The sequence below is a fragment of the Acidobacteriota bacterium genome, from assembly GCA_026393675.1.
Lineage (GTDB): Bacteria > Acidobacteriota > Vicinamibacteria > Vicinamibacterales > JAKQTR01 > JBAXOX01.
Window position 1 is genome coordinate 1 of record JAPKZQ010000016.1, and the last position, 57,671, is coordinate 57,671.

The window sequence follows — 57,671 nt, forward strand, 5'->3', positions numbered from 1 at the left end:
CACCTTCCCAATCCAGGCGGGCGCCACCAAGACCTTCTTGCCTGGCCACCAGTTGGTGGTGTCCACGATCATGTAGCGGATCGCCCAGGAGTGATCGTCCACGAGATAGTCTTCCACATGGCCGATGTCGCCGTCGGTCGCGTGGATGTGGTAGCCGGTCACGGCGCGCGAACTCCGCAGGTGCGGGTCGTTCCGCTCCTTGGCCTTCCAGTTCCAGCGCCGCTCGCGCTCGAGTTCCGCGGCACTCAGGGCCGGCCCGGGTCCGAGATAGGGATAGGGATACGCGCCCCAGAGATAGTCCCCCGCCCAGTACGGCGTATAGCCATAGTAGCCATAGTAGGCGGTCTCGTGCTGCCGCGAGACCGACTTATGCACGTCGATATCTGGACTCTTCTCCACCTGGGCCTTCGTCAGCGCGGCCGTGATGCGCTTGTGCTCCCAGTCCATCACGCGGAACGCGATCGGCGAGAGGAGCACCTCACGTTCCGAAAGCCACCCTCCCGTGTCGACCACGACGTAGCGCACCGTGTAGCTCACATCGTCGAAATAGCACTCTTTGACCGTGCCGATGTCCCCGTCGGTGGCCCCGATCGTGAACCCGTCGAGATCCTTCATGCTCCGGAGCATCGCATCCTCCTTTGGGGATTGTTGCTCTCCCGCGCCGCTGTGGTCCTACGGCGGATCGCCCGAAGACTGAGTTGGCTGTCCGCTGTGACTTCCCGGCACCCCCTCTGTGCTGGGGAAGACGCAGTCGATCATCGGTTAAGACGCGATGGCAGGCTGTCCAATACCGCACAGTTTCGAAGAAGGAGGTGGCGACCAGGCGCCCTCGTTGCTCGTACAGTTCACAGGCACGCCAGGCGATCTACGGGGTCACATCGACCGGTGTCTTGGCCCCGGCGTCAGGCATGCGCCACCTGATCAGCGCAACCTTCACGGCGTCGTTCACGACCAGGCACGAGACCATCGCGAAAGCGAAAATCGCGAGCGTCTGCCACCAGGGCAATGGCATGAGTCCCGGAAGACCCGCGAACGACAGGACGGTGCCGACGAGCGTTTCCGCCATGACGGCGGCCACGACAGTCTTGCTGGGCATCGTCGCCCAAAACCAGCGGCGCTCCCGCGCGGATACGATGGAGAACGCGGCGAAGTAGAGCAGTGTCAGGAAACTGAAGGTGTAGAGGGCATCATCGCTCGTCGACAATCCGTAACGTGACCAACCGAACCACAAGACGAGAAGCGCCTCTGCGACCATCAAGGCGCCCAACACCACGGAGACCGTGATGAGATGCCCGATGTTCCACGTCTCCGGTTTCCTGGACGGTCGAACACGATCGGTGGCCAGGGAGATCTTGGCGAAGTCCGTGATGAAGACCAGCAACAGCATCGCAAAGGCGGACATGACAAACCTGCCAGTGACCGCGAACGCGATAGCCACGAAGGCTGTCTTCAGGATCGTCCGGCTGATCTTGTTGATGATGTATGTCAGGATGCGCTGGTAGATCGTCCGCCCCTGCTCGACCAGCGCCACGATATTCGTCAACCCCGGTTCGGTCAGGACGACGCTCGCGGCGCCCTTGGCCACGTCGGTCGCAGTACTGACGGCGATGCCCACTTCGGCCTGGCGGAGGGCAGGCGCATCGTTGACGCCATCGCCCGTCATGCCGGTCACATGTCCTGCGGCCTGCAGGTGCTGCACAACGATGTACTTGTCCTCCGGATACACCTCAGCGACACCGTCCGCACCCGCCAACACGTCCACCGCCTTGTTGCCAGCCTGAGCGCCCGCTGCCTTCAGGTCGGCCATGCGCCGGATGTTGGGCAGCCCGACTCCGTGCGCGATTTCACTAGCGACCGCCAGGGCGTCGCCAGTGAGCATCTTTACCGAAACGCCCAAGTCCCGAAGTTCGGCGATCAGTTGGGTGGCGTCCGGTCGAGGCGGGTCATAGAGGGTCACCAATCCGACCAGGGCAAGCGCGCCCGACTTCGCGGTTGAAACCGCGTCGTCGTGGCCAGGGCCCGTCTGTGCGGCCGAAGCCGCTTCGTCGGGGCCTTGCGCCACAGCCAGCGTCCGATACCCTTTCAGTGCCGATTCGCTGACCCGCGCCTCCAGCGCGTCGATCGCCGGAGGCTCCAGTCTGCAGGCTTCGGCGACAGTTCGCACGGCGCCTTTCATCACGTGCAGGCGCTGCCCATTTTGTTCGACCACGGCTTCGGTCCGCCTGTTTGTCGCATCAAACGGCGCGAAGGAAACGGGCGTGACCGCCGGCCTGCCGTCGAAGATGTGCCGCTCCTTTGCCACGGCCAGAAAGGCGAGATCGATCGGGTCCTGGTTGGCTTCCTGCGACGCGAGTGCGCCGGCGAACAACACGTCGGCTTCCGTCGCGTGCTCCAGCGGGATCACGCCGGTGACGGCCAGCTGGTTCATCGTAATTGTGCCCGTCTTGTCCACGCAGAGTACGTCCATTGTCGCGGCATCTTCCGAGGCGCTGAGACGAGTGACCAGCACACCGCGCTTGGCCAGCTCCTTCGACCCGACAGCCATGCTGACCGTGAACATGACGGGGAGGGAGAGCGGGATCGCGCTCATCAACAGGATGAGCATGAGCGGGACCATTTCCAGAAGCGGCGTGCCGCGCACGAGGGACATGACGACGACGATGCCCAGCAGCGCGCCGACGACGAGGAAGAGCCAGCGGACGACCCTGGCCATCACCGCATCGATGTGGAGCGTCGGTCGCGCCTGCTGTACGAGCTCCGTGGTGCGTCCAAAGAAGGTCTTCGCTCCGGTCAGCATGACCACGCCGTTGCCTTCGCCCCGGCGGACGACGGATCCCGACGAGAGCACGTCGCCGGGCGCCTTGTCCGCGTCCTTCGATTCGCCGGTGAGAGCCGATTGGTCAACGCTCACCGTTCCGGTGAGCAGCTTCACGTCTGCGGGAATGATGTCGCCGGGGCGCACACGGACGATGTCGCCCGGGACCAGATCCCGGGCGGGGATGACCTGCCACTGTGCCTCGCGAAGCGCACGCGCGCTGACTTGCAACCGGCGCCGCAACGTCTCGATCACGCCGGCGGCCCGGTGCTCCTGCGAAAAACTCACGGCGGCGTTGATCACGAGCAGCGCACTCACCACCGCGAGATCAGAGAATTTCTCCAGCACCGCCGACAGGACCATGATCAGTTCGAGCATCCACGCCGACAGGCCCCAGAACTTGCCGAGAAACATGAGGACCGGGTGTTGTTTCTGTTCGGCCACTTCGTTGTAGCCGTGCTCCTTTCGGCGGGTGTCCACCTCAGCGTGCGTCAGACCGGTATCACGGTCCACATGGAGCGCCGCGAGCGTGTCGGGGACCGACGCGGAGGCGATGTCGGGGGGCTTGGCGCCTGCTGGCTTCGAGGGCGCCGGCGACGTTGTATGTGCCATGAGCGTGACTCGTTGAACGTCACTTCGCGAGCAGCATGCGGATCGTGTTCAATTCCCGCCGACGTGTGGCGGTGGTCCTGGGATAGGCCATCTCGAGTTCATTGAGCGCATCAAGGACAATTTGGGAAACAATCAACCGGGCATTCTCCTTGTCATCGGCGGGAACGACGTACCAGGGCGCGTAACGGGTGCTTGTCGCGTTCAGGCAAGCCTCATAAGCTTTCATGTACTGCTTCCAGTATTTCCGCTCGTGAATGTCCGAGAGGCCGAATTTCCAGTTCTTGCCCGGCTCATCAATGCGCTCGAGAAATCGCTTTCGCTGTTCTTCCTGCGACACGTGCAGGAATACTTTGATAATCCGCGTTCCGTTACGATGAAGATGGCGCTCCAGGTCCACGATGGAGCGATATCGCTCTTCCCAGATCGTCTTCTCGTCGCGCAATTCGCGTGAAAGCCCCTGGCTGCGGAGAATCTCGGGATGCACCCGGACAATCAGCACTTCCTCGTAATAGGAACGATTGAATATGCCAATCTGCCCGCGTTCGGGAAGCCGGCCCGTCGTGCGCCAGAGAAAATCGTGTTCCAGTTCGTCGGCGCTCGGTTGTTTGAAACTGAAGACCTGGCAACCTTGCGGATTGACCCCGGACATGACGTGCCGGATGGCGCCGTCCTTGCCGGCAGCGTCCATCCCCTGAAAAATCAACAGCAACGCATAGCGGTTGGACGCGTAGTGGAGGCGCTGCAGCGAGCTCAACTCCGCAACGTGTTCTCCGAGGACGGCGTGATACCGCTTCTTCGACTTACAGAAGGGCTTCACAATCGTTGGCCACTCTCTGAGGGTGACCTTATCTCCGGGCTGCACACGGAACTGCTTTGAATGGATTTTCATCGTCGTCTTCTCCGTGTCACTGGATGCGTGGGTTGCGCTCATTCCCCAAACCTGCGAATGAACCAGGTCTTCACCACTTGCGTCAGCACTGCGTAGCCCACCAGCATGATGGCCAGAAACAGCCAGTACAGCGGCGGGAGCGGGACAAACCCGAGCGTGTTCGCCAAGGGCGACACCGTCAGCCAGGCACCGACCGCGACGATGAGCAAGGAAGAGAGGATGAGCGGCCAACTCGCCCGGCTTTGGATGAACGGGATCTTGTTGGTGCGAATGACATGGATGATCAACGTCTGGGTGAAGAGCGACTCCACGAACCAGCCGGTGTGGAACAAGGCCGGGTTGTGCCAGCAGTCGAAGACGTACAGCATCAGGAAGAACGTCGCGTAATCGAAGATCGAGCTGATCGGCCCGATAAAGAGAATGAAACGCAGGATCTTGCCAATCGTCCACTGGCGCGGCCTGGTGAGCCAGTCCTGATCCACCTGGTCGGTCGGGATGGTGGTTTGCGAGAAGTCGTACAGGAGGTTGTTGGTCAGCACCTGGATCGGCAGCATGGGCAGGAACGGCAGGAACGCGCTGGCCCCCACGACACTGAACATGTTGCCAAAGTTCGAACTGGCCGCCATCTTGATGTACTTCACGATGTTGCCGAACACCCGCCGGCCTTCCAGCACGCCCTGCTCCAGCACCAGCAGACTGTTTTCCAGCAGGATGATGTCAGATGACTCCTTGGCGATGTCTACCGCACTGTCCACTGAGATGCCCACATCGGCGGCCTTCAGGGCCGGGGCGTCGTTGATGCCGTCACCCATGAACCCCAAGACGTGGCCCTTGCTCTGGAGCGCACGGATGATGCGTTCCTTGTGAGCCGGGACCAGCCTGGCAAAGACGCTGGTGGCGCTGGCGGTCTCGGCCAGTTCCGTCTCGCTCATCGTCTCGATTTGAGAGCCGAGCAAGAGATGCTCGACCGGCATGCCCACTTCCTTACAGATATAGGCGGTGACGAGCTCGTTGTCGCCCGTCAGGACCTTGACGTCCACGTTCAAGCCGTGAAGCCGGCTCAACGCCTCCGTCGCCGTGTCCTTTGGCGGGTCGAGGAAGGCCAGGAACCCCAGCAGGATCAGGTCCGATTCATCCTTGATCGCGTACACCGGATCATCTGAAGCGCCCGGCATGTGCTTGTACGCCAGGGCGACGACCCGAAATCCCTGACTGTTCAGGTCGTCAGCCAACTGTCGGCGTTTGGCATCGTGCTCGGGCAGAACCTCGATGACCTCCCCTTTGGCTTCCACCCGGGTACACTGGCTCATCACTTCATCCACCGCGCCCTTGCAGATGAGCGTGTTCAACCCGGTGTCATCTTCCACCACCACCGACATGCGCCGGCGGACGAAGTCGAACGGGATCTCGTCGATCTTGCGGTACTTCTCGTCCGCTTTCAGGTGCTCTCTCAACTCCTCATGGTCGAGGACCGCCTTGTCCAGCAGATTCTTCAGCCCCGTATGGTGAAAGCTATTCAGGTAGCCGTAATGCAGCACTTTCTCACTGGGATCGCCGTACACGTCCAGATACTTTTCGAGCACGACTTTGCCCTGGGTGAGGGTGCCGGTCTTGTCGGTGCATAGCACGTCCATCGCGCCGAAGTTCTGGATGGAGTTCAGGCGTTTGACGATCACCTTCTTGCGCGCCATGGCCAGCGCGCCTTTCGACAGGTTGACCGTCACGATCATGGGCAGCATCTCGGGGGTCAACCCCACGGCCACGGCCATGGCAAACAGGAACGCTTCCACCCAGTTGTGCTTGCTCAGTCCGTTGATGAGGAACACCGCCGGAACCATCACGGCGATGAAGCGGATCATCAGCCAGGTGAACTTGTTGACGCCCTTGTCGAAGCTGGTCAACTGGCGCTGGCCGATGATGCGGGCGGCTAGCGATCCAAAGTAGGTTCGGTCCCCGGTACGGATGACCACGGCGGTCGCGGAGCCGCTCTCGACGTTGGAACCGAGGAAGCAGAGGTTGGGTTGATCGAGGGGGTTCTCCACATCGACGGGCGCCAGTCCAGCCGTTCGCTCCACGGGCAGCGCTTCACCGGTGAGGGCTGCCTGATTCAGGAACAGATCTTTGGCGGACAGCACTCGCACATCAGCCGGCACCATGTCACCAGCTGCCAGCCGGATGATATCGCCAGGCACTAACAGCTTGAGCGAGACTTCTTCTTCCTTGCCGTCTCGCACCAGCGTCGCCGTGTTGCTGACCATCGCTTTGAGCTTCTCGGCCGCGTTATCGGCCCTCGTCTCTTGGAAAAAGCGCAAGACGACGCCCAGAACCACTATGACGAAAATGACCACCGTTGCCCGCAGGTCACCAGTGAGATAGGACAGCACGCCCAGCGCCAGGAGCAGAAGGACCAGTGGATTCTTGATGTTTTCCAAGAGGCGCATCAGGGCCGAGTGACGCTTCTCTCGGGCAATCTCGTTGGTCCCGAACTGCTTCAAGCGAGCATCGGCTTCCGCCGTGCTCAGCCCGCTCGGTTGTGATCCAAGCCCCTTCAGGACGGTATCGGCATCGGTACGGGCCGTTTCCAACAGGTGAACGGGATCATCCGCCCCGTTTCCGCTGGGGAAGTGACCTGGGCGCTGAGAGGCGTCCGGCGTCTTCTTGGAGATGTTCATCATGCCTCTACTGGGGGTGCCTGTTGGCCATGGTGTTGCCTCCAGAGTCGTGTGCGAATGGACGTCAATTCCTTGTCGCCGCGGACGTGCAGGTTCTTGTGGTTGGTGCGGCCGTACGTCAGCCGGTGGATCAACCACGGGTAGGCATCGAAGGCGAAGATGGTCGGCTTGTCGTTGGTGAAGAGCGAATCACAATCCGCATCGGTCAACCCGTGCGGGTGTTCGGCTTCGAGGCGCCTCTGCAAACCGAGCGCCCGACCCACTCACGTATATCGTCAGTGGCCGGGCGCTTGTTCAGGACACAACCGTCACTACCGAATCGACTGGAAGTTGAGGATGGTCGCCGCAATGGCGCCCAGAATCGTACCCCTCCCGTTGACGTACGTGCCGTATTGATAGCGGCCGTTGTAGCCATCTTGGTAGCCGCGACGGAAGCCCTCGCGGAAGTAGGTGTTGTAGTCGGCCCGATCGACGTAGAAGCCGCCATAACCGTAGTTCGCATCCTGATAGGCATAGGCGTTCTGGTAGTTGGAACCCCAGCGATCCTGCCGGTCTGCCATCCCCGCGCGAACGCCCTGTTCATAGCCGTAGTTCACGGCCTGCCGAAGCAGATCGGCGCCGGCCTGGCTCGTCTGGTAGTACTGGCCTCCACGAGAGTACCGATAGCTAGGGGCCGTGGTGAAGTGGGGATCGGACCTGTAGTTGTAGTTCCCCTGAGTCTGGATACGCGACCGCTGCTGATTGAGCTGCGCCTGGTACTGCTGCTGAACGTTGTACTGCGCCGTACGTTTCTGCTGCTGGAGTTGCGCTGTCTGCTGCTGTGCCACACGCTGCTGCTGATCCAGTTGGCCACGGTACTGCGTCAAACGCTGCTGTTGCTGATCAATCAGCTTCTGCTGATCCTGCTGTGCCAGGCGCTTGGGCTGCGGCTTGGCCTGCGCCTGCTTCTTCTGCGCCTGTTGCTGTTGCTTGTCCTGCTTTTTCTGATCCTGTTGCGGTTGAGCGCTGATCGTGACGCCCATCCCGAACAGCGCGACTGCGCCGATGCCAACCGCCACGACCAGCCGATTCAAGACATTGACTCTCATTGCACACCTCTTTCCAAAGTCCGTATCACTCGCCGTCAAACCCTGAGAGCAAGCCGCCTCACCTACGTGACCGGGCGCGCCCCTGCCTCGATGCTCCCCGTGCCGCATGCATGTTCATCATGCCGTCCCGCACCGGTCGGCCTGACGTACGACTCGTACTAAACAGATTAGGGCAATCGCCGACGAGCGTCTGTGCCGTTGGGAACACCCCCGTTTCTCCGTCGGGGTCGTTGCGCGGGGGAAGGCGTTTGCCGTCTCACGCCCCCCAACTGTGCGTTCTTGCACATGCGCTCAGACGCCGGACTGATAGGCTCGTGCCGTTGACGGGTGAGTACAAGAGCGGGTCAAGGAACATTTCACAATTGGAGGTTGCACATGTGGAACAAAGATGAACGCGCCGGAAAAATCGATCAGACGAAAGGTCGAGTCAAGCAGGCGGTCGGCGATTTGACCGCCAACAAGGACCTGAAGGCCGAGGGTCGGGTGGATGAGGCCGCGGGGAAGGCCCAGGCGGCCGTGGGTCAAGTCCGTCGGAAGGCCGGCGAAGCGATCAAGAAGATCGGCGAAGCCGTGAAGCGGTGAACCCGGGCCGGCGGCCTGCCCTGGCTCAGGCCGCCGGCGAGACCGGAGTCTCATACATATCTCACGTGCGGCCCACCGTATTGCACACGCACGGCTGAAGCTCGCGTCGGCTTTCAGGACATCACGACCATGGAAACACTCCCCATCAGCCCGCCAGCCACATCTGCCGCGACAGCCCATACCGAGCCTGCAACCGCCCTGACGGCTCGTCACGTGACACGTCCAACCTTCCTGCGGCGACGCAGCCTGTGGCTGATTGGCGCACTCCTGGTCGTCGCCGTTAGCGCGGGCTGGTATTACTTTGCGTATGGCACAGCCAAGATCGTTTATGCCACGGCCGCCGTCGAACGCGGCGATGTCGAGAGCACGGTCGTGGCGGCGGGCGTCCTGCAGCCCGTCAGGTATGTCGATGTCGGCGCTCAGACCTCCGGCAAGCTGAAATCGCTGAAGGTCAAGCAAGGCGATCACGTCGAAGAGAACCAGTTGCTCGCGGAAATTGACCCGGTCCTGGCGGATACCGCGCTCACGTCCGCCAACGCCACGCTCGAGAACATGAACTCACAGCGCTCGGTGAGACAGGCGCAACTGGTGCTCGCTCAGGTCCAGCGGGACCGCAACGAGCAACTCTTTACGAAACTGATGCTCTCCACCGACGACCGCGACGTGACCCGGGCCAACTACGATGTCGCGCTCGCCAACGTCGCGTCGCTCTCGGCGCAGATGAAGCAGGCGACGGCGGCGGTCGACACGGCGACAGCCAATGTAGGGTATACGAGAATCACGGCGCCGATGACCGGCGACGTCGTGTCCATCGCCGCACTGGAAGGGCAAACACTCAACGCGAACCAGCAGGCACCGAATATTCTCCGGATTGCCGATCTGGGCACCATGACCGTCCGGGCGCAAGTCTCGGAAGGGGACATCGTCCGCGTGAAGCCCGGCCAGGACGTGTACTTCACCGTTCTGGGCCAGACCCGTCGCTGGAAGGGCAAGATCCAGCAGATCCTTCCCACCCCGGAACTCATCAACAACGTCGTGTTTTACGACGTGCTGTTCGACATTCCGAATCCGGGGCGTGAGCTGAGTATTCAGATGACGGCACAGGTCTTCATCGTGCTTGCACAGGCGAAGAACGCGTTGCTCATACCGACCGCAGCCGTCGGCAATGCCAGCGAAGGCGCGACCATCAACGTACGGGTACTGAACGCTGATGGCCGCATCGAAGTGCGCGCGATCACTATTGGCATCAAGAGCGAAATCTCCGCGGAGGTCACCAGCGGTCTCAAGGAGAAGGAACGGGTCGTGATTGGTGGGACACCACCGGCACAGGGCACCACGAGAAGCCCGCTGGCCGCCGGCCGCAGGGGTTTCTGATGCCGTCGCCGATCCTCGTCGAATTGCAGGCGGTCAGCCGCACCTATACGTCGGGCGGCGAGCCGCTGACAGTGCTCACCGGGGTCAGCTTGGCGATTGAGAGCGGCGAATTCGTCGCCATCATGGGCGCATCCGGCTCGGGCAAGTCCACCCTCATGAACATCATCGGCTGTCTCGACAAGCCGTCGAGCGGCACCTATCGCGTCCGCGGCATCGACATCGCCACGCTCGACGGCGACGCGCTGGCCGCTCTGCGGCGCGATACCTTCGGCTTCATCTTCCAGCGCTACAACCTGATGTCCGACTTGAGTGCCGTCGAAAACACCGAGGTGCCGGCCGTGTACTGCGGCATGGCGAGAGGGCAGCGGGAGACGCACGCCAGCGACTTGTTGCGCGAACTCGGTCTGGGCGACCGGCTGCAACACCATCCCAGCCAGCTCTCCGGCGGCCAGCAACAGCGGGTCGCCATTGCTCGCGCGCTCATGAACGGCGGGCCGGTGATCCTGGCCGACGAACCCACTGGAGCGCTCGACAGCCAGGGCGGCAAGGAGGTCATGGCGATTCTCGAGAAACTGCACGGACTGGGGCACACCATCATCGTGGTGACCCACGACAGCGACATCGCGGCATATGCGCACCGCATCGTTCGCATTACAGACGGGCGTATCACCTCCGACGAGCAGCAGCAGAAAGGGGAGGCCGCTCATCAGGAACCCGCCGCCGACACCGGAAAGGCTGCTGCCACGCCTGGTGTGGCGGTTCTCGGCGAAGCGCTGAGCATGGCGTTCCGTTCACTGCTGCGCAACAGGATGCGAACCGCGCTGACGATGCTGGGGATCATCATTGGCGTGGCCTCGGTGGTCGCGCTGATGGCGATCGGCAACGGCGCGAAGCAGGATGTCCTTGATCGCATCCAGGCCATGGGCACCGACTTGCTGAGCATTGAGCGCGGACCGGCCGCCGTTCGCGCCTCAGGCGCGACGGTGACCAGCTTCTTGCCCGAGGATTTGCCGTCCATGGTCACGGTGCCGGGTGTGGCCATGGCGATTCCGGAAACGGAACTGTCGTCGCTGCTGCGCTTTGGCAACCAGGACTTGATGGTCTCGGCGATCGGCACCGGCGACGCCTTTCCCCAGGTGCATGACTGGCCGGTGCAGTCCGGCGTGTTCTTCTCGGCCGAGCACGTGACGCGCTATGCCCAGGTCGTCACGATCGGCCAGACCGTCGCAAAGAACCTGTTCCCCGCCGGTACGAATCCGATTGGCCAGTATGTGCTCATTGGCAACGCGCCGTTCCTGGTCATTGGCGTGCTAAGCAGCAAAGGCTCGACCGGGCGGGGTGACGACCAGGACAACGCCGTCTGGCTGCCCTACACAACGGCCGGAGCACGCATTCTTGGACAGCGCTTTTTCAGGCGTATGGTCGTGAGAGTGAAGCCGGGCGCGGACATGAGCATGGTGCAGGCGGGACTCCGTACGCTGCTGATCACCCGCCATGGCAAGGAGGACTTCAACATTCGGAATATGGCCGATACCATCGAGACGGCCAATGAAACGCAGAACACGCTCACCTACCTGCTGGCGGCCATTGCCGTGATCTCGCTCATTGTCGGCGGCATTGGCGTGATGAACATCATGCTGGTCTCGGTCACCGAACGGACTCGCGAAATTGGCATCCGCATGGCGATTGGCGCGCGCAGCTTCGATGTGTTGTTTCAATTTCTGACCGAGGCCGTGATGGTCTGCTTTGTCGGCGGCCTGGCGGGTGTCGTCGTCGGCATTGGCGGCGGTCTCTCGACCTCCGCGATTGTCGGCTGGCGCGTGATGTTCACGGTCGCACCGATCGTCCTTGCCTTCGCGTGTGCGTTTCTGACGGGAATCGTCTTTGGCTATCTTCCGGCCAGAAAAGCCGCACACCTCGAGCCCATCGACGCGCTGGCTCGGGAATAGATTGGCGCGCTACCCCTTCTTGATCGGCACGCGAACCTCGACCGCCTGATCGAGCGGAAGCGACAGCACGGTGCCGCGCGGCAGCAAGATCTGCGGACCGCGCGTCGACAGCACCACGGCCGTACCGGCGCCTCCGCCGATGCCCGCGCCGATCGCGGCACCCTTCCCGCCGCCAAACAGAGCGCCGATCAGCGCGCCGCCAGCGGCCGGGATGCCGATCGTGGCGATGTCCTTGTTCTTCCCTGAGGCCGCCAGAAACCCGACGCGCGCCGAGATCGGGCACTGCTCGTCGCGCCCCGCAACCGAGACCGAGCCGAAGAGGAGTGCCAAGCTGGCGCGGCCCTTGACCTTTCCGCCCGGCTGGGCCGTCGCGACCGCGCCCCTGACGACGCTGCCTGCCGGAAGGACCTCTGTGTCGTCGACGACCACGGCGGCGGTGAGCGTTGCTTCGATCGGATCTTCAACGCGACTTGAGTCCGAGCCGACCGCCGAATTCAATCGGACGGCGAGCCTCGTGCCCTCCGGGAGCGTGAATTCGCGGAACGTCGCGATCGCCGATAGCGGGGCTGGCGTCTGGTCCACCAGTTGCACGCCGACGATTTGATCGCGGGGGACCAGGCGGCTGGTCGACCCCACCGTGACCCTCACGGTCTTGTCGTCGCGCGCGGTGAGCGTGCCGCGTACCACGCCGCCGTCCTGTCGCGTGACTTCAACTTTCGTGCCGATCGGCACTTTCTCGAGATCAATTCGATTGGCGCAGCCGGCACCGGCGATGATGAGCGCGAGAGCGACGGTCGGTAGAATCTTCATCATGGTTAGTCCCCGTGTCCTGTGGAAGGCATGTGGAATCAGTCACTGGCCGAGTGCCCCCGGACCAGCGGGCTCCCCTGCGATCGTGTTGCCCGGAGCCTGCCGCTCGGCAGCCGCATGTTCGATGGCGGCGTTCAATTCCGCGCCGATGAGAATCGCGAGGCCCGACGCGTAGAGCCAGAGCAGCGCCACGATGACGCCACCAATGGCGCCGTACGTTTTTTGATACTCCCCGAAGTGGCCGGCGTACCACTTGAACCCGAGCGACGCGAGCATCCACAACAGGGTGGCCACGATTGAACCCGGCGTGATCCACGCCCATCGCCGCCGCACGTCGGGCGCGAAGTAATAGACCCACCCGAGCGCCGTCACGATCAATCCGAAGACGAGCGGCCACTCCACGATCGCCCACATCCAGGCGAAGCGCCGGGGCACGCTCACGCTGTTATCGAGGTATTCCGCCAGCATCGGCCCGATCATCACAAGCGAAACGGCGATCAGTGTAAACGCGACCAGCACCACGGTCAGGCCCACGGCGAGCAGACGGACCCGCCACCAGGCGCGCCCCTCCCTGACGTGGTACGCGTGGTTCAGGGTATCGATGATGGCCGTCATCGCCGAAGAGCTGCTCCACAGCGCACCCAACAGACTGAGCGTCAGAAGGCCGCTCGGTGGTCCGTTCGCGATCTGGACGAGTTGCTCCCGGACCAGGATGAGGACATCGTCGGGCGCCACACGCGCGAGGTTTCCCACGACTTCATCAATCAGCTGCTGCACCGGGAGGGAGCCGGCAAGGGCCACCACGAACAGCAGGGCGGGGAACAGGGCGAGAAACCAAAAGAAGGCCAGTTCGGCGGCCCAGCCGAGACAGTCGCCTTCATAGATGGCGCGGCCCGTGCGCTTGAGGATCTCGCCCCACCGGATGACGGACTGCGACGACCGCATCGTTTCCAACCACCTGATTGTGCAACCGACGCGACGTCCACGCCTGTTCACTTTGGAACAGCCCAACGTCAGATGGTGAATGTACTGTCCACAATCAAGGCTTTCGACACATGTATCGATTCATCCTGATCGTCCTCGCGGCTCTGTCGGTTGCTTGGTACCAGAGATTCGGGTGGCTGGATGAACGGCAAAGATGCTTTCGGTTGTGAGCGACTGGGGTCGGGTAGGAGGACGTGTGATGGCCACTCGTGGGAGACGCGCAAGGAAGCCATCCCGTGTGACGCAGGCGGGGGCGTATCGGCGCTTCTGGAACGACGTGGGCAGCCGGTTCCCCGACCTCGGCGGGGCGGCCTCGACCCGCTACTACTCGGACAATGAACGCCGTCTCTTTACCGAGCACTTTCCGGCGCTGGAGGGCCTGAGCATCTTCAAGACCGATCTGTGGGACGAAGCCAGGAACACGCGTATCCTGGCCTGGGCCAGCCAGCAGGGCGCCCACGTCTACGGCATCGACATCTCAGAGCCCACAGTGACCCGCGCGCGCGCCGCCTTCGAACGCCAGCCGAATTGTTGTCACGGCGCGGTTGCCGACCTCCGCGAGTTGCCCTTCCACGATGCGAGTTTCGATGCCATCTACTCGATGGGCACGATCGAGCACTTCGACGAGACCGAACGCGCGGTCGAAGAGATGGCTCGCGTGCTCAAGCCTGGCGGGCGCGCCATCGTCGGTGTGCCGAACCGCTACGACCCGTTCCTCCGGCCGCTCGTCGTGGCGATGCTCCAGGCCCTGGGGCTTTACGCGTACGGGTACGAAAAGTCCTACTCGCGCCGCGCTCTGAGGGAGATGCTCGAGCGGGCCGGCTTCGCGGTGGTCGCCGAGACGGCGATTCTCTTCATCCCGGGCTGGCTCAGGATGCTCGACCTCGCCTGCCATGCGTGGTGCCGGCCGCTCGCAAAGGTCACGGGCGCCCTCGTCTGGCCGTTCGCCTTCCTCGATCGACACCTGCCGGCCGTGCGGAGACACGGGTATCTGCTCGCGACGGTCGCGGTGAAACCGGAGCGCTCGAGCGCCTAAGGGCTCGTCACGTCTCGCCGTTTCTGCCGCGCAGCCGAGCCGCGCGGTGCGAAGCGCAGCCCCGGTTTTTTGCCGAACAGCATTTCTCGCTGCGTGGCGAAGACGTGTGCGTGTCGGTGCACTCCGGGCGCGATTACTCCGCTCGAGCCCGGCGCCGCAGCCGAAGGTACCCCAGGCCCAGGAGTCCGGCGGCGAGGAGCAACGCGCCCCACTGTGGCAGCGTGGGAACGGGGCTGATGATGTTCATCGTGTAGGAGGTGTCCTTGAAACACCCGTTCGCGTCGGTCCCGCGGATCGTGACGGCAGGGGTGCCGGCCGTGGTCGGCGTTCCCGCCAGCACGCCCGCTGCGGTGAGCGTCAGGCCCGCCGGCAGCGCGCCGCTATTGACCGTAAAGGTGTACGGCGCCGTTCCGCCGCTCCCCGTGATCGTCTGGCTGTAGGCGACCCCCACCGTGCCGTTGGGCAACGTCGCTGGGGCGAGCGTAATCACCGGGCACGGGATGATGATCGTATAGGCGAGCTCCGCGAAACAGCCGTTGGCGTCGGTCCCGCGGATCGTGACGCTGGAGGAGGTGCCGACGCTGGTCGGCGTCCCCGCCAGCACGCCGTTCGACGTGAGGATCAGACCCGCCGGCAGCGCGCCGCTGGTGATCTTAAAGGTGTAAGGCGCGGTCCCGCCGCTTCCCGTGATCGTTTGGTTGTAGGCGACCCCCAACGCGCCGTTGGGCAGCGTCGCCGGGAGAAGCGTAATCACGGGACAACCCGGCTGCGTCGCGATGAGCATCGTATAGGCGAGCGTCGCGACACACCCGTTCGCGTCGGTCCCGCGGATCGTGACGGTGGAGGTGCCGGCGGTGGTCGGTGTTCCCGCCAGCACGCCCGCCGAGGTGAGCGTCAGGCCTGCTGGCAGCGTGCCGGCGGTCACGCTAAAGGTGTACGGCGCCGTTCCGCCGCTCCCCGTGATCGTCTGGCTGTAGGCGACCCCCACCGTGCCGTTCGGCAACGTCGCCGGGAGAAGCGTAATCACCGGGCACACCGGCGGTGCTGCGGTGTCGCACGTGGTGTTGACGGTATTGGCGTCCACCGTGACGGCGCCGGTTCGCGCCAAGATCCGACCCTTCACGGTGGCGCCAGTGTTCAGCGTGATGCTCACCTGCGCAAGAATATTTCCCGCGAACGTCGTGGTTGTCCCGAGCGTCGCCGAACTGCCTACTTGCCAATACACGTTGCACGTTGACCCGCTGTTGCTCATGACGACCGACGAGCCGCTCGCCGTCGTGAGCGTGCTCCCGATCTTGAAAATGAAGACTGCGTTGGCGTTGCCTTGGGCGTTGAGCGTGAGGATGCCGGTCAACTGAGCCGAAGTGGAGAAACAATAGACGCCCGCGGTGAGCGTCATTCCGCCCAGATCTTGACCCGTTAACGTCTGGGTACACGCCTGGCTTGCCAGATCGTTGTACGCCGTGGTGAGGGACGTCTGGGCCGCAGCCGCGGTGGAGTCAGCGGCATGTATTCCGCCGGACACGACGGTCCCCGGAGGAAAGCCGGTGACCGAGGTGCCAGGGCTGAGGCCGAGGTCGCCGGTGATGATGCTCGAGCCGGTATTGGTCACCGTTGAGGCACCCAACACGGCGAAACTGGTCGCCGAGCCGAGCGATGGTGCGGTCTGGGCCAGTGCGGGGCTAGGACCGTAAAGCAGCGCGGCGAATACCACGCTTGCCACGAGATTGAAGCAGGTACGCTTCATACTGCATTTCCTTCTTCCGACGTGAGTTGCGGAAAAACCCCGGCGTGCTGATGCGCAACCGGCGCTATTGATGACAACTACTTGGTGGTCACTATATGTCAGCGTGGTGAGACCGGCTGTTCACTTTTGGACACTCCCGGTTTCGACGCGTCATGTCTTGTCGCCGCAAAATGGACAGCCACGACGACGAGGAGTGGGCCGACCACCGCCCACGCGCGCACGTCGCGCACGTGAGGCGTGAGACCGGAGTGGCTGGCGAGGACGTGCAAGGTCACCAAGGTCGCCATCTGGATGAGCTCGAGGAGTACCAGGCCGGTCAAGAAACGCCTCCAGCCGACGGCGACGAAAGCGGCGACCCAGATCGCCATGTAGAGGCCCACCTGGAAAGCGGGGAGAAGCGTGATGGCGCCCTGTGGATCGTCGAGCGGCGTGCCCGCGACGACGCCAGAAGGTGCGCCGCCGCCGATCATCTCCGCCGCGTGCGCCAGGACGTGCGCGTACGGCGCGCCGAGCAGACAGGCGACCGCGACTCCGAGCGCCATGCCCATGAGCGCCCGGCGCAACCCCGTTCGGCCGGCGCCGTGACGCCAGAAGGCGGCCGCGGCCACGACGGCAGCGGCGAGGAGAAGTTGGTAGAACGCGTGGATCAGGTAGAGCGGTGAAGCCACGAGCGCAGCCGGGAGAGCCACCACCAGTAGTCGGGCGATGCCGAGGCCGACGAAGAGCGGTGCTGTGGCGACCAGACCCAGCGCGCGCTGGCGCCATGTGCTCGCATAGGCGAAGACGGCCGCCAGATAGACTGGGATGAGCGGCGTGGAGATGCACTCCTGGGTCACCACGAAGCCGCCCCGGGACGTCCACAGTACGTTGGCCGCAGCGCGAGCTTCGACGCCGAAGACGTGGAGCGCCGCCGCCGCTGCGCGGGCGATGAAAGCGGCCACCGTGAGAACGCCGGCGCTCTCGAGGTAGAGCGGCGAGGCGGCCGTGAACAGGAGGAGAAACACCGCCGTGAGGAAGATGAAGCGGGGCGTGAGGCGCGCCGGGGAAGAAACGGTGGAGGGCGGCGCTTCCCGCGTCACGGATTCACGAACACGACTTCCGATCCCTTTTCCCCCGTCCGCGAAGCGCATCCACCCGAACACGTACCCGGCGACGGCAAGCACGAGCGCTGCCGGCCACACATAAAGGTGTAGCGTCTCGAACCACGCCGGCGACGCGGCGACGCGGCCGAGCGTGGCGATGCGCAGCGTGTTGAGGCCAAGGACGAGCGTCAAGCCGCCGCCGGCCCCCGCCAGACGCATCCGCCAACTGGCCGGGTACGCGAGGATGGCGCCGACACACAGTGCCAGCGCGTCGGCGCCGCTGCACGCGAGCGTGGCGTCGATGGGGAACGCGGGCGTGCCACAAAGCCCCACCGCGAGCCGCGCTTGGAGGCGCGTGAGCGGCAGAAGCCCGTGAATCTCGACCCAGTTCAGGCGCAGAAGGCCGAACAGGCCCAGGCTCCAGGCCACGGCTCGCAGCGCGAAGTTAACGGCTCGGGTCTGGCTGCGGATTGTGTCCGTCGGCACGGCGAATCTCCTGGACCGAGACGTGGCGCGCGCCGAAGGACCGGCTCAGCTCGTCGATGGCCTCCAGGCTCTTGAGCCTGCTCGAGCAGGAGAAGATGTCGATGTGCACCGTGCCGGTCTCCGGCCAGGTGTGCAGGGCGGCGTGCGATTCGCTCAGGATCAGGACGCAGGTGAGGCCCGCTCCGGGAAACACATGGGTGAGCGCGTGCAGGATCGTCGCGCCGGCACGCCCGAGCGCCGCGACGAAGGCCGTGCTGATGTCCTCCGGGTGCAGCGCGGCGAGGGCCTCGCACGTGCCAAGGTCGACCGAGTAGAGCATGGGCGGTGCGTGTGGATCCATTCTCCGAGGGAATATATCTAACGGCACGGGGAGCATCGTGTTCAAAACCGAACAGCCGGTCTCACCACACCGGCATATAGTCGCCACCAACAGCGCCGGTTGCGCATCGACACTGTGAGGGTCATCTACAGCCAGACGATCACGGGGAGCGGCGGAACCGCACCGTACAGCTTTGGCGTGACCGTCGGCGCCGGCGCGCTGCCGGCCGGCGCCGCGCGACCGGCTTGAGTCAAGGAGGGAGACATGGCCATCTCGACACCGAAGAAACTCGGGTTTGGCGCTCTCGCCCTGTTGGGCGCGTTCTTGTTGGGGTACGTGCCCGCCTCGCTGAGTGCCCGCGACGCACGGGCGGAACAGGATCGGCTCACGCACAAGTTGGCGTTCGCCTCGCTCCAGGTCCAGCTCGGCATGATGAGCTATGAAGTGAATCGAGACAACTACGGACTCGCCGCCCAGTTGGCGACGCCGTTCTTCGATGGCGTGCGATCGGCCGCCGCGAGTCCCGCCGATCAGACAGTGACGCAGTCGTTACAGGCGGTTCTCGCTCGCCGAGATGAGATTACGTCGGACCTGGCGAAGGCCAACGCGGGGGTCAAGAGCAAGATCGCGCAACTGTATGCGGACTTGTTTCGCCTGACGCAGACACCGTGAGTCGCGCGCCCGGCCGTCGCTCCTTGATAACACCCACAAGTCATCCCTCGTGCAGGACGACAGCCAGCATGGAATCGCTGACTGTCGTCCTCGCGATCAGGCGCTCCGGCGGCCCCCAAGAAGCCTGAACAGCAACACGACGACGGCCACCACCAGCAGGATGTGGAGGAACCCACCGAGCGTGTAGGACGTCACGAATCCCAAGAACCACAAGACGAGCAGAATCACAAACAGTGTCCAGAGCATTTTGATCTCCCGCGTGAAATTGATCGGTTGTCTACGCCCAGCAGTTGACTTCGTTCTTCGTTCAGTCACGTTAACCGCGACGGGTCAGAACGGCCGGATGCCCGGCGCGGCTCCAGGCCGACCAGTCGCAGCCTTGCCGTACGGTGCTCCCAGCGACGGCGCGTCGGGGCCCGGCCCCGGGCGTTCGGCGTGGCCCGCCTCCGGCACCGCCTGCATCGCCAGGTACTTGTCGATCCCGTCTTCGATCTCGCGGGGGAAGTGCGGCGTCCGCCCCGCGACCTGGTCCGTGTAGATGCGGAGCATGATCTCGCGGAAGATCGGCAGCGCCGTGCGCCCGCCGGTCTCACTCTCCCCCAGGGGGCGATTGTCGTCGAAGCCGATCCGGACCGCCACGGTGATCCCCGATGTCCCATAGGTAGACCCCACGAACAGCGCATCGCGGAAATCGCTCGTCGTTCCGGTCTTGCCCATCACCTGGATCGGAAAATCGCGGGCGTCGAGACTGTGGGCGGTGCCGTCGGGAAGACGAACCACGCCCCGGAGCCCCTCCTGGATCGAGCGCAGGGCCGCGGATCCGATCGCCCGCGCGCGCCGCGGCGCCTCGTACAGCCCGTCGCCGGAGACGTCGGTCACGCGATCGACGACGTGCGGTTCCGCCAGGACGCCCGAGGCGATGGCGCGATACGCATCCGCCAATTCCAGCAGCCGCACTTCCGACGCTCCCAGTGCCGTGGACAGGTAGGGTTGCAGCGGCGTGTGGATCCCCATCTCGTGGGCGGTTCGGATCACCGAACCTACTCCGATCTTCTGCGTGATCCACACGGCCACGGCGTTGCGCGATTCGGCCAGGGCCTGGCGCATCGGGATCGGGCCTTTGAACTGGTTGTCGTAATTGGCGATCCACTTGATGCCGCCATCGCCTCCGAGCGGGACCTCAATGGGCTCGTCGGGCACCGTGGTGTCGAGGTCGAGACCCGACTCGAACGCGGCCAGGTACACCAGCGGCTTCATCGCGGAGCCCGGCTGGCGCAGCGAGCCGGTGACGCGGTTGTAGTCAGAGTAGCGCGTATCGCGATCTCGATAGACCCGCCGTCCGCCCGCCTCGGCCAGGATTGCCGCGTCCGCGTTGCCGAGCACGACCACCGAACCCTGGATCAACCCCTTCAGTTTGGGGTGCCGCTTCTCGTACAGGGCCAGACCGTGCTCGAGGGCTTCGTTCACGATCGTCTGCACGCGCGCGTCGATGGTCGAGCGGACCACGATCCGCCCCTGGAACAGGTCTTCGACGCCGAAGCGACTCCCGCCATGCTGGGTCAGTTCGTCGAGGACGTGCTCGATCGCCGCCGGAGCGTCGGTCTTGGTCGGGCTGAGAAGGGCGACGTGGATCGGTTCGCCCTGGCAGCGCTTCGCGAGGCTCTCGGGGATGTACCCGTTGCGCGCCATCAGGGCGAGGATCTGGTTGCGGCGATTGACCGGCCGCCGGTTGCCGGGCACCGGAACGTATTCCCGTGGCGACTTGCTGATCGCCGCCAGCAGCGCTGCGTTGCCCGCGTCGTCCGGCGTGTAACTCGACAAGGACTTGCCAAAGTAGTACTCGGATGCGGCGGCGAATCCGTAGCGGCCGTTGCCCAGGTAGATGAAGCTGGCGTAGCGCGCGAAGATCTCGCGCTTGGCCCGCTCCTGCGATCCAAAGCGCCGACGCATCTCTCGCTCGAGCCAGAGCGTCAGGCGCACCTCCTCCATTTTCCGAAGGAGCTTGTTCATGGCGGGGGCTCCGAGGACCACAGAGAGGAGCCGGGGCGGGGCCAGGCCGGCGTGGAAGAGCGCAGCCTGGTCGGTGCGGCTCGTCAGGGTCTGCAGGAAGTAGCCGCGGACCAGTTGCTGCGTGAGCGTCGAACCCCCTTGTGGCAGGAGCAGCCGCAACCCGTGGCCGCCCTTCCACCATTCACCCACGGAGCGCACCGCCGTCTTCTGGATCACCCGCGGCAGCGCACGGTAGTCCACGCCGGAATGGGAGAAGAAGCGCTTGTCCTCGGCGGCGATGATGGCCTGGCGCAGGATGAGCGGCACCTCGTTGTAGCTCACGACCCGGCGGTACTCGCGCGCCAGTTCGATCAGTACCTTGCCGTGAACGTCGCGGACGACGCCGGTGGTGGGGGGCTCGAACCGGATGAACGGCTCGAGGTCTGGCACACCGGAGCGGTCGAAGTACACGTGGTGGACCAGCCATGCCGCCGGGAGCAGAACCAGCGCCACGGGAAGGAGCGCAACGGCGAGGAGCACGACACGACGCCGCCGCGTGGCTGTCAGCCGTGCGGCCAGGCGCCGGACGACGCGCAAGAGCGCAATAATACGGGCTCGCAGCATGTCGTGTGTCCTTCCTGTCCCTGGCCACCGCAGCATGCCGGAGACGATGACGGACGTCTGTTCACTGTTGAACACGCTTGCGCAGCTGCCCCGCATCACAGGGGAGGGGGAGGGCCGGGCCACGCCAGGGCGGCGTACGCCCTGTTCACAAGTGAACAGACGGGACTGAACTCCGCGTCTAGCATGTTGCGGAGGACGAGTGGCGTGACGCTGGCATCAGTGTTACGGGTCGCAAATGTCGGGCAAGCGTCTCTTGACCGCCGAAAAGCGCCGTGCGCGGCTCATCCAGATGCCGTATTCGTAAGGAGGTTAGCAATGTTCTGTGTGATTCGTCGTATGTGTGCCATCGGTACAGCCGCGGTCGTAATGGGGCTGGCGCTGGTATCAGTGGCTGCTGGGCAGGGCACTATTGTGGATGGCGTGCACAACGCCAAGCGGCTCGGTGGGCCGACGGCGTTCTATACGCCACCTTTGAGAACGGCTGCCAACCTGAAGCAGCTGGCGGCGAGAAAGGGCATGGCGGACGACATCCGGACGGTGCTGCGCGAGAGCGGCATTCCGGAAATTGGCGACGCCGTACTGGCGACGCTCGCCGGGGCCACCTCTTCGGTGAGAGGCGGCTTCTGCGACGAGGCGACGCCAGCCGACGGTGTCATCGTGGAATGCGATGTTCAGCCAGGATCGACCCTGCTGTGGATGGCCCTCCGGCCCAAGGGCAACAAGGGAATTCGCACGCCCGGCCGGCTCGAGAGAGTTCGATGGGCTGGCGACAAGCCGTTCAGGGCGTTTCTCTTCCGCGTCACGAACGACTACAAGATCTACACATTCATCTTGCCGATGGTGTGCTCTAACCTGTCGCTCATGTCGATCAAAGAGATCCCGGGTGAGCCGGTCAACGTGTCGGTCGACCGGGTGTGCGATCCGGCGACGGGGAACCTGCGTGCGACGGTGAAAGCCAGCAGCAAGGACCTCGAGCGTGTGCAGCGGGTGAGCGTGGCCATCAACGGCCAACCGGCTGGTGAGCTGACCGCGTCGTCATGGACGTTCACCTCGAACAAGCCCGGCGACTACACGTTCGACGCGACCGATACGAAGGGCAGATCCTATTCCGTGGCGCGGCGAACGATCCGCGTGGAGGTGTGCCCGCCGCCGCCGGCGCCGCAACCCAAGCAGGTGGTCGGGCCGACGTGCAGCCTCGTGTTGTCCGTCATTCCGGCGAAGGGCGGCTACGAGATCAACGTCGATGCGACGAAGAGCTCGACTGGCACGAGCGGTGTTGCTCCCACGGTCACAGTGGACCTGCGTGACGACGCAGGCGTTGCCGTTGGACAGAAGCTGACGCTCGACAGCAGTCTCAACGGGAAGATCACGGTGCGCCGGCACGGCACCTATCGCGGCACCGCCACGGTGACCACGCCGCAGGCCGTCGAGGTCGGCGCCTACCGCTACGAGGGCACCGCCACGTGCGACGCGAGTGTCACGATTGAGAAGCCCGCCGGCCCGTCGGTCTTCTTCGACGTCCTCGGCGGCAAAGAACGCCGCGTGCGCCCGATCGGGGACACGAACATGGAGTTTGCCCAGTGCTCGCCGCTTTTGGGCGTGAAGTTCGGGATCGCGAAGCGATTCAAGAACGACTGGGAGCTGGCCGGGGCCGTCGGCGTCGCGATCAGCCTGGTCACCGATAGCCAGAAGGTGAAGGAGTCGGAGCTCTTCGTCGACGGCGAGTTGAACAAGTACATGTCCGGCGGCGCCTTTGTCGGCACCGGACTCTCCCTCTGGGATCTGACGCGCAGCGCCACGTGGACGCCTGCGTGGCTCCTGCACTTCGGCATCCCGCTGTCGAAAGGCGACAGGCACACGGTGTTCTTCATGGGCGAAGGCCGTCTATTCTTCGACCACATCAGCGATGTCAGCAACAACTACCAGGTGTGGGCTGGCTTGCGGGTGAAATTCGGGCGGTAACGCGCTCCGAATCGGCGGATCACAAAGGCCGGCGGTCCGAAAGGACCGCCGGCTCGCGCGTTCACACGTAAGCGAAAGGACTACCCGTCATGACGTTCACATTGCCGGGACTCATTCTCCTCATCGTCATCGCGGCCGTCTGCGGCGCGATCGGCAAGGCGATCGTCGGAGGCGCTCGGGGAGGGCTCGTCGTGTCGACAGCCCTCGGTTTTATCGGAGCCATCCTTGGGCCCTGGATCGCGACCCAGCTCCGTCTGTCGGAACCCCTCGTGATCCAGATCAGTGGGCATCCCTTCCCGGTGCTGTGGTCGATCATCGGCGCCGCGATCTTTGTCGCGATCATCCACCTGTTCTCCAGACGATAAGTGTTGGTCAATCTCGAGAGCGGGCCACGGAGGACCTCATGAAATCGGTGGGGATATACCTTGCGGGTTACGTCGTCTTAGTGGGCGGGCTCATCGCCGCGCTGTGGAAGCTCGGCGTGCTCGACCGCGTGGGGTCCGCGTGGACGGCGATTGGCATCGTGATCGCGATCGGGCTGGGGATCATGCTGTCGGTCTCAATGGGGAAGACGAAGACGGTCGAGGTGGAAGAGAAGCGCTAGTCCGCCGCGGTGTGCGGTGAGGAGGTTGATATGCGGATCGTCGGAATCGTGCTCCTGGCCGCGGGCATTCTGGCCCTCGTGTACGGCGGGTTCAGCTACACCAAACAGACCCACGACGCCAAGGTGGGTCCCCTGGAGATCTCCGTCAGCGAGAAACAGCAGGTCAACATCCCTGTGTGGGCGGGAGTGGTTCTTGCGGCCGTAGGCGGAGGACTCCTGATCAGCGGAAAGAAATAGTAAGACCGGGCGCCTCGTGCCGCTGCGGGACAGGGCGATTCGCTGCTGATCATGTGGAATGTGTCTTCGATCGAACGCACCGCCGCCGTCCTGCTTGTGGGCGCGATGCTTTCCGTGGCCGAACGTGGAGTGGCTGCGAGTGTGCCGGGGCAGTCCGAAGTCCATGCGTTGCTCGATGTCCCGTACGTGTCTCAGACTCCGGAGCTGTGTGGCGGAGCCGCGGTCGCCATGGTCTTGCGGTATTGGGGCGAGCGCGGTGTCTTTCCCCAGGACTTCGCTCCGCTCGTCGGCGAGGGTGACGGCGGCATTTTCACGAGCGCCCTGACATCCGCGGTTCGCGACAGGGGCTGGCAGGCGTTTGTCGTGCCTGCGGGTGACGACCCCGCCCACACGCGGATCCGATCGGAGATCGATCGGGGCCGGCCCCTCATCGCGCTCATCGAGGTTGGAACCAACACCTACCACTATGTCGTGATCGTGGGCAGCACCGACCAGGAGGTGGTGTTCCATGACCCGGCGCGCGCGCCCTTTCGAGTGCTGCGCTGGGCCGAGTTCGACCGCGCGTGGACGGCCACCAGACGGTGGATGATGCTGGTGCTTCCGCAAAGCGGAATCCGTCCTGGCGACGACGCGGCGCGGGCCACACCGGCGTCGTCAGACGTTGCCGTCCACGCCGACCAGACGCCCTGCAGTGCGCTGGTGGAGCGCGGCGTGCACATGGCGCTCACTGGTGACCGTGAGGGGGCCGAGCAAGGGCTGGTCGCCGGCACACGCCTCTGTCCGAACGACCCGGCCTCGTGGCGGGAGTTGGCGGGGTTGCGATTTTCGCAGTCACGCTGGTCCGAGGCGCAAGACCTGGCGCTCTCTGCCGTTCGTCTCGCGCCAGAAGACGCGTACGCGTGGCAGCTTGTCGCGACCAGTCGATACCTGATGGGCAACGTGATGGGGGCGCTCGACGCCTGGAACCGCACGGGCGAGCCGCGCATCGACACCACCGACATTCACGGCGCCGAGCGGACGCGGCAACCGGTCGTCGTTCGCGCCGCCGGGCTGCAGCCCCGACAGGTGCTGACGGCTGAGGCGTTCGGGCGGGCGCTACGCCGGCTTCGCGATTTGCCGGTCGCCTCGAATGCACGGATGAGGTACGAGCCCATCGATGGCGGGCTCGCCACGCTCGACGTCTTCATCGACGAGCGCAAGGTGGTGCCGAGCGGGTGGATTGCGGCCGCGACCATTGGCACGAGCGCGTGGTTGGTCGGCGAGGTGCGAATCGACGTGGCCGGACCCCTGGGGGCCGGTGAGGTGGAGAGCGCGTTGTGGCGGTGGGCAGCCAAGCGGCCGGCTGTGGCACTCGGTCTGGCGCTTCCATCCCCTCAGTGGCTTCCCGGCATCATCTCGTTCGACGCGTCGTGGGAACGGCAGTCGTACGGTGCGACGCCGTCGTCAAATGACGCCACGCTGGTGCGCGAAGAGCGTCGCCGCGTCGGACTGAACCTGGCCGATTGGTCGACCAGCTGGCTCCGGTGGCAGACCGGCGCCGCCCTGGACCGCTTGCGCGAATACGGCGATCTCGATCAGAACCGCTTCGACGCACGCGACTATCTCGCTCTGGAGAGTACGCTCAACGTCCGTCTGGCCGGCGACCGCCTCGCCGTGGCGGCGTCAGTAGGCTGGTGGGCGCCGTTCGCCGGTGGGAATCGATTTGGTACGGGCGGACTGCTGGCGGCGTGGCGTTCGACCGACGACGCGACCGTTCCGTCCTGGTCCGTGATGACCGAGATCGCCGTCGCCAGCCGTGCGGCGCCGCTCGCTCTGTGGCAAGGCGCCGGCACCGGCCTGGGGCGCAGCGGGCTGCTCCGCGCGCACCCGCTGATCAGCGGCGACGTGATGACAGGGCCGGTCTTTGGCCGCGAAGTGGCGCATGGCTCGCTTGAATACGTGCAGCCCGTGGGACGCGTGCTCGTGGGCGCCGTCTCAATCGCCGGGTTTGTCGACGCCGCGCGGGCGTGGCATCGGCTGAACGGCCTCGATACGTCGCCGCTATACATCGACGCTGGGGTTGGCCTGCGCGTGCGTGCACGAGGCCTCAGCGGCGGCATCCGGATCGACGTCGCACACGGCCTTCGCGACGGGGGCACTACGCTCTCAGCCGGCTGGGCCCCGTGGCCTCGGTGAGTCCTGATCTCATGTGCTGTTTGGAACAGCGTGGCGCCGTCTGGTTCGCTATGCTGACCGACGTCTGGTTCGACCGCCAGACGGTTCGTGTTCTTGGAGGTGTCTATGCGTATCCGAACGACCCTTGTGACCGTTGTCGTGTCCTCGCTCCTGTGGAGCTCGTCAGCCATGGCGCAGCAACGACACGTTGTCGATCCCGCCCAAATGCGTCAGGCCATCGCCGACCAGGCACTGACGGACCAGCAGAATCGTGACGCCGTGATCGGCGTGTTGCAAAGTTCGCAGGTTCGCGACCTGGCCGGCCGCCTCGGGCTGAGCGTCACGCGCGCCGAAGGCGCGGTGTCCACGCTCAATAGCGCGGAGCTGGCGAGTCTGGCCGCATCGGCGCGCATGGCTGACGCCCAGTTGGCAGGTGGGAGCTCCACGATCGTGATCTCGGTGACGACGCTGCTGCTCATCATCATCATCGTCATACTCATCGCCCGCTAGCACCGCACCGCGCGCGCACTCGGGTTCGGCAGACTCACGCCTGGGGCCGACGCGCGGTCGGCCCTTGGCGCCCGGCCACCACGGCCGTCGCGCCTCCGTCGACCAACACGGTGGTGAGCAGGCATGCCCGAAGAGCAAAGCACCCGCCCGACGTCTCGATCCTCGCCCCGGACGCTGAGGATTATCGACCTCGTTCGGCCTCACTGGAAGGCGCTGACGCTGGCGTTCGTCGCCGTCCTGGGCGAGACGCTGACGGCTATTCTCGAGCCGTGGCCTATCAAAGTTGTCGTCGACAACATTCTGCAGTCGAAGCCACTACCGGAGTTCCTGGCCCGCATGGTGACAGGGGTCTTTGGCCACGGCCCGTATGCTCTGCTGAATTTCGCCGTGGCCGCCGTGGCGGGCATTGCCATTGTCGGCGCCGTCAGTGCGTACTTCGACAAGTACCTGACGACCAGCGTGAGTCAGTGGGTGGGACACGACTTGCGCCGGACCATCTACCACCACATCCAGCGGCTGTCGCTCGCCGAGCACGACAAAGCGCGGACCGGCGACATGATCACGCGGGTCACGACCGACATCGAAGTCATCCAGAACTTCATTGAGTCCGCGCTACTCGGCATTCTCGTCAATCTGATGACACTGGCCGGCATGATCGGTGTCATGTTCTACCTCAACTGGCGCTTCACGCTCATCGCGTTGTCGGTGATGCCTGTGCTCTTTGTGGTGGTGTACCGCTACACGGGACGCATCAAGAAGGCCTCACGGGCGGTGCGCACGAAAGAAGGCGAACTGCTGTCGGTCGTGGCGGAAGTGCTGACGTCGATTCGCGTGGTCAAGGCCTTTGCGCGCGAAGACTACGAACAGAAGCGATTCGACTCCGAGAGTCTGGCCAACGTCGAGGCCGGCCTGCAGGCCCGAAGCCTCAAGGCCAAGCTGGCCCCGGTGGTCGAGGTGATCGTCGCGACCGGCACCTGTCTGGTGCTATGGTATGGCGCACGACTCGCCCTGGCCGGCGAACTCAGCGCCGGCGTGCTCATCGTCTTCCTCCTGTACCTGGGCAAGATGTACAAGCCCATGCGCGATCTGTCGAAGATGACCGACACCGTCTCCAAGGCGATGGTCGGCTACGAGCGCCTTCAGGAAGTGCTCGAGATTGAAAGCCTCGTCCGCGACATGCCAGGCGCACGCCGGGCTCCGAAGTTCACCGGCCAGATCGAGTTCAACAAGGTCAGCTTCAGCTATGGAGCCGACAAACCGATCATCAAGGATGTCAGCTTCAAGGTCGAAGCGGGGCAGGTCGCGGCCATTGTCGGTCCGTCAGGGGCGGGGAAGACGACCATCGTGAGCTTGATTCCGCGGTTCTACGATCCGCTGTCAGGACAGGTCGTCCTTCAGGGCGCGGACATTCGGCGGTATCAGTTGAAGTCGCTGCGCGACCAGATGAGTTTTGTCCTGCAGGACACGCTGCTGTTCCGCGCGACGATCTGGGAAAACATCGCGTACGGCAAGCCTGGCGCTCCACTCAGGGAGATCAGGCGCGCGGCCGAACTGGCAAACGCGCACGAGTTCATTGACGCGATGCCCGACGGCTACGACACGATGGTCGGTGAGCGGGGCGTCACGCTCTCGGGCGGTCAACGCCAGCGCATTGCGATTGCCCGCGCCGTCATCCGCGACACCCCGATCCTGATTCTTGATGAACCGACGGCCGGTCTGGACGCCGTCTCTGAACTGGCCGTCATGGAAGCCCTGGACCGGCTGATGCAAGGGCGAACCTCCGTCGTCATCGCCCATCGTCTCGGCACGATCCGCCACGCAAACGTCATCTTCGTCATCAAGGACTGCGAATTGGCCGAACAGGGCACGCACGAAACGCTGATGGCCCAGAACGGCGTGTATGCGGAATTGTACAGAATCCAAACCCCCGACGACGCCACGATCGGCGCAGTTCCACCAGTGGCCGCGCCGCAATGATCGTCACCGGGGAAGGGCCAGAGGACCATGTGACGGTTTATCCCCGAGAACATGTAGCGGAGCCTGGATGTGTAGGAGAACGTACATCCTGTTCAATACAGGACAGCGCGTCGAAACAGGGCTGGCTATCATCACGACCGGGCCGGAGATTATGCTCTCTGGCAACATTGCGCATGGGCCGACGTGACGCCTTCGCGGGTGTGCGTTGAGCCCGAACGAGTCAGGCCGTGCGGATTCACAAGGTGGTGGTTATGAGAAAGACACGATACACACTCGGACTTCTTGGTCTCGTGGTGCTGACGGCGGGCAGCGTGAGCCTCTCGGCACAGCGGGGACAGCAACAACGCAATCGGCCGGCGTTCATCGCGATGTCGGGGACGTACGAACTCGAAACGACGCGTGGTGACAATGCGCAGCGCGCGGCCGACCTGGCCACTCGCAATCTGCCGCAGCCTCAGCGCGACCGCGTCCATCAGAGCCTGCTGAATCGGCTGCAACCCCCGACGACACTCGCGATCGATCGCAACGGACGAACGGTCACGATCAGCTCGTCGAGCGGTCCACGCGCGACGTTCGACGCGGACGGGCGGACGCAAAACGAACCTGGGCGGAACGGACGAATGACGACGACGCGCGCCGAGTTCATCGGCGACCGGCTGTCGGTCTCGACGAGCGGCAACCGCAACACCGACTTCCTCGTGACCTTCGAGCCGCTGAACAACGGTAATGGCTTGCTCGTCACGCGGCGGTTGGACAGTGATGATCTCCGGCAGCCCGTGACCATTCAAAGCTACTACCGACGGGTCGCCAACCAACCGCGATGGGATCTCTACACGCCGGAACCAAGCGTCGCCCCACGGCCCGGACGAGGGCCGTCCACCGTGCCAGACGGCACGCGGATCGTGGCCGTGCTGGACACCTCGCTCAGCACGCGTACATCGCGGAGCGGCGAGCGGTTCTCGATGACCGTGCAGGGCCCGCCGCAGTACCAGGGCGCCCGGATCGACGGTGTCATCGCGCGGATCACGCCGTATGGCCAGGGCCGCAACGCGGATATGCGGGTCGACTTCGATACGATCCGCCTGCGAGACGGCCGGACGGCTGAGTTCGAAGCGGTCCTCAATACCGTGCGCACACCCGGCGGTGTGACCTTGCGGGTCGATGCCTCGGGCGGCGTGCCCGATCCGAACCGCACCAACGCGACCATTCAACAGGGCGCCATCGGCGCAGCCCTCGGAGCGATCATCGGCGCCTTTGCCGGCGGTGGCAAAGGCGCGGCCATCGGCGCAGTGGTTGGTGGCGCCGGCGGCGCGATCCTGGCGCAGGACCGCGAACAATACCTCGACCTGCCTCCAGGAACCCAGGTCACGATCATCGTCACGTCATCGCGCTACCGCACACCGTAGCGACGAGACGCGAGTCACGGCGGGAGCGAGGACCGGAGGAACATGACCATGCGACGAACCGCTTTGAAGTTGTGCGTCATGCTGATGCTGGCCCTGGCGGCCTTGTCGGCCGGCGTCACCGCTCAGAAGAAGGACATCAGCGCCCGGAAGGCCGACGCCGCCACGTTGCCGGAACTGATTTGGCGGGATCCGGGCGACATGGCCTCCCTGGACTTGACGTATGGGGTCGGCGGGAAAGCGCACGCGCCGGATCCGACCGGCACGTTCACGTTCGTCAGCGAGGACACGGCTGGGTCGAGCCCGAAGTTCGAGGTCACCGACGGGCAGGACGTCTTGTGGAAGGTCAAGCTGGGGCAGGAGGCGAAGCCGGAAACGGCGGCGACGCGGTTCCTGTGGGCGGCCGGCTACTTTGTCGACGAGGACTACTACATGGCCGAGCTCACGGTAAAGGGGCTGCCGACCTTGCAGCGTGGCCAGGAATTTGTGTCCTCCGGCGGCATCGTCCACGGCGCCCGCCTCGAACGGAAGCCGAAAACTGTCAAGAAGCTTGGGGACTGGGACTGGTTCGACAATCCGTTTCTCGGACAGCGGGAGCTGAACGGCCTGCGCGTGATGATGTCGCTCTTGAACAACTGGGACCTGAAGCAGGTCAACAACGCCATCTACGTGGTGGACGGCGAGCGCCATTACGCGATCAGCGATGCCGGCGCCACGTTCGGGCACACGGGCAACGCGATGCAGCGATCCAGGGGCGTGCCCAAGGACTATGAAGGCTCGAAGTTCATCGCGAAGGTCCATCCGGAATTCATTGACTTCGAGCTCAACAGCCGCCCCTTCTTCCTGTTTGTTGTCGCGGTCTCCAACTACCGTGAACGCACCAAGATGGAAAAGATCACCCAAGACATCCCACGCGCCGACGCGAAATGGCTGGGGCGGAGGCTGTCGATGTTGACCGACGGCCAGATCCGCGACGGTTTCCGCGCCGCCGGGTATGGGACTGGCGACGTCGAGACGCTGACCAGGACCGTCCGGCAACGGATTGCGGCACTCGAGGCCCTGTGATCACCTGGAGGCCGCGCAAGGCTGGTAGGCCGGCGACGGGGGAGACTCGGTCGTGAGGCTCATCATCGAGCCCGCCGACGGTGTCGCGCCGTTGCTCTCCGCGATCAAGCGCGCCACGCAGAGCGTGGAGATTGCCATTTTCCGCCTCGATCGCAAGGACATCGAGCTGGCGCTCAAGGCGGCAGCCGCGAAGGGCGTCCGGGTGACCGCGCTCATTGCCTTTGCCAACCGCGGCGGCGAACAACGCTTGCGCCAGCTCGAACTGCGCTTCCTCGATGCCGGGATCATTGTGGCGCGCACGGCCGGCGACCTCACCCGGTACCACGGCAAGTACATCCTGATCGATCGCCGCGTCCTGTACGTCCTCTCGTTCAACTTCACGCGTCTCGATATCGATCACAGCCGGGGATTTGGCGTCGTCACCAGCCAGGCGAACTGCCTTCAGGAAGCGGCGAAGCTGTTCAAGGCTGACTGCACGCGGACCCGGTACGCGCCGAAGGTCGAGACGTTTGTCGTGAGCCCGGCGAACTCCCGGCACGTCCTCGGCACGTTCCTGAAGCAAGCGAAGAAGCAACTGCTGATCTACGACCCCAAGATCTCGGACCGGGAGATGCTGCGAATCCTCCAGGAGCGAGCGAAGGCGGGCGTGGAGGTCAAGGTCATCGGCCAGGTGTCGGGACGGCCCTCGTTCGAGGTGCAGAAGCTGGCGGGTACGCGGCTCCACACGCGCACGATTATCCGCGACCGGCACCAGGCTTTCATCGGCAGCCAGAGCCTTCGCACGGCCGAACTGGAGTCGCGCCGTGAAGTGGGCCTCATCGTTCAGGACCCGAAGGTCGTGAAGAAGCTTATCGACACATTCGAGGCCGACTGGACCAGGACGAGTACCAAGAGCGTGCCGATTCCATCAGACGCCGTGGACGCGCCGATCGAGAAGCCGGCGGGTGCGTCCCCCAAGGAAGTCGCGAAGGCGGTTGGGGTCTTCACGCACGAGCTGCAGTCGCTCGCCACCACCGTGAAGAAGGCGGTGAGGCAGGCGGTGGTCAAGGCCGGGGAGGACGTGCTCCACGACAAGGGTGTCAAGGACACGATGAAGCAAGTCGTCAAGCAGGCGGTGAAAGAGGCTGTCAAGGACGCGGTTCACGAGGCTCAAGAAGCCCTGCCGCCAAGGAGCGTCGAATGAGCACGAAGCGTTGGATTCGATCTCGAGGGGTGTCAGGGCTCGTGGCCCTCTCCCTGTGCGTCGCCGCCCCCCGGATGCTCGCGGGCCAGGGTGCCGTGCCGACCAAGGAACAGGCCGCCGATGCGGCGGCCTTCAAGGAGTTTTCTGTCCGCGTGCAGGCGTACGTCAAGCTGCAGAAGACGGTCGAGTCGAAGCTTCCCGCCCTGAAGCCCACGGATCTGCCGGAAATGATCACGGCGCATCAACAGGCCCTGGCGAGAAAGATCCGGGAGGCGCGGCCGAAGGCGAAGCCGGGCGACGTTTTCACGGACGCGGCCCGCGAGGCGTTTCGCCACGTCAGCCGTACCGCGCTCGGGGGGCCGCGCTCGGCCCAGTCACGCGGGTACATGCGGCCGGACGGGCCCAACCCGAACATGCGCCTGGCGGTGAACGGGATCTACCCGGACACCGAGCCGATCACGGCCCCCCCGCCCGAGCTGTTGGCGGCATTTCCGCCGCTGCCCGTCGAGGTCGCCTACCGCGTCGTGGGCCGGACACTGATCGTGATGGACGTGAAATCGCGTCTGATCGTCGACGTCGCTCGCGAAATCCTTCCCCAGGCACCATAGGAACTGGACACACCGATGCGACGTCGCCGCGTTCTCTCAGTGGTGCTGTTGGCCGTGGTCACGCTGGCGCTGTCGGCCGCGGTCACGCTGGCTCCGCCGCCCGTGGTCATGCCGGCTCTGTCGGCGGGCGGCGCGGCTGACTTCGCATTTCCGCTCCAGGCGAATTCGGTCCGCCTGGCCGTGATCGGCGATTTTGGCACGGGCGACCAGTTCCAGATCGACACGGCGCAGCAAATGGTGAAGTCGCGCGCGGTCTTCCCGTTCGAGTTTGTCATCACCGTGGGTGACAACATCTACACGGGCAGCCAGCCGTCCGATTTCGAGAAGGCCTTTGCCGTGCCCTATAAGCCGCTCCTGGACGCCGGCGTGCCGTTCTATGCCACACTGGGGAACCACGACACAACAAACCAGCGGTTCTACAAGCCGTTCAACATGAACGGGGCGAACTACTACACCTACAAGAAGGGCAACGTGCGCTTCTTCGCGTTGGACAGCAACTACCTGGACCCGAAGCAGACGGCGTGGATCGGGACCCAGCTACGGGAGGCCGGCAACGGAGACTGGAAGATCTGTTACTTCCATCACGCGCTGTACTCCTCTGGAAGGTTTCACGGTCCGGCCACCGATCTGCGGAAGGTGCTCGAACCCCTGTTCGTCAAGTACGGCGTGGATGTCGTGTTTGCCGGCCACGAGCACGTGTACGAGCGGGTGCGTCCACAGCAGGGCATCTACTACTTCACGGAAGGGGCATCCGGCCAGTTGCGCGCGGGCAATCTGGCGCCCTCGGCGATCACGGCGAAGGGATTCGATACCGATCGCTCGTTCATGATGATCGAGTTCGCCGGTGATGACATGTACTTCCAAACGACGTCGCGCACGGGTGTGGCGGTCGACTCTGGTGTGATTCACCGCACGGTTCGGCCGGCGGCCGGAGGCGTTGCGCATGAGTGACGGGCTCACGGTAAAGGTGTCCAATTCTGAACATCGCGTGGCGCGGCCGCGTGCGATCATCGCGATATGAGACCCAACCGCACGACCCGCACGAACACCTTCGATGCGCAGGCGTTTCTCGACTCGGCTGGTGTGGCGAGAGAGATCGTGACGTATCGGCGATCAGAGATGATATTTTCGGAGGGCGACGCGGGCGACAGCGTGATCTACATTCAAAAGGGCGGCGTGAAGCTGTCGGTCATCTCCAAGGCCGGCCGGGAGGCCATCATCGCGATGCTCGGACCAGGCGACTTCTGCGGCGAGGGAGGTCTGGCGGGGCAGTCGATCCGAATGGCGACCGCGACGGCGATCACCCCGGCCACGGCACTCGTGATCGGCAAGGCCGAAATGATCCGGGTGCTCCACGCGGAACACGCCCTGTCGGACCGCTTTATCGCGTACATGCTGAGCAGGAACATCCGCGTCGAAGAGGACCTGATCGATCAGCTCTTCAACTCGAGCGAGAAACGACTCGCCCGCGCTCTTCTGCTGCTCGCCCGCTACGGCACGCAGGACACACCGGACCGGGTCCTGCCCAAGATCTCGCAGGCGACGCTCGCCAGCATGGTCGGGACGACGCGCTCGCGCGTGAATGTCTTCATGAACAAGTTCAAGCGACTGAAGCTCATCGAAGATAATGCCGGCGGAATCACGATCAACAATTCCCTGTTGAACGTCGTGCTCCACGACTAGCTGGTCGACGTGCAGATCGGACGCGTCAACGACGTGGCCGAGGTGCAGCAGAAGGTCTACGACCGCCCGCACCACGACCCGTTCAAGGAAGGACAAGCGTTCGCGTGGAGATCAGCCGGAAGACCATTCGTGACCCACTGCTCTCGTTGCGCGAAGCGATCACTCGCCGACCGGACTTCTCGCCGACCTTCGTAGGTGAGGAACCGCCGCTGCGCGCGGAGCTGTTCAACCGCGAGCAGATGGCGCAGCACGGCCGGGTGCTGGCCGCCTCGCACCATCTCAGCACGTTGCGCGGCTCGGACAAGCTCCTGACGCGGTTGGCGCAGAACGAGACCCTGCTCATCGCCGTCCGGGCCCTGTTGACGGTGGCCGTGAACAACGACCGTCGGATCACGCCGGCCGGGGAGTGGCTGCTCGACAACTTCTACCTGATCGAGGCACAGATCCGCACCGCCCGGCGGCACCTCCCGGCCGGCTACAGCCGCGAGCTGCCACGCCTGGCCGACGGCCCGTCGGCCGCGCTGCCGCGGGTCTACGACATCGCCCTCGAGACGATCTCGCACGGCGATGGCCGCCTGGACACCGACGGCCTTGGCGGTTTCGTCTCGGCCTACCAGATGGTGACGCCGCTCACGATCGGCGAACTGTGGGCCATCCCGATCATGCTACGGCTGGCCCTGATCGAGAACCTCCGCCGCGTGGCGGCCCGGATCGGGGCCGATCGCGTGGATCGGAACCGCGCCGACTACTGGGCGGACCAGATGACGACGATCGCGGAGAAGGACCCGAAGAGCCTCATTCTGTCGATCGCCGACATGGCGCGCTCGGATCCGCCGATGGTCGGGTCGTTCGTCGCCGAGTTCGCCCGCCGCCTGCAGGGCAAGAGCGCGGCGCTGGCCCTGCCGCTCACGTGGATCGAACAGCGGCTGTCGGACGACGGCCTGACGATCGAGCAACTGGTGCAATCGGAGAACCAGCACCAGGCGGCCGACCAGGTCTCGATCAGCAACAGCATCAGCAGTCTGAGGTTCCTCGGGGCCGCCGACTGGCGTGACTTCGTCGAGGCGAGAAGCGGCGTGGAACGGACCCTGCGAGAGGATCCGGCCGGCGTGTATCCCCTGATGGATTTCGCCACGCGAGACCAGTATCGCCACGTCGTGGAGACGACGGCCAGGCGGAGCGGCCGGACCGAAGGTGAGGTGGCGCGGCTCGCGATCCACCTCGCCGGGGAGACAGCCGCGACCGCGGGTCCCGACGCCAGGGCGACGCACGTCGGGTTCTACCTCGTCGACAAGGGGCTCTCACAGCTCGAACGAGCGGTGCGTGCGCGCTTCTCCGTCGCCGAAACCGTGCGGCGCGTGTGCCTCAGCCACCCGCTGTCGTTCTATCTCGGCAGCATCGTCGCCATCACGGTGCTGCCCCCGGCGGTCCTGATCGTGAGGCTGCGAGGGGAAAGCGCGGATGGGTGGCTCCTCGGGATCGTCGGGATCCTCCTGCTGCTGTGCGTCAGCCAGGTGGCCGTCGCCGTTGTGAACGCCCTGGTGCCTCAGCTGGCGACGCCCCGTGCCCTGCCGAAAATGGACCTGTCGGAAGGCATTCCCTCGGCCGCGCGAACGCTGGTCGCCGTCCCTACGTTAATCACGAGCGCGCAGAACGTGGAGCACCTGGTCGAAGCACTGGAGGTACGCTTTCTCGGCAACCGGGACGATCACGTCTCCTTCGGTCTTCTGACGGACCTGGCCGATGCGTCTCAGGAGACCCTTCCCGAAGACGAAGCCCTCGAGGGTCTCGCCGCGCGCCTGATCAACGACCTGAACGAAAAGTACCCCGTCTCCGTAGGGGTGACGCATGCGTCGCCCCTGCAAGGCCCGTTCTTCCTCTTCCATCGCCCGCGGCGCTGGAACCCCGAGGAGCGCGTGTGGATGGGATACGAACGCAAGCGCGGGAAGCTGGGTGATTTGAATGCGCTGCTCCGCGGCCGCTCGAACGGCCGCTTCTCGCGCGTCGTTGGGGACATCGGGATCCTCCAGCAGGTGAAATACGTCATCACGCTCGACGCGGACACGCTGCTGCCGCGAGACGCCGCCCGCCTCCTGGTTGGCGCGATGATGCACCCGCTCAATCGCGCGCGGTACGACGAGCACGAGCAGCGCGTGACCGAAGGGTACGGCATCCTTCAGCCGCGGGTGGCCGTCAGCCTCCCCGGCGCGACCCGGTCACGGTATGCGCGGCTGTGGGCCAGCGAGTCTGGCATCGATCCCTATACCCGCGTTGTGTCCGACGTCTATCAGGACTTGTTCGGCGAAGGCTCCTTCATCGGCAAGGGGATTTACGACGTGGACGCGTTCGACCTGGCGGTGGGCGGTCGCTTCCCGGAGAACCGGATCCTCAGCCACGACCTGATCGAAGGCTGCTACGCGCGCGCCGGGCTCCTGACCGACGTGCAGGTGTACGAGGAGTCCCCGTCCCGCTATGAGGAGGACGTGCGGCGGCGCTACCGTTGGATCCGCGGCGACTGGCAACTGTGGCGCTGGCTGCTGCCGGGCGTTCCCGGTCGCGACGGCCGGCCCACTCGCAACCCACTCCCCCCGCTCGGCCGATGGAAACTCCTCGACAACCTGCGCCGCAGCCTCGCGCCCTCGGCGCTGGTTGGCCTGTTCCTGGTCTCGTGGGCGGTGCTGTCGCCCGCCTGGGGATGGACCCTCGCCGGCGTGGGCTGCCTGCTGCTCCCCGCCCTGGTCGCGTCGCTTCCGGGCATCGTGCGAAAGCCGGTCGACGTGCTGCTCGCCCAACATCTCGCCGACAGCGCACGCTCGATTGGACGGCAGGTGGCGCAGGCGCTGCTGACACTCGCGTGCCTCCCGTACGAAGCGTACTTCAGTCTCGACGCCGTTCTCCGTACGACCGCGCGGCTGCTCGTCACGCGCAGGCGGCTGCTTCAGTGGACGCCGTCCGGTGATCACGCGCGCCCGGATCGCCAGGGTCTGGCCGGCACGTGGGCGAGGATGTGGATCGCGCCCACCCTCGCCGGCGCCGCAGGCGCGTACTTGTCGCTGGCCCGTCCGTCGGGCCTCGACGCCGCCGCTCCCATCCTGCTTCTCTGGTTCGCCGCCCCGGTCATCACCTGGCAGATCAGCCGTCCGCTGACGCGGCGCGACGCGCGGCTGACCAGGGACCAGCTCCGATTCCTTCGCGGCGTTGCACGCAAGACATGGGACTTTTTCGACACCTACGTCGGGCCCGACGATCACTGGCTGCCACCGGACAACTACCAGGAGTCGCCCGCCCCCGGGGTGGCGCATCGCACGTCGCCGACCAATATGGGGCTGACGCTGCTCGCCAATTTGTCGGCCTACGACTTCGGCTACATCTCGGTAGGCCGGCTCGTGGACCGCACCACGCGCGCGTTCCAGGCCATGTCGGCGATGGAGCGCCACCGCGGCCACTTTTACAACTGGTACGACACTCAGTCGCTCGCGCCGCTCGCGCCGCGGTACATCTCCTCGGTGGACAGCGGCAACCTGGCCGGCCATCTCCTGACGCTCCGGCCGGGGCTGCTCGCGCTTGTGGGCGATCCGATCCTGCCGTCCCGCGCCATTCAGGGACTGCGCGACACGTTCGACCTGGTGGCCGACACCAGTCGGGGCGCGCCGACGACCGCCGTGACGCGGCTGCAGCAGGCGCTCGACACGGCGTGCGAATCCGGGCCGAAGACGATCGCGGACGGCCGGCTGATCCTCGAACGCCTCGCCGCGGAGAGCCGCGCCCTGGCGACCGCGCTGGCCACCTCCACCGAACACGCGGCGAGCCAGTGGGCCTCGGCGGTGGCCGACCAGTGCCGGGACGTCCTGGGCGATCTCACGTACCTGGCGCCGTGGGCGTCGCCCCCCGTTTCCGCGACGCCGCAGGCGCACCTCCCCGAGTTCACCTCCATCCCGACGCTCGGCGAGCTGGCGGCGCTCGACGGCGAGTGGGGCAGCCCCGCCAGGGCGAGGATCGCGGTGATCGTCCGCCTCGCGGCGCAGGCAATCGACCTCGCGGAGATGGAGTGGAGCTTCCTGTTCGACCAGACCCGCCAGGTTCTGTCGATCGGGTACAACGTCGCCGAGCGTCGTCGCGATTCCAGCTACTACGACCTGCTCGCCTCCGAGGCGCGTCTCTGCACGTTTGTCGCGATCGCGCAGGGACACCTGCCGCAGGAGAGCTGGTTCGCGCTCGGCCGCCTGCTCACGACGGCGGCGGGCGAGCCGGTGCTGCTGTCGTGGAGCGGCTCGATGTTCGAGTACCTCATGCCGCTTGTCGTGATGCCGGGCTACGACGACACGCTGCTCGACCAGACGTGCAAGGCGGCAGTCAAGCGCCAGATCGAATATGGCAGGCACCGCGGGGTGCCGTGGGGCATTTCCGAATCGGGGTACAACCTGCTCGACGTGCGGCTTGCCTACCAGTACCGCGCGTTCGGCGTGCCCGGCCTCGGCCTCAAGCGCGGCCTCGCCGACGATCTGGTTGTCGCGCCGTACGCGTCAGCCCTCGCGCTGATGGTGTCACCCGAGGAGGCGTGCGCGAACCTGCAGCGGCTCGCGGCAGAGGGCTTCGAGGGGGAATTCGGCTTCTACGAGGCGATTGACTACACGCCGACGCGTCTGCCGCGCGGTCATTCGCACGTCCTGGTTCGCACCTACATGGCGCATCACCAGGGGATGACGTTCCTGTCGCTGGCGCAGGTACTCCTCGGCGGCCGGATGCAGGAGCGCTTCGCGTCCGACCCGGCGTTCCAGGCGACCGCGCTGCTGCTCCAGGAGCGGATCCCGCGCGCGAGCGCGTTCTACTTGCCGCCGACGCCCGCGTCGGACACCCGCACAGCGCCGGCCAGCGCCGAAATCGCGGTGCGCTCGTTCAGCGGGCCCGACACGCCCGCTCCCGAGGTGCAACTGCTGTCGAATGGCCGGTATCACGTCGTGGTCACCAACGCGGGCGGTGGGTACAGCAGGTGGAAGGACCTCGCCGTCACCCGCTGGCGCGAGGATGCGACCTCGGACAACTGGGGGACGTTCTGCTACATCCGGGACGTCGCGAACGGCGCCTTCTGGTCTGCGGCGCACCAGCCGACGCTGCAGCCGGCCGATCGGTTCGAGGCGGTGTTCTCCGAGGCACGCGCCGAGTTCCGCAGCAGGAGCCACCAGATCGAGACCTACACCGAAATCGCCGTGTCGCCCGAAGACGATGTCGAGCTGCGCCGGCTGCGCCTGACCAACTGCGGCCGCACGCGCCGCACGATTGAGGTGACGAGCTACGCGGAGGTGGCGCTCGCCGCCCCGGCCGCCGACGCGTTGCACCCGGCGTTCAGCAACCTCTTCGTCCAGACCGAGATCGTCCCGGACCAGCGCGCCATCCTCTGCACGAGGCGCCCGCGCTCGAGCGGTGAGTCGTCCCCCTGGATGTTCCATCTCATGGCGGCGCACGGCGCGTCGGCTGGCAGCGCCCTCTCGTACGAGACCGATCGGCTGCGCTTCCTCGGTCGCGGGCGAACCCCCGCCGACCCGCGCGCGATGCGCGAGCCCGGGCCGCTCTCGGGCGCCGCGGGGTCGGTACTCGACCCGATCGTCGCCATTCGCGGCCGGTACGTGGTCGAGCCGGACGAGTCGATCACGATCGACGTGGTCTCGGGCGTGGCCGAGACGCGCGGCGCCTGCCTGGGCCTCGTGAACAAGTACCAGGATCGGCGGCTTGCCAATCGCGTGTTCGCGCTGGCGTCCACACACGCTCAGGTCGTCCTGCGGCAGTTGAATGCCAGCGAGTCGGACGCGCAGCTCTATTGCCAACTGGCCGGCTCGGTCATCTACGCGAACCCGTCGCTGCGCGCCGACCCGGCCATCCTCGCTTCGAACCGGCGTGGGCAGTCCGGGTTGTGGGGCTCCTCGGTGTCCGGCGATCTGCCGATTGTGCTGCTGCAGATCGGCGACGCGGCTCACATCGAGCTGGTGCGCCAGCTCGTGCAGGCCCACGCCTATTGGCGCCTGAAGGGGCTGGCGGTGGACCTCGTGATCTGGAACGAGGATCATGCAGGTTACCGGCAGATGCTCCAGGAGCAGATCATCGGTCTCATCGCGGCTGGCGTCGAGACGAACGCACCGGCCCGTCCAGGCGTGGTCTTCGTTCGCCCCGCCGAGCAGATCTCGAGCGAGGACCGGACGCTGTTCCAGTCGGTCGCCAGGGCGATCATCACCGACAGCCGAGGCTCGCTGGCGGATCAGGTCGCCGGCCGCCCGGCGGACCTGCTCCCCGCGCGGTTCACGCCCACCCGGGTCCAGCGTGCGCCGGTTCCCGCACTGCCGCCGCTGCCTCGCGACGACCTGCTGTTCTTCAACGGGCTGGGCGGCTTCACCCAGGACGGCCACGAATACATCATCACGACCGGGGCGGGCCACGTGACCCCGGCACCCTGGGTCAACGTTCTGGCGAACCCCGGGTTCGGCACCGTCATCTCGGAGAGCGGCTCGGCGTACACCTGGGCCGACAACGCCCACGAGTTCCGCCTGACGCCCTGGAACAACGACTCGGTGACCGATGCCAGCGGGGAGGCCTTCTACCTTCGCGACGAGGAAAGCGGCCGCTTCTGGTCGCCGACGCCCCTGCCGGCCGGTAGCGGAAGTCCGTACACCAGCCGGCATGGATTCGGCTACAGCGTGTTCGAGCACAGCGAAGACGGCATCACGTCGGAGTTGTGGGTGTATGTGGACCTGACGGCGCCCGTGAAGTGGTCGGTGCTGAAGATTCGCAATGCCTCCGGCCGATTGCGCCGCCTGTCCGCGACCGGCTACGTGGAGTGGGTGTTGGGTGACCTCCGGGCCAAGGCCGCCCCGCACGTGGTCACCACGATCGATCCGGACACCGGCGCCGTGTTCGCCGAGAACGCGTACAACGCCGAATTCGCCGGGCGCACAGCGTTCTTCCACGTGGACGGCGCGAGTCGCCGCGTGTCTGGCGACCGCACCGAGTTCATCGGCCGCAACGGCACGCTCAGGCAGCCGGCCGCGATGATGCGGTCGACGCTCTCCGATCGCGTGGGGGGCGCGATCGATCCGTGCGCGGCGATCCAGGTGGCCTTCGAACTGGCCGCCGGACAGGAACGCGAGATCGTCTTCAAGCTCGGCGCAGGACGCGACCGCGACGACGCGGCAGTCCTGGTCGGCCGTGTCCGGGGTGCGGCCGCGGCGCGTCGCTCGCTCGAGGCCGTCTGGCAGTACTGGAACCACACGCTCGGCGCCGTCCAGGTCGAAACACCCGACGCCGCGCTCAACGCGCTGGCCAACGGCTGGCTCCTCTACCAGGCCATCGCGTGTCGTCTCTGGGGTCGCAGCGGCTTGTACCAGTCGGGGGGCGCCTTTGGGTTCCGCGACCAGTTGCAGGACGTGATGGCGTTGGTCCACGCCGAGGCGCCGCTGGTCCGACAGCACCTGCTGTTGTGCGCGTCGCGGCAGTTTTCGGAAGGCGACGTCCAGCACTGGTGGCATCCACCTGGCGGTCGAGGCGTCCGCACGCACTGCTCGGACGACTACCTCTGGCTGCCGCTGGCGACGTGTCGCTATGTGGGCGTCACCGGCGACACTGGAGTGCTCGATGAAACGGTTCACTTCATCGAAGGCCGCGCGGTGAACCCCGAGGAGGATTCCTACTACGACCAGCCGCGCACCTCCGAGGACAGCGCCAGCCTCTACGGCCACTGCGTGCGTGCGATCGTGAGGGGCCTGCGGTTCGGCACCCACGGCCTGCCGCTCATCGGCTCAGGAGACTGGAACGACGGCATGAACCTGGTCGGCGCGGAAGGGCGCGGCGAGAGCGTCTGGCTGGGGTTCTTCCTCTACGCCGTGCTGACGCCGTTTGCGGACCTGGCCAGGCGGCACGGCGATTCCGCCTTCGCGGATCGCTGCCTGTCGGAGGCGGCGAGGTTGCGGCTGCGCCTCGAGGAGACGGGGTGGGACGGGTCGTGGTACCGGCGCGCCTACTTCGACGACGGGTCGCCGCTCGGCTCGTCGAGCAACCCCGAGTGCCAGATTGATTCGATTGCGCAGAGCTGGTCCGTCCTTTCCGGGGCCGCCGATCCGGCGCGCGCCCGCACCGCGATGGACGCGGTGGACGCGCGACTGGTTCGCCGGGACGACGCGCTCGTCAGCCTGCTCGACCCGCCGTTCGACACCTCCGCGCTCGACCCCGGATACATTAAAGGGTACGTCCCTGGCGTGCGAGAAAACGGGGGCCAGTACACCCACGCGGCCATCTGGGCGGCGATGGCCTTCGCCGAACTCGGCGACGCCCGGCGCGCGTGGGACGTGTGGAATCTGATCAACCCGCTCGCTCACGGGGCGTCACCCGCAGCGATCGAGACCTACCGGGTCGAGCCCTACGTGGTGGCGGCCGACGTCTACGCTGTGGCTCCGCACGTCGGGCGTGGCGGCTGGACCTGGTACACGGGGTCTGCCGCCGGGATGTACCGGCTCCTCGTCGAGTCACTGCTCGGCGTGACGCGGCTGGGCGATCGGTTGCGGATCGAGCCGTGCCTGCCCGCCGACTGGACCGCCTTCACCGTGCACTACCGTTACGGCGAGACCGTCTATCACATCGCGGTACACCAGACGCCGCACGCGACCGGCGACGAGCGCCTCAGCATTGATGGCCATACCCAGGCCAGCATGGCGATTCCACTCGTCGATGACCAGTGCGAGCACAAGGTGGAGGTGTGGATCGTCGGCCGCAGGGGATGGTAGAGAACAGGTGGACATCCGGCGCAAGAAGCGGATGATACCCGGGCGGCTCTTCTTAGCGCCGATCAGAATCCCCACCTGAGGGCAGGGCCAGAGTTAGTACGAGAAGACGCGTTGGGGACATCGGAGGCCCTTATGGCAGCAAGAAAAAAAAGAGCCAGAACGATGGCGCCAGATGCCAGGCGCGGCGTCAAGGCCATCGAGGCGCAGGAGATCGCCGGAACGGCACCCGAGGGGCAAGAGACGGTCGCAAGTACCGTTGCCGGCTTTCCCATCGTCGGCATCGGCGCGTCCGCTGGGGGGCTGGGGGCATTCGAGGCATTTTTTTCCGGCATGCCCGCCGACACCGATCCCGGCATGGCCTTCGTGCTCGTGCAGCACCTGGCCCCGGACCACAAGAGTATCCTCACTGACCTCGTCCGGCGCTACACACGCATGCAGGTCTTCGAGGTCGAGGACGGGATGGCGGTCAAGCCCAACTGCGCTTATATCATTCCGCCCAATCGCGACATGGCTCTCTTGAGCGGCATGCTCCAATTGATGGAACCCTCCGCCCCACGCGGCCAGCGTCTGCCGATTGACTTCTTCTTTCGCTCCCTGGCCCAGGACCAGCGCGAGCGGGCCATCTGCATCGTGCTTTCGGGCACTGGCAGCGACGGCACGCTCGGCGTGCGGGCCATCAAAGGCGAGGGCGGCATGGCCATGGCCCAGAACCCCGCATCCACCGAGTACGACGGCATGCCGCGCAGCGCCATTGCCACCGGAATGGTGGACTACGAGCTGTCGCCGGCCGAGATGCCCGCCCAGCTCATGTCCTATGTGGCCCATGCGTTCGGCACACTTCCCCGGGTCATATCCGCCCCGGCACCCCACGCCGAGAACGCGCTGAAGAAGATTCTCATCCTGCTGCGAGCCCAGACCGGCCACGATTTTTCCCAGTACAAACCGAGCACCATCCATCGCCGCATCGAGCGGCGCATGGCCGTCCACCAGATTGAAACGGTCGAGGGGTACGTCGAGTACTTGCAACAGACTCCGGCCGAGGTGGAAGCCCTCTTTCACGACATGCTGATCGGTGTGACCAGTTTCTTCCGCGATCCGGAGACCTTCAAGGCGCTCGAACAGCAGGTCATCCCGAAGCTCTTTGAGGGCAAGCCCGCGGGCGCCCTGATCCGCGTCTGGTCGGCGGGATGCTCCACCGGCGAAGAAGCCTATTCCATCGCCATCCTCCTGCAGGAGCGCCTGGACGGGTTGAAGCAGAGGTACAAGGTGCAGGTCTTCGCCACCGACATTGACAGCCAGGCGATTGTCACGGCCCGCGCCGGCATCTATCCGGCCAGCATTGCCGCCGACATCTCGCCGGAGAAGCTGGTGCGTTTTCTTGCGGCGGAGCCCGACGGCAGCGCCTACCGCATCCACAAGGGCATCCGCGACATGCTGGTCTTCTCTGAGCACGATGTGATCAAAGACCCGCCCTTCTCCAAGCTTGACCTCATCATCTGCCGCAACCTCCTGATCTATATGGGCGGCGACTTGCAGAAGAAGCTGATCCCCCTGTTCCACCACGCGCTGAACCCGGGCGGTTTTCTCTTGCTGGGCACTTCGGAGGCGGTGGGCGAGTGTGGTCATCTCTTTGCCGAACTGGACCGCAAGTTGAAGCTGTATCAGCGCCAGGAGGATCTTCACAGCGCACAGCGCGCGGCCGTGGGCCGGTTTCTGCCGCCGATGACGGCTGTAGATGTGGCGCTCCCGCCGTCCGCCCTCCTTCGCCAAGGCTTCGGCGGACAAGACGGCGGGCAGGCAGGAAAGACGGCCGGTTTGATGAAACGACCGCTGCGCGAACTCACCGAACAGGCGCTCCTGCAACAGGTCGCCCCGGCCGCCGCGCTCGTCAACGGACAGGGTGACATTCTCTACCTCCACGGCCGCACCGGCCTGTTCCTTGAACCGGCGCCGGGCGAGACCTCCGGTGTCAGCAACATCCTGCAGATGGCCCGCGAAGGATTGCGGCGCGGACTGACCACGGCCCTGCGCAAAGCCGCAGGCACAAAACAGAGCGTGCGCCACCCCGGCCTGCGGGTCAAAACCAACGGCGACTTCACGACGGTCAACCTGACTGTTCGATCGGTGGCGGTAAGCCCCGCCGCGACACCAGAGGTGTCCCTGTACCTGGTCATCCTGGAGGAAGCGCCTGCCTCCGCTCCCTCGACGACGCTCGGGGCTTCCACCTCCGCCAACGAAACGGCGGGACATGCCGGCGGGCTGGCAGGGGCGGACGGCCTCGACATGGCCGATGCCGACCGATTCGACGCTTCGACGGGGCTCACTTCGACAGGGCGCAGTGCAGGCAGCGCAGGCGGGCTCACCGCAGGCGAGCGCATCGCGTTACTCGAGCAGGAACTGCGGGCCAAGGACGAGTACCTCCAGACCACCAACGAAGAGCTGGAGACCGCCAACGAAGAGCTCAAATCCTCGAACGAGGAGATGCAGTCGGTCAACGAAGAATTGCAGTCCACCAACGAAGAGCTGGAGACCTCCAAGGAGGAACTGCAATCGGTCAACGAGGAACTGGCGACGGTCAACACCGAACTGCAAAACAGGGTCATGGATCTGTCTCGGGCCAACAACGACATGAACAACCTGTTGGCCGGCACCGGCATCGCCACCGTCTTTGCGGATCATCAACTGCGCATCCTGCGCTTCACCCCATCCGCCACCGGGATCATCAACCTGATCCTGAGCGACGTGGGGCGGCCCGTGGGCCACATCGTTTCCAATCTGGTGGGCTACGACCGCCTGGTGGAGGATGCGCAGGCGGTGCTGGACACGCTGGTGACCAAAGAGGTGGACGTGCAGACGCGGGCAGGCGCGTGGTACTCGATGCGCATCCGGCCCTACCGCACGCTGGACAACGTGGTCGAAGGCGCGGTCATTACCTTTGTCGACATCACGGAGATCAAGCGGACGCAGGCGGCGCTGCGGAAAGCCAACGACCTGCTCCGTTTGGCCGTGGTGGTGCGCGATTCCCACGACGCCGTCGTGTTGCAGGATATGGAGGGGCGTATCCTGGCCTGGAATTCGTCGGCGGAGAGGATGTATGGTTGGAGCGAGTCCGAGGCGTTGGAGATGAACATCCGCGAGCTGATACCGGAAGGGCAGCGAGAGGAAGCGTTTGCGACGGTACATCAGTTGAGCCGGAACGATGTCCTGGAGCCGTATCGCACTCAACGGATCGCGAGAGATGGCACGGTCGTGGAAGTGTGGCTCACCTCCACCGCTCTGGTGAATGAGGCCAGGCAGGTGTATGCGATTGCGACGACGGAGCGGGCGAGTGGGATTGAAGGTTGACAGGGTGATGTGCGAGCAAGCCCATGACTGCTAAACAGACTGAATCACACCAGACACTGCGCCTGCGTGCCGAAGAGAAGCTCGCGTCAGGAGCGGCTGCACCCAAACAGGCACTATCACTCGATGAGGCGAACCTGCTGCTCCACGACTTGCAGGTGCATCAAATAGAACTGGAGATGCAGAACGAGGAACTGCGCCGGGTCCAGGCGGAACTGGACGTCGCGCGGGCGCGTTATTTCGACCTCTACGATCTGGCGCCGGTCGGCTATTGCACCCTCAGCGAGCAGGGGCTGATCCTGGAAGCCAACCTTACCGCCGCCGCCTTGCTGGGCGTGGCCCGGGGCGCGCTGGTCAAGCAGCGGATCACCAGGTTCATCCTCAAGGAAGACCAGGACATCTACTACCTGCAACGCAAACAGCTCTTTGAAACCAGCGCCCCGCAGGCGTACGAACTGCGGATGCTGAAGAAGGACGGAACGGTATTCTGGGGGCACGTGGCGGCGACCGCCACGCAGGACGCCGACGGCGCGCCGGTGTGCCGTGTCGTGCTGAGCGACATCACCGCGCGTAAGCAGGCGGAAGATGAGCTGCATCAGAGAGAGACTCGATTCAAGGAGATGTTTGATGATGCCCCTGTTGGCTACCATGAGTTAGACGCCGAGGGACGCATGACCCGCGTCAATCGCACTGAACTCGCGACGCTGGGCTACTCTGCTGAGGAGATGCTGGGCCGCCACGTGTGGGAGTTCGTTGATGAAAAGGACCTTTCCAGAAAAGCCGTGTTGGAGAAGCTCGCTGGAACGTTACCGCCGGGGCGAAATATCGAGCGAACCTACTGGAAGAAAGACGGGACAAGAATACCGGTGCTCGTCCAGGATCGGCTCCTTCGGGACCAAGATGGCACAATCACCGGGATTCGCACCACCGCGCAGGACATCACCGAGCACAAGCGGGCGGAAGAGGAGAAGGCCAAACTCGAGAACCAGCTCCAGCAGTCCCAGAAGATGGAATCGGTGGGTCGCCTGGCGGGCGGTGTGGCCCATGATTTCAACAACATGTTGGGGGTGATCCTCGGGCATGCGGAGTTGGCGATCGGGCAGGTGGACCCGGCCCTGCCGCTCCATGCCGACCTTACGGAAATCCGCAAGGCGGCCATTCGCTCTGCCGATCTGACCCGCCAACTGCTGGCCTTTGCCCGCAAGCAGACCGTCGCGCCCAAAGTCCTGGATCTGAACGAGACCGTGGGGGGCATGCTCAAAATGCTGAAACGGCTCATCGGCGAGGATATCGACCTCAAGTGGCGGCCGGAGGCGGATCTGTGGCCGATCAAGGTGGACCCGTCGCAGATCGACCAGATCCTGGCCAACCTGTGCGTCAACGCCAGGGACGCGATCTCCGGCGTCGGCAAAATTACCATCGAGACGGGAAACAGCACCTTCAACGAGGACGACTGCGCCGCTCACGCGGAATTCATCCCCGGCGAGTACGTGCTGCTCGCCGTGAGCGACGACGGCTGCGGCATGGAGAAGGAAACGCAGGCGCATCTGTTCGAACCGTTCTTCACGACCAAAGCGCTGGGCAAAGGCACCGGCCTGGGATTGGCCACGGTTTACGGCATCGTCAAGCAGAACAACGGCTTCATCAACGTCTACAGCGAGCCGAATCAGGGAACGACCTTCAAGATCTACCTGCCCCGCCATGAGGGCAAGGCCGGGCAGGCGCAGACGGAAGGCGCGGCAAGGTCTGCCCAGCGCGGCCAGGAGACCGTCCTGCTGGTGGAGGACGAGTCGTCCATCCTGACACTGACCTCAAAGATCCTCGAACGTCAGGGCTACACCGTGTTGGCAGCGAGCACCCCTGGGCAGGCCATCCGGATGGCTCGGGAATACGTCGGCCGGATCCACCTGCTCATGACAGACGTGGTGATGCCCGAGATGAACGGCCGGACCCTGGCCAAGAACCTGTTGTCTCTCCATCCGCACCTCAAGCGCCTGTTCATGTCGGGATACACGGCTGACGTGATCGCGCACCACGGCGTTCTGGACGAAGGGGTGCATTTTCTCCAGAAGCCCTTCTCTATAGAACGTCTGGCCGCCACGGTCCGGGAGACGCTGGATAGTGAATAGGGAAAGGTATCTCGAGCCCGCACTCGCCCGCCGATCCTGGGTCGCGGTGTTCGCGGTGATCACGCTGGTGCTGCTGACTGGGGGCTGCTGGTACTATCGGGCCGGCATCATCAGCCTCATCGTCGGGTCGTTCATCCTGCTGGCCGCGGCCACGATCGCCTGGGCTTACTGGCGGCAGCACGCCGCGCAGCGCGCGCTACGCGAGAGCGTGGAACGGTTCCAACTCGCGAATCGCGCCACGTTCATCGCCATCTGGGACGTGGATCTCCAGACCGACAAGCTCTGGTGGAGCGACAATCTCCAGGCGCTTTTCGGTTATCAGGCCAAGGAGATCGAGCCGGGCCTCGAATTCTGGACCAGGTGCATCCATCCCGAAGACCTCGAACGCGTGAACGCGGGCCTTCAGGCGGCCCTGGATTCTGACCGCGAATCCTGGTCCGACGCGTATCACTTTCGTCGCAAAGACGGTTCGTACGCGGCGGTCGAAGACCGGGGCTACATCGCTCGAGACGCCGCCGGCCGCCCGATCAGGATACTCGGCACGATGCAGGACGTCACCGAGCGCAAGCGGGCCGAGGAGGAGAAGGCCAGACTCGAAGGCCAGCTTCAGCAGGCCCAGAAGATGGAATCGGTGGGCCGGCTGGCGGGCGGCGTGGCGCACGACTTCAACAACATGCTGGGCGTGATCCTCGGGCACACCGAAATGGCCTTGGACCAGGTGGACCCGGCGCAGCCGCTCCATGCCGACCTGCAGGAGATTCGCAAGGCGGCCTGTCGCTCCGTCGACCTCACGCGGCAATTGCTGGCCTTTGCCCGCAAGCAGATCGTCGCGCCCCAAGTCCTGGACCTGAACGAGACCGTGGCGGGCATGCTCAAGATGCTGCACCGGCTCATCGGCGAGGATCTCGATCTCACGTGGCAGCCGGGGGCGGATCTCTGGCCGGTCAAGGTGGACCCGTCCCAGATCGACCAGATCCTGGCCAACCTGTGCGTCAACGCCCGCGACGCCATCGCTGACGTCGGCAAGGTCACCATCGAGACGGGAAGCAGCACCTTCGACGAGGACTACTGCGCTGTTCACGCGGGCTTTGTGCCAGGGACCTATGTGCGGCTCGCGGTGAGCGACGACGGCTGCGGCATGGACAAGGACACGCTGCCGCATGTGTTCGAACCGTTCTTCACGACCAAAGCCATAGGCGAAGGCACCGGCCTGGGCCTGGCCACGGTCTACGGCATCGTCAAGCAGAACAACGGTTTCATCAACGTCTACAGCGAGCCGGGACAGGGCACGACGTTTACGATCTATCTGCCCCGGCATGTGGGCAAAGCCGGACAGGCACCGACGGAAGGCGCGGCGGGACCGGCCCTGCGCGGCCACGAGACCATCCTGCTGGTGGAGGACGAGTCGGCCATCCTGAGACTGGCCACGAGGATGCTCGAGCATCAGGGCTACACCGTGCTGGCCGAAAGCACCCCGGGCGAGGCCATCCGCGTGGCCAGGGAATACACCGGCCAGATTCATCTGCTCATGACCGACGTGGTCATGCCCGAGATGAACGGCCGCGACCTGGCCAGAAACCTGCTGTCCTCCTACCCGCACCTCAAGCGGCTGTTCATGTCGGGCTATACGGCCAACGTCATCGCCCACCACGGCGTGCTGGATGAAGGGGTGCATTTCATCCAGAAGCCCTTCTCCCCGAAAGACCTGGCCGCCAAGGTCCGGGAGGCGCTGGATCGTGAATAGGGAAAAGGAATCTCGATCGGGATGTGCCGGCTCATCGTCGAGCCCCTTCTCGGCGTGACGCGCCCTGGCGACATCTCTCGCGATCTCCGTGCTTTTCGTTCGCTGGACGCGGTAGACTGTCGCGGTCGAAGGGACCGGATGTTCCCATTTCTCTTGATGTGGCATCCGCTCAACATGACCAGACACAGGCTTGCCGCAACCGCGCTCGTGGGCCTCACGCTCGGCCTCGCAAGCGCCACGACGCAAGAGCCGGGCAAGGCGAGCAGGCCCACGCTCTACGTCGTCGCGAACGCGTACCTCGACACGCAGTGGAACTGGACGGTGCAGGACACGATTCGCGACTTCGTGCCGGCGACGTTCTTCGACAACTTCAAGTTGATCGAGCAGTATCCCCACTACGTGTTCAACTTCGAAGGCGCGATCCACTACATGTGGTTCAAGGAATACTACCCGGAGGCGTGGGCCACGCTCCAGAAGCATGTCGCCACCGGCCGCTGGCGGCTGGCCGGTTCGTGGATCAATGCCGTGGATGTGAACGTGCCGTCACCCGAATCGCTCATGCGGCAGGCGCTCTACGGAAAACGGTTCTTCCGGCGTGAGTTCGACCGTACAAGCCAGGATGTGTTCCTGCCCGACTGCTTCGGGTTCGGCTTCGCGTTGCCGTCGGTTGCCGCGCATTCAGGGCTCACCGCGTTTTCCACTCAGAAGCTCACGTGGGGATCGTCGGTGCCGATTCCGTTCCCGATCGGTCGGTGGCGTGGCGTGGACGGCAGCACCGTCGTTGCGGCGCTGAATCCGCGCGACTATGTGACGCGCATCCGAAGCGACGTCTCGACTGACCCGAAATGGTCGGACGATCTCACTACCGTCAGCACCGGCCGCCAGATTGGGCTCCGCTATTTTGGCGTTGGCGACATCGGCGGGGCGCCGGATCCCGAGACCGTGGACTGGCTCGAGAAGGCGTTCGCGAACAAGGACGCGAAGATCGAGGTGCGAAATACGTCGGCCGACCAACTATCGCGCGACCTGACCGACCAGGAGAAGGCCGCGCTCCCCGAGTACACGGGCGAGCTCACGATGAAGACGCACGGCGTCGGCTGCTACACCTCGCAGGCGGCGCTGAAACGGTTCAACCGCGAAAACGAACTCCTGGCCGACGCCGCCGAACGCGCGGCCGTGGCAGCGCGAGTCCTGACAGGATTGCGGTATCCGGCCGAACGGCTGCGGGACGCGTGGACGCGCGTATTGTGGCATCAGTTCCACGACGATCTGACCGGCACCTCCATTCCTCAGGCATACGGCTTCTCATGGAACGACGAACTGGTGTCGGCCAATCAGTTCGCCGGCGTGCTCGAGAGCTCGACCGCCGCGGTTGGCGATCTCCTCGACACGCGCGGCACGGGCGTTTCGCTCGTCGTGTTCAATCCGATCGCACGCGCGCGGCGCGACACGGTCGAGGCGACCGTCTACTTCCGCGGGCCGGCGCCGGAGGCGATACGTGTGGCAGACACGGTCACCGGCCGCGACGTGCCGGCACAGGTCCTCGAGAGACGCGGGAGCGAGGCGCGAGTGCTCTTCGTCGCGGAGATGCCGCCAGTGGGCTACAAGGTGTTCGACGTCACACCTGCTACCGCCGCCGCACCGTCATCGTCGCTTCGCATCACGTCACAGTCGCTCGAAAACGCTCGGTACACGGTAAAGGTCGATTCGAACGGCGATATCGCGTCGGTCTTCGACAAGAGCGCCGGCCGCGAGCTTCTGCGTGCGCCCGTACGGCTCGAATTGCGGGACGATCCGTCGCCAGACAAACCCGCATGGCGCATCTTGTGGACCACCGTGAACGCTGCGCCCCGGGAGTACCCTATTGCGCCAGTGGTCCGCATCATTGAACGCGGGCCCGTCCGCGTCGCCCTCGAGATCACGCGAAAGGCTGCCGGTTCGACCTTCGTCCAGCGCGTGATGCTGACCGACGGCGGAGACCGGGTCGACGTCGAGAACCTCGTGGACTGGAAGTCGCCGAACACGTTGCTCAAGGCGTCCTTCCGGTTCCAGGCATCGAACCCGAAGGCGACCTATGACCTCGGGCTCGGAACGATCGAACGCGGCAACAACACGCCCGATCACTACGAAGTCCCGGCGCAGAAATGGGCCGACCTGACCGACGCGAGCGGGCAGTTCGGCGTGGCAGTCGTGAACGACAGCAAATACGGGTGGGACAAACCGGCGGACGATGTGCTTCGTCTCACCTTGCTCCATACCGCGAAAGCGAAAGCCTATCCCTACGAGAGCGCCAACGATCTTGGCCACCATCGCTTCGTGTACGCGATCGCAGGCCATGCGGGCGATTGGCGTGCGGGTCAGGTTCCTGCACGTGCCGCCGCGCTGAACCAACCGCTCTTGCCATTCCAGACAACCGCGCATCCGGGAGTGTTGGGCCGAAGTATCTCGCTGTTGTCGATCGACAGCGCAGACGGGCAAGTCGCGGTGCGCGCGTTCAAGAGGGCGGAAGACGACGAGGCGATTGTCGTCCGCCTGCAGGAGCAGTACGGACGACCGGGCCGTGTTCGGGTTACGCTGCCGGCCGGTGAGATCGTGGCGGCCCGCGAGATCAACGCCGCTGAGGAACCCGTGGGGTCGTTCCCGAGTTCGGGTCGCAGCATCAGTGTCGATCTCAAACCGTATCAGCCGCGCACGTTCGCGCTGACGTTGCAACCATCGGCGTCGGCGATCGAATCGGATCGTGCCACTCGCCGCATTGCGGCTCCGGTCGCGGTGTCGCTCGACTTGCCGTTCAACCTCGACGGGGTCTCGACCGACTCGAATCGCGGGGATGGTGACTTCGACGGGAAGAAACAGACGCTGGCGGCCGAGCTTCTCCCGCGGGAACTCGAGCTCGATGGCGTGCGGTTCAGATTCGGGTCGGTGCAGAACGGCGCGGCGAACGTGCTCGTGCCGAACGGGCAGCGGCTGACACTGCCGCGAGGGCCATACAATCGCCTGTACGTGCTTGCTGCCTCAGTCGACGGCGACCTGCCCGCCACGTTCACCATCGGCCGGGCATCGGCTTCAACGCCGGTGCGAATCACGATTCGCGACTGGCAGGGCCCGGTCGGGCAGTGGGACAGCACGCTCAAAGAGCCGCGGCTCTTTCGGGAGAAGTACGTGCCGCCCATCACGCGTGGCCAGTCCTGGACGTTGGACGCGATCGCGGCGGATATGGTCGTCCGCTGGGACACGGCTACGGGAGCTGTGACGGGCCTCGACCAAATCCGTCCGGGTTTCGTCAAACGCGACGAGATCGCGTGGGTCGGAGGGCATCGTCACGCGCCGAACGGCAACCAGCCGTACATTCCGACGTACCTGTTCGCGTACGCGATAGACCTTCCGGACGGTGCGCGCGACGTCACGCTGCCGAGCGACGGCCGCGTGCGACTGCTGGCGGCCACCGTCGCGCGGGTGCCCGCGGCAACTCGCCCGGCGGCACCACTCTATGCACGGGACCTGCCGGATCCCGCATCCGCCGGTCGCCAGAGGCCATGAGACCGCGCGCCGACGTCGGACCCGTGGAATCCGACGTCAGCCGAATTCACCGTGCCGTCGGCAAGACGCGATGAAGCGGGCCAACGCATGATCATCCGCGGACTGCGCTGGTGGATGGCCGGGCTCGTGTTCCTTGCCACGTTCATCAACTTCATCGACCGGCTCACGATCGCGGTACTGGCCCCGGTCATCATCGTGCAGCTCGGCCTGACGAACCTCGAATTCGCGAGCATCAGCACGTGGTTTCTCGTCGCCTATACGGCGAGTCAGGGTCTGTCCGGGAGGATCTACGACCGCGTGGGAACCCGGCGCGGATTCACGATGTCGATCGTGATCTGGTCGGCGGCGGCCATGGCGCACGCCTTTGCCAGCGGCCTCGCAAGCTTGAGCGCGTTGCGGTTCGTGTTGGGACTGGGGGAAGCGGGCAACTGGCCTGGGGCCGCGAAGGTCATCGCCGAGTGGTTTCCCGCCCGCCAACGCGCGTTCGCGATGGGCATCTTCAACAGCGGCGTGACCGTCGGCTCGATCGTCGCCCCGCCGCTCATCGTCTATCTGCAACTGCGGTTCGGATGGCAGACGACCTTTCTTGTGACGGGCGGCCTGGGCTTCGTCTGGCTGGCGTTGTGGCTGCTGTTCTACGACACGCCGGAGCGGCACACCGCCCTCTCGCGCGCAGAACTCGCAGTCATCCGCGAAGATCGTGGCCCATCCGCGGCCCAGGGACGCGTCCGGTGGACATCGCTGCTCGCGCGCCGACAGGTGTGGGCGATTGTCGCGTCACGATTCATCACGGACCCGGTCTGGTGGCTCTACATCACCTGGCTTCCCTTGTACCTCGTTACGGTGCGCGGTTTCAGCCTGAAGCAGATCGGGTTGTTTGCGTGGCTGCCGTACGTGGCGGCCGATTTAGGGAGCCTGATCGGCGGGTGGCTCTCGGGGCATCTGATCGCACGCGGATGGACGGCCAATCGTGCGCGCAAGACCATCATCGCGATTGGCGCCGTGTTGATGATGGCCGGCATCCCCGCTGCGATGAGCGCGAGCGCCATGGCGGCGCTGGCCTTCATCAGCGTCGTGCTCTTCGGCTTCCAGGTATGGATCAACAACGTACAGACGATGCCGAGCGATTGCTTTCCGGAGAGCGTCGTGGCATCGGTGGCCGGTCTGGGCGGCGTCGGGGCGGGGTGCGGCGCGATTCTCTTCACGCTGACGACGGGGTTCGTCGTCGATCATCTCCACTCGTATACCCCGATTCTCGTCGTCGCCGGGCTGCTTCCTATTCTTGGCACGACGGTGCTCTTTGCCGTGGGAGGACCGATTCGCCGGATCCCCCTCGACCAGGAAGGGGATGTCCCCGCGTGATTCGACGACCTGGCACGGTGCTCTCGGATCTTGGCGCCTAGGTCGCGATCGGATATCACCGCAACGAGAACGGGGCGGACAACGCGCGCGCGGCAGTTGAGGCCTCGGGCGGGAAGGCGATTGCGATCCGCTGTCTGCGAGCCGGTGTCACCGAAAACCGGTTCTACTTGCGCATGGCCTTCACGGTGTCGGTGAGTGCCCGCTGCAGCAGCGCGTAGTCCCAGCCGACGCTGAGCATCCGGTAGCCGGCCGCAATCTTCGCCTGCACGTCGGCTGGCGTCACGTCAATCGCCGCCACGACCTTCCGATCGAGGCACATCTTGAGGATGCGCGCCGCATCCGCTTCCGGGATGTGCACGCACTCCACCGCGCTCACGCCGGGCGTCTCGACGATCTCCTTCGCGTTGCGCACGCCGTTCTCCGTCTCGATCATTGCAACGACGAGTAGTTCGCCTTTGGGATTCAGTGGCCACACGTCGCGCCGCTCGCGTGGGATATTCAGGCCGGCCAGGGCGGACGTTTCGGCGTTGCGGACAGCCGAAATCGCGCGTTCGAGGTCGGCGCGGCTCTCGACGAACGGAATCCACACGCCCATCGCCGGTCCGACCTTCAGCGACTCGGCAATCTCGTAGCGCGGGTCCCACGTGGCCCGATTGGCGAGTTTCACGAGCACCACCGGCGCGCTCCTGGCGTCGGTCCGGAAACGAAGGCTGAAGTCCTGCACGCCGAGCAGGAAGCCCCTGAGGGCTGCGAAGTCGTACACCTCATGCTCGATGTCCGCCACGATATAGTCCGCGTCCGACGTGGCCAGCACCTTTGTGATGCGCGGAGCGGCGGTCGCGGCCGTCCAGACTCCGATGGCCGGCTTGCCGGCCTCGAGCAACGAGATCAAGCGGTTGGCGCGCTCCTGGGCCACGGCATCAGGCGCGAAAAGCGCAGCAACAATCACGGCAATCGTCCACGGACAGAGTCGGCGAATCATCAGCAATGCTCCTTTCGGCATCCTCTCAGCCAGCCTTTCGAACCACCGCAAGATCCTCGCGAAGCCGTTCGTCACGGATTCGCATGAGGATATCGCAGTCGTGCCACGCCGCACGGGAGCCCCCTCCCGGGAGACCGGCGCCCACCAATGAGAGGCGTACCTCGCTCAGGCCGCGCGCAGGTCGGTTGGAGCCGCTGACCGTCACTGACCGGGATGGTACTGCCGCTCGATGTGGCCCTCCAGTTGCGGGCGGTAGAAGTACACGTCCCTCAGTTCGCCCGTGCTGTACCGCTTGGCCTGATCGTTGAAGTGAGGAGACGAGGGATCGCCGTTCTGCCCGCCGGCCGAGACGGCCTTGGCCCTGACGCGGTCGCCGAACTCAACCACGGCCACGAAGCTGTTCCCGCTCGTCCCGTACATTTTCTTGGTCCCCTTGTACGTCCGCGCGCCGAATGACGCCAGCGAGCCCCACCGAGAGGACGTGAAGCCGACCGGGATGCTCGGCCCCGTGTCGCTAAACGGCTGGACAATGTCCGCAGTGAGACGCTGGAAGCGATTGATGTCACCCCACGGAGTCTTCCAGCTCCCGAAGTCACTCGCGAGCTTGTCCGACGCCGCCGACAGCGCCTGAAGCAACTGCGCCGGCGTTGCCTGGTTGGCGACGTAGTTGTCGACGGAGACTCCCGCCTTC

39 protein-coding genes and 1 pseudogene (1 of these 40 running past the window's edge) are annotated in these 57,671 nt (G+C 65.0%); 25 read left to right on the top strand and 15 right to left on the bottom strand.

Translation table 11 applies throughout. The features are described 5' to 3' along the window. The 6 genes and pseudogenes from NT151_05955 to NT151_05980 form a co-directional block, all read right to left on the bottom strand. Window positions 1-627: PRC-barrel domain-containing protein (locus tag NT151_05955; protein ID MCX6538464.1), on the bottom strand; the 627-nt coding region annotated here is incomplete at its 3' end. Between the two features lie 238 nt (window positions 628-865). Continuing rightward, the gene (locus NT151_05960) at window positions 866-3,427 is read right to left on the bottom strand and encodes a plasma-membrane proton-efflux P-type ATPase (GenBank protein ID MCX6538465.1); all 2,562 of its coding nucleotides are present in this window, start codon (window positions 3,425-3,427) and stop codon (window positions 866-868) included. A 19-nt stretch (window positions 3,428-3,446) separates the two neighbouring features. Then, window positions 3,447-4,316 carry a polyphosphate kinase 2 family protein gene (locus tag NT151_05965; protein ID MCX6538466.1) on the bottom strand — a complete coding sequence of 290 codons (870 nt, stop codon included), beginning with the start codon at window positions 4,314-4,316 and terminating at the stop codon, window positions 3,447-3,449. A gap of 38 nt (window positions 4,317-4,354) precedes the next feature. Next, on the bottom strand, window positions 4,355-6,988 hold the full coding sequence (gene mgtA / locus NT151_05970) for a magnesium-translocating P-type ATPase (GenBank protein MCX6538467.1): 2,634 nt from the start codon (window positions 6,986-6,988) through the stop codon (window positions 4,355-4,357). 44 nt (window positions 6,989-7,032) lie between these two features. Further along, window positions 7,033-7,218 (bottom strand): annotated as a pseudogene (locus NT151_05975) (hypothetical protein). A gap of 81 nt (window positions 7,219-7,299) precedes the next feature. Next, window positions 7,300-8,076 carry a hypothetical protein gene (locus tag NT151_05980; GenBank protein MCX6538468.1) on the bottom strand — a complete coding sequence of 259 codons (777 nt, stop codon included), beginning with the start codon at window positions 8,074-8,076 and terminating at the stop codon, window positions 7,300-7,302. A gap of 375 nt (window positions 8,077-8,451) precedes the next feature. Here NT151_05980 and NT151_05985 point away from each other — a divergent pair, with 375 nt between their 5' ends. From NT151_05985 to NT151_05995, 3 genes are all read left to right on the top strand, one after another. After that, window positions 8,452-8,658 (top strand): CsbD family protein, encoded by a 207-nt coding sequence (locus NT151_05985; protein MCX6538469.1) that lies wholly within the window; start codon window positions 8,452-8,454, stop codon window positions 8,656-8,658. 213 nt (window positions 8,659-8,871) lie between these two features. Next, window positions 8,872-10,032 carry a macrolide transporter subunit MacA gene (gene macA, locus NT151_05990; protein ID MCX6538470.1) on the top strand — a complete coding sequence of 387 codons (1,161 nt, stop codon included), beginning with the start codon at window positions 8,872-8,874 and terminating at the stop codon, window positions 10,030-10,032. Further along, a complete protein-coding gene (locus NT151_05995) occupies window positions 10,032-11,981 on the top strand; it encodes a MacB family efflux pump subunit (GenBank protein MCX6538471.1) in 1,950 nt (649 codons plus the stop codon). The genes macA and NT151_05995 overlap by 1 nt, the downstream gene beginning before the upstream one ends. 9 nt (window positions 11,982-11,990) lie before the next feature. Here NT151_05995 and NT151_06000 read toward each other — a convergent pair whose 3' ends face one another. Then, window positions 11,991-12,794 carry a hypothetical protein gene (locus NT151_06000; protein MCX6538472.1) on the bottom strand — a complete coding sequence of 268 codons (804 nt, stop codon included), beginning with the start codon at window positions 12,792-12,794 and terminating at the stop codon, window positions 11,991-11,993. Between the two features lie 39 nt (window positions 12,795-12,833). Beyond that, a complete protein-coding gene (locus tag NT151_06005; protein MCX6538473.1) occupies window positions 12,834-13,736 on the bottom strand; it encodes a YihY/virulence factor BrkB family protein in 903 nt (300 codons plus the stop codon). A gap of 238 nt (window positions 13,737-13,974) precedes the next feature. Here NT151_06005 and NT151_06010 point away from each other — a divergent pair, with 238 nt between their 5' ends. Further along, on the top strand, window positions 13,975-14,811 hold the full coding sequence (locus tag NT151_06010; GenBank protein ID MCX6538474.1) for a class I SAM-dependent methyltransferase: 837 nt from the start codon (window positions 13,975-13,977) through the stop codon (window positions 14,809-14,811). A 133-nt stretch (window positions 14,812-14,944) separates the two neighbouring features. On the opposite strand, the gene NT151_06015 is transcribed toward NT151_06010, so the two are convergent. The 3 genes from NT151_06015 to speD form a co-directional block, all read right to left on the bottom strand. After that, window positions 14,945-16,558: an IPTL-CTERM sorting domain-containing protein gene (locus tag NT151_06015; protein ID MCX6538475.1), complete on the bottom strand. Its 1,614-nt coding sequence runs from the start codon at window positions 16,556-16,558 to the stop codon at window positions 14,945-14,947. A gap of 98 nt (window positions 16,559-16,656) precedes the next feature. Further along, window positions 16,657-18,126 (bottom strand): archaeosortase/exosortase family protein, encoded by a 1,470-nt coding sequence (locus tag NT151_06020; protein MCX6538476.1) that lies wholly within the window; start codon window positions 18,124-18,126, stop codon window positions 16,657-16,659. Then, on the bottom strand, window positions 18,086-18,466 hold the full coding sequence (gene speD, locus NT151_06025) for an adenosylmethionine decarboxylase (protein MCX6538477.1): 381 nt from the start codon (window positions 18,464-18,466) through the stop codon (window positions 18,086-18,088). The genes NT151_06020 and speD overlap by 41 nt, the downstream gene beginning before the upstream one ends. A gap of 99 nt (window positions 18,467-18,565) precedes the next feature. On the opposite strand from speD, the gene NT151_06030 reads away from it, so the two are divergent. Both NT151_06030 and NT151_06035 read left to right on the top strand, forming a co-directional pair. Then, a complete protein-coding gene (locus tag NT151_06030; protein ID MCX6538478.1) occupies window positions 18,566-18,694 on the top strand; it encodes a hypothetical protein in 129 nt (42 codons plus the stop codon). 15 nt (window positions 18,695-18,709) lie between these two features. Beyond that, entirely contained in the window at window positions 18,710-19,117 is a 408-nt protein-coding gene (locus NT151_06035) for a hypothetical protein (protein MCX6538479.1), read from the top strand. A 96-nt stretch (window positions 19,118-19,213) separates the two neighbouring features. Here the strand turns inward: NT151_06035 and NT151_06040 are convergent, their stop codons facing one another. Together NT151_06040 and NT151_06045 are read right to left on the bottom strand one after the other, a co-directional pair. Continuing rightward, entirely contained in the window at window positions 19,214-19,363 is a 150-nt protein-coding gene (locus NT151_06040) for a lmo0937 family membrane protein (GenBank protein MCX6538480.1), read from the bottom strand. Between the two features lie 84 nt (window positions 19,364-19,447). Next, entirely contained in the window at window positions 19,448-21,730 is a 2,283-nt protein-coding gene (locus tag NT151_06045; protein ID MCX6538481.1) for a transglycosylase domain-containing protein, read from the bottom strand. A gap of 336 nt (window positions 21,731-22,066) precedes the next feature. Between NT151_06045 and NT151_06050 the strand changes: the two genes are divergently transcribed. From NT151_06050 to NT151_06140, 19 genes are all read left to right on the top strand, one after another. After that, window positions 22,067-23,692 carry a hypothetical protein gene (locus NT151_06050; GenBank protein MCX6538482.1) on the top strand — a complete coding sequence of 542 codons (1,626 nt, stop codon included), beginning with the start codon at window positions 22,067-22,069 and terminating at the stop codon, window positions 23,690-23,692. An 89-nt stretch (window positions 23,693-23,781) separates the two neighbouring features. Beyond that, entirely contained in the window at window positions 23,782-24,057 is a 276-nt protein-coding gene (locus NT151_06055; protein MCX6538483.1) for a GlsB/YeaQ/YmgE family stress response membrane protein, read from the top strand. A 38-nt stretch (window positions 24,058-24,095) separates the two neighbouring features. After that, on the top strand, window positions 24,096-24,296 hold the full coding sequence (locus NT151_06060; protein MCX6538484.1) for a hypothetical protein: 201 nt from the start codon (window positions 24,096-24,098) through the stop codon (window positions 24,294-24,296). Window positions 24,297-24,326: 30 nt separating this feature from the next. Then, a complete protein-coding gene (locus NT151_06065) occupies window positions 24,327-24,533 on the top strand; it encodes a hypothetical protein (GenBank protein MCX6538485.1) in 207 nt (68 codons plus the stop codon). Between the two features lie 51 nt (window positions 24,534-24,584). Next, a complete protein-coding gene (locus NT151_06070) occupies window positions 24,585-26,708 on the top strand; it encodes a C39 family peptidase (protein ID MCX6538486.1) in 2,124 nt (707 codons plus the stop codon). Window positions 26,709-26,813: 105 nt separating this feature from the next. Continuing rightward, window positions 26,814-27,197 (top strand): hypothetical protein, encoded by a 384-nt coding sequence (locus NT151_06075; protein MCX6538487.1) that lies wholly within the window; start codon window positions 26,814-26,816, stop codon window positions 27,195-27,197. Between the two features lie 123 nt (window positions 27,198-27,320). Next, entirely contained in the window at window positions 27,321-29,174 is a 1,854-nt protein-coding gene (locus NT151_06080; GenBank protein ID MCX6538488.1) for an ABC transporter ATP-binding protein, read from the top strand. 251 nt (window positions 29,175-29,425) lie between these two features. Next, window positions 29,426-30,580, top strand: coding sequence for a glycine zipper domain-containing protein (locus tag NT151_06085; protein MCX6538489.1), 1,155 nt, complete (start codon window positions 29,426-29,428; stop codon window positions 30,578-30,580). A 48-nt stretch (window positions 30,581-30,628) separates the two neighbouring features. After that, on the top strand, window positions 30,629-31,642 hold the full coding sequence (locus NT151_06090; protein ID MCX6538490.1) for a hypothetical protein: 1,014 nt from the start codon (window positions 30,629-30,631) through the stop codon (window positions 31,640-31,642). A 52-nt stretch (window positions 31,643-31,694) separates the two neighbouring features. Next, on the top strand, window positions 31,695-32,825 hold the full coding sequence (locus NT151_06095; protein MCX6538491.1) for a phospholipase D-like domain-containing protein: 1,131 nt from the start codon (window positions 31,695-31,697) through the stop codon (window positions 32,823-32,825). Beyond that, window positions 32,822-33,433, top strand: coding sequence for a hypothetical protein (locus NT151_06100; GenBank protein MCX6538492.1), 612 nt, complete (start codon window positions 32,822-32,824; stop codon window positions 33,431-33,433). The genes NT151_06095 and NT151_06100 overlap by 4 nt, the downstream gene beginning before the upstream one ends. Window positions 33,434-33,448: 15 nt before the next feature. Further along, entirely contained in the window at window positions 33,449-34,384 is a 936-nt protein-coding gene (locus NT151_06105; GenBank protein MCX6538493.1) for a metallophosphoesterase, read from the top strand. A gap of 66 nt (window positions 34,385-34,450) precedes the next feature. After that, on the top strand, window positions 34,451-35,116 hold the full coding sequence (locus NT151_06110) for a Crp/Fnr family transcriptional regulator (protein ID MCX6538494.1): 666 nt from the start codon (window positions 34,451-34,453) through the stop codon (window positions 35,114-35,116). A gap of 146 nt (window positions 35,117-35,262) precedes the next feature. Next, window positions 35,263-43,881 (top strand): cyclic beta 1-2 glucan synthetase, encoded by an 8,619-nt coding sequence (locus tag NT151_06115; GenBank protein ID MCX6538495.1) that lies wholly within the window; start codon window positions 35,263-35,265, stop codon window positions 43,879-43,881. 132 nt (window positions 43,882-44,013) lie between these two features. After that, complete coding sequence (locus tag NT151_06120) at window positions 44,014-47,226, top strand: PAS domain-containing protein (GenBank protein MCX6538496.1); 3,213 nt, start codon at window positions 44,014-44,016, stop codon at window positions 47,224-47,226. Window positions 47,227-47,402: 176 nt separating this feature from the next. Next, on the top strand, window positions 47,403-49,352 hold the full coding sequence (locus NT151_06125) for a PAS domain S-box protein (GenBank protein ID MCX6538497.1): 1,950 nt from the start codon (window positions 47,403-47,405) through the stop codon (window positions 49,350-49,352). After that, window positions 49,345-51,096, top strand: coding sequence for a PAS domain-containing protein (locus NT151_06130; GenBank protein MCX6538498.1), 1,752 nt, complete (start codon window positions 49,345-49,347; stop codon window positions 51,094-51,096). Before NT151_06125 ends, NT151_06130 begins: the two co-directional genes overlap by 8 nt. A gap of 138 nt (window positions 51,097-51,234) precedes the next feature. Then, entirely contained in the window at window positions 51,235-54,636 is a 3,402-nt protein-coding gene (locus NT151_06135; protein ID MCX6538499.1) for a glycosyl hydrolase-related protein, read from the top strand. 87 nt (window positions 54,637-54,723) lie between these two features. After that, window positions 54,724-55,998 (top strand): MFS transporter, encoded by a 1,275-nt coding sequence (locus NT151_06140; protein ID MCX6538500.1) that lies wholly within the window; start codon window positions 54,724-54,726, stop codon window positions 55,996-55,998. Between the two features lie 163 nt (window positions 55,999-56,161). Here NT151_06140 and NT151_06145 read toward each other — a convergent pair whose 3' ends face one another. Together NT151_06145 and NT151_06150 are read right to left on the bottom strand one after the other, a co-directional pair. Continuing rightward, the gene (locus NT151_06145) at window positions 56,162-56,980 is read right to left on the bottom strand and encodes an aldolase/citrate lyase family protein (protein MCX6538501.1); all 819 of its coding nucleotides are present in this window, start codon (window positions 56,978-56,980) and stop codon (window positions 56,162-56,164) included. A gap of 201 nt (window positions 56,981-57,181) precedes the next feature. Then, window positions 57,182-57,671, bottom strand: the 3' portion of a protein-coding gene (locus NT151_06150) for an acylase (GenBank protein ID MCX6538502.1). 1,694 nt of this gene lie beyond the right edge of the window; only the last 490 of its 2,184 coding nucleotides appear in the window; its start codon lies off the right edge, out of view — the gene reads right to left on this strand; it ends in the stop codon at window positions 57,182-57,184.

Excerpts from the sequence above, each read along its gene's own strand:
- NT151_05960 (MCX6538465.1), bottom strand. The coding sequence starts at position 3,427 with ATGGCACATACAACGTCGCCGGCGCCCTCGAAGCCAGCAGGCGCCAAG.
- NT151_05965 (MCX6538466.1), bottom strand. The coding sequence starts at position 4,316 with ATGAAAATCCATTCAAAGCAGTTCCGTGTGCAGCCCGGAGATAAGGTC.
- mgtA (MCX6538467.1), bottom strand. The coding sequence starts at position 6,988 with ATGAACATCTCCAAGAAGACGCCGGACGCCTCTCAGCGCCCAGGTCAC.
- NT151_05980 (MCX6538468.1), bottom strand. The coding sequence starts at position 8,076 with ATGAGAGTCAATGTCTTGAATCGGCTGGTCGTGGCGGTTGGCATCGGC.
- NT151_05985 (MCX6538469.1), top strand. The coding sequence starts at position 8,452 with ATGTGGAACAAAGATGAACGCGCCGGAAAAATCGATCAGACGAAAGGT.
- NT151_05995 (MCX6538471.1), top strand. The coding sequence starts at position 10,032 with ATGCCGTCGCCGATCCTCGTCGAATTGCAGGCGGTCAGCCGCACCTAT.
- NT151_06000 (MCX6538472.1), bottom strand. The coding sequence starts at position 12,794 with ATGATGAAGATTCTACCGACCGTCGCTCTCGCGCTCATCATCGCCGGT.
- NT151_06005 (MCX6538473.1), bottom strand. The coding sequence starts at position 13,736 with ATGCGGTCGTCGCAGTCCGTCATCCGGTGGGGCGAGATCCTCAAGCGC.
- NT151_06010 (MCX6538474.1), top strand. The coding sequence starts at position 13,975 with ATGGCCACTCGTGGGAGACGCGCAAGGAAGCCATCCCGTGTGACGCAG.
- NT151_06015 (MCX6538475.1), bottom strand. The coding sequence starts at position 16,558 with ATGAAGCGTACCTGCTTCAATCTCGTGGCAAGCGTGGTATTCGCCGCG.
- speD (MCX6538477.1), bottom strand. The coding sequence starts at position 18,466 with ATGGATCCACACGCACCGCCCATGCTCTACTCGGTCGACCTTGGCACG.
- NT151_06035 (MCX6538479.1), top strand. The coding sequence starts at position 18,710 with ATGGCCATCTCGACACCGAAGAAACTCGGGTTTGGCGCTCTCGCCCTG.
- NT151_06040 (MCX6538480.1), bottom strand. The coding sequence starts at position 19,363 with ATGCTCTGGACACTGTTTGTGATTCTGCTCGTCTTGTGGTTCTTGGGA.
- NT151_06045 (MCX6538481.1), bottom strand. The coding sequence starts at position 21,730 with ATGCTGCGAGCCCGTATTATTGCGCTCTTGCGCGTCGTCCGGCGCCTG.
- NT151_06050 (MCX6538482.1), top strand. The coding sequence starts at position 22,067 with ATGTGTGCCATCGGTACAGCCGCGGTCGTAATGGGGCTGGCGCTGGTA.
- NT151_06055 (MCX6538483.1), top strand. The coding sequence starts at position 23,782 with ATGACGTTCACATTGCCGGGACTCATTCTCCTCATCGTCATCGCGGCC.
- NT151_06060 (MCX6538484.1), top strand. The coding sequence starts at position 24,096 with ATGAAATCGGTGGGGATATACCTTGCGGGTTACGTCGTCTTAGTGGGC.
- NT151_06065 (MCX6538485.1), top strand. The coding sequence starts at position 24,327 with ATGCGGATCGTCGGAATCGTGCTCCTGGCCGCGGGCATTCTGGCCCTC.
- NT151_06070 (MCX6538486.1), top strand. The coding sequence starts at position 24,585 with ATGTGGAATGTGTCTTCGATCGAACGCACCGCCGCCGTCCTGCTTGTG.
- NT151_06075 (MCX6538487.1), top strand. The coding sequence starts at position 26,814 with ATGCGTATCCGAACGACCCTTGTGACCGTTGTCGTGTCCTCGCTCCTG.
- NT151_06080 (MCX6538488.1), top strand. The coding sequence starts at position 27,321 with ATGCCCGAAGAGCAAAGCACCCGCCCGACGTCTCGATCCTCGCCCCGG.
- NT151_06085 (MCX6538489.1), top strand. The coding sequence starts at position 29,426 with ATGAGAAAGACACGATACACACTCGGACTTCTTGGTCTCGTGGTGCTG.
- NT151_06090 (MCX6538490.1), top strand. The coding sequence starts at position 30,629 with ATGCGACGAACCGCTTTGAAGTTGTGCGTCATGCTGATGCTGGCCCTG.
- NT151_06100 (MCX6538492.1), top strand. The coding sequence starts at position 32,822 with ATGAGCACGAAGCGTTGGATTCGATCTCGAGGGGTGTCAGGGCTCGTG.
- NT151_06105 (MCX6538493.1), top strand. The coding sequence starts at position 33,449 with ATGCGACGTCGCCGCGTTCTCTCAGTGGTGCTGTTGGCCGTGGTCACG.
- NT151_06110 (MCX6538494.1), top strand. The coding sequence starts at position 34,451 with ATGAGACCCAACCGCACGACCCGCACGAACACCTTCGATGCGCAGGCG.
- NT151_06120 (MCX6538496.1), top strand. The coding sequence starts at position 44,014 with ATGGCAGCAAGAAAAAAAAGAGCCAGAACGATGGCGCCAGATGCCAGG.
- NT151_06125 (MCX6538497.1), top strand. The coding sequence starts at position 47,403 with ATGCAGAACGAGGAACTGCGCCGGGTCCAGGCGGAACTGGACGTCGCG.
- NT151_06135 (MCX6538499.1), top strand. The coding sequence starts at position 51,235 with ATGTTCCCATTTCTCTTGATGTGGCATCCGCTCAACATGACCAGACAC.
- NT151_06140 (MCX6538500.1), top strand. The coding sequence starts at position 54,724 with ATGATCATCCGCGGACTGCGCTGGTGGATGGCCGGGCTCGTGTTCCTT.
- NT151_06145 (MCX6538501.1), bottom strand. The coding sequence starts at position 56,980 with ATGATTCGCCGACTCTGTCCGTGGACGATTGCCGTGATTGTTGCTGCG.